Origin of the sequence: Rheinheimera salexigens (genome assembly GCF_001752395.1) — a bacterium.
Lineage (GTDB): Bacteria > Pseudomonadota > Gammaproteobacteria > Enterobacterales > Alteromonadaceae > Alishewanella > Alishewanella salexigens.
Genome location: NZ_MKEK01000001.1, coordinates 3272216 through 3329886, shown reverse-complemented (window position 1 = coordinate 3329886; position 57671 = coordinate 3272216). Strand labels below are relative to the sequence as shown.

Here is a 57671-nt window from a genome sequence, read left to right as displayed (position 1 = left end):
GCATCATCGAACTCTTCTTCAAAAGCTTTCACTGCGTAGTCATCTGGTGCCGTATTCTCTGGATGACTATCAGCAAACGCAACGGTGGCTTGTGGGCCTTGCTGTGCCGCTAATTCGGCCTTTTTCATTGGTCCAAATGCTGGAATAACACCCATAATGACTAAAAATACCACTAGCAATGCCAAAATCGGGTAAAACATGTACGGAATGGCCTGCATATAGACATGAATGCCTTCGCCAACCGCAGCGACATTATTATTTTCTAGCAAGCCGCCAAAAAAGATGGCCCAAGTAGAAAGTGGTACTAATACACACACCGGTGCTGCGGTAGAGTCCACTACATAGGCTAGCATTTCTCGCGAGACTTTAAATTTATCGGTTACACGCTTCATGGTTTCACCCACGCTCAGCGCATTAAGATAATCATCAACAAATATCACTAAGCCCAGAATAAAGGTCATAAATAAAGATGATTTTTTACCTTTGGCAAAACGTTGGGCTTTAATACCAAAGGCTAAGGCGCCACCGGTATGAACTAATAAGCCTATTAAGGCACCAAAGCCGCCACAGACTAAAATTAACCAGCCGATAGTTTCATCTTGCATTACGTTTAACGAGGTTTCGGCAAAGTTTTCTAGGGCATGATTAGGTGCATACAATAATAAACCCACCACAGCGCCGACAATAAGCGCCAATATAGGCCGTTTTAACCAAATGGCTAAGGCTAAAACAACTAAAGGTGGAATTAAACTGAGTGCGGTAGGAGACGCTGCGGCCGCTTCGGCCGCAGCCGCAACAGGTTCGGCTAGACTCTCAACTAAGTTATCTGCTGACATCATGTGTAATACTCTTAAATTTCCCGATGAACCGGAATAAGGTTAGTGGAACCGTTGCAGCAGATAAGCCAATTCAACGGCACGCTTTGCTTGTGACAGTTGGCGGTAGCACCTAAATAATGTAGGCCTAACCATTAGCTGAATAGCGTGAATAAGCTATGCAAGCATTACTTCAACAGTAAGTTTTAACCGTGTTGAAATAGCGCGCAATAATAACAAAAATATTTTAATTAACAACCGTATTATTAGTATGGAAATTGTCGCTAATTACAGCAAAAGTTAAGGTGAAAGTTAAGGTGAAAGTTAAGGCAAAAGTTAAGACATAAATTAGCTGGAGAATGAAACTGCGGACATAAAAAAGCCAAGTGATTAACTTGGCTTTTTTAACCCAGACTTATGATAACAAGACTGAGTGTGGTTGGGTTTATAAGGCGGCGATTTCAGCTTGTTGTTGCTGCAGTTTAACCACCGCTTGTTCTAGCTCTGCTTGTTTTGCTTGCTCCTTAGCTAAAACTGCTTCTGGTGCTTTAGCCACAAAGCCAGCGTTAGCCAATTTTCCGCTTACCCGGCCTAAATCTTGTTGGTTTTTTTCAAGCTGTTTAGCAATTCGGCTTAGCTCAGCTTCTTTGTCGATTAAGCCGGCCATCGGGATTAATAAATCCATACTGCCAATCGATTGAATCGCACTAGCAGGAGCAACTTCACCCGCAGCTAAAAAATTAATACTGTCTAGTTTGGCCAAATTTTGTAAAAAGTTTTGGTTTTCACTTAAACGGCGTTGTTCTTCAGTATTAACGTTACGCAGTAAAATATTTAAGCCTTTGCTTGGCGCAATATTCATTTCACCACGGATATTACGAATAGCCGTAATCACTGCTTTTAACCACTCTAAATCGGCAGTCGCGGTGTCATTAATTAAGCTGCTGTTATGCTCAGGATAAGGTTGCAACATAATGCTTTCGGCTGCAATACCGGCAATGGGTTTAACCGACTGCCAAATGGTTTCAGTAATATAAGGCATAATAGGGTGCATTAAGCGTAATAAGCTTTCTAATACCGTAATTAGGGTATGTCGAGTAGCAAGTTGCTCCGCGGCTGTGCCTTTGAATAAAACCGGTTTAGTTAATTCTAAATACCAATCGCAGAATTGGTTCCAGGTAAATTCATACAAGGTAGCTGCCGCTAAGTCGAAACGATAGTTATCAAAGTACTGACGTACCTGAGTTACCGTCTGCTGGTATTGGGCTAAAATCCATTTGTCGGCTAACGATAACTGGAATTGCGAGCTATCGGCATGGTTAGCATTAAAACCACAATCTTGGCTTTCAGTATGCATTAACACGTAGCGACTGGCATTCCATAGTTTATTACAGAAATTGCGATAGCCTTCTAAGCGCTTCATATCCCAATTAATGTCTCGACCGGTTGATGCTAAGGCGGCTAACGTAAAGCGTACGGCATCAGTACCGCTGGCGCTAATGCCTTCAGGGAACTGATCTTTGGTTGCTTTAGCAATTTTCTCAGCCATTTTTGGCTGCATCATATTGCTGGTCCGTTTTGCTAATAAGTCCTCTAAGCTAATACCATCAATCATATCTAACGGATCGACTACATTACCTTTAGATTTAGACATTTTATCGCCATTTTCATCGCGGATAAGTCCGGTGACATAAACGGTTTTAAACGGTACTTGTGGCTTGCCGTTTTCATCTTTTATAAAGTGCATGGTCATCATGATCATGCGGGCAACCCAGAAAAAGATAATATCAAAACCGGTCACTAGCACATCGGTAGGATGGAAAGTGCGCAAGTCTTCTGTATTGTCTGGCCAACCTAAAGTAGAGAAGGTCCACAAGGCTGAACTAAACCAAGTATCTAATACGTCATCGTCTTGGCGTAAGGCAAAATCGTTGGCTAAATTATATTTAGCGCGCACTTCGGCTTCATCACGGCCAACATACACTTTACCGTTGTCGTCATACCAGGCCGGTATGCGGTGTCCCCACCATAATTGGCGCGAAATACACCAATCTTGAATGTCACGCATCCAACTGTAATACATGTTTTCGTATTGCTTGGGCACAAATTCAATTTGACCGCTTTCAACCGCTTCAGTCGCTGTTTTAGCTAACGGGGCTACGCGAACATACCATTGATCGGTTAAAAGCGGTTCAATGACTACGCCACTGCGATCGCCATAAGGCACTTTTAAGCCATGGTCATCAATTTTTTCTAATAGGCCTGCATCTGCAAAGGCGGCAACAATAGCTTTACGGGCAGCAAAGCGTTCCATACCAGCAAAGGCTGCAGGTAATTGGCTATCTAGCTCGGTATTAACGGTACCGTCGATATTATAAATTTCAGCATTAGCTAAAATCATCGCGTCATGCGATAAAATATTATACAGCGGTAACTGGTGGCGTTTACCCATGTCGTAGTCGTTAAAGTCGTGTGCTGGGGTAATTTTTACGCAGCCAGTACCAAACTCTTTATCGACATATCTATCGGCAATAATAGGAATGCGCCGGTTAACTAACGGTAGTTCAATAAACTTACCAATTAAAGCTTGATAACGCTCATCATCTGGATCGACTGCTACGGCGCTGTCACCTAACATCGTTTCAGGACGCGTGGTCGCAACCACTAAATAGGTTTGGCCATCAGCGGTGGTTGCACCATCGGCTAATGGGTAGCGCAAGTACCATAAGTGGCCTTTTTGCTCTTTATTTTCGACTTCTAAATCAGAAATAGCCGTGTGTAATTTTGGATCCCAGTTAACTAAGCGTTTGCCGCGATAAATTAAATCGTCTTCATACAGGCGCACAAACACTTCTTGAACCGCTTCAGATAACCCTGGGTCCATAGTGAAACGTTCGCGAGTCCAGTCAACCGAGTTGCCTAAACGACGCATTTGATCAGAAATAGTGCCACCAGACTCTTCTTTCCACTGCCAAACTTTATCAATAAAAGCGTCACGGCCTAATTGATGCCGAGTGGGTAAGTTTTCTGCAGCTAATTTACGTTCTACGACCATTTGGGTGGCGATACCGGCATGATCACTACCGACTTGCCATAAGGTGTTTTTACCTTGCATGCGTTTATAACGGGTAAGTGCATCCATAATGGTTTGCTGAAAAGCATGGCCCATATGCAGGCTACCGGTGACGTTTGGCGGTGGGATCATAATGCAATAATTGCCGTTGCTTTGATCACCTGATGGCTGAAAATAGCCTTTGGCTTCCCATGCGTTATACATGGCTTGTTCAATTTCGCTAGGATTAAAGGTTTTTTCCATGAGAGTACCTGTTTGTCAGTCGATCGTTATCGTGCTTGGAGTGATACCGCGCTGACGATATTGCTTATATCGTTCCCGAGCTTGAGCTTTTAAGTGCTCTTCGGTAGGAACGAATTCGATAATTTGTTTATAACGGTGCGCAAAGTCTGGCACATGCTCGGTTAAGTTTATTAACACTGGGCGGTTTTGCTGCGGGGCTTGCCAGCCAATTTCAACTGCAGCGCCATAGTTTGGACCTTCACCGCTTAAGTTATGCGGGACAAAGCGTTCGGCATCAAATTGCCACAGCTGCTGGTCAAATGCTTCGGCTTGAACTTGGTCGGCAGTATAAACGAAAACCCGTTGTTTTGCCCGATACAGATCAGCACAAAGCTGACAGGCTAAAGCAAAATGAGCTGGCGTAATGCTCAGCTCATTTTGCTTGCTTGGCGCAGCTGTTAGTACGTAAAAGGTAACAGGCATTAACTATCCTGTTGCTGGTTAACGCGGTTAATTAAAAACTGGGTTAACATAGGCACTGGACGTCCGGTTGCACCTTTATCTTTGCCGCCACTGCGCCAGGCAGTACCAGCAATATCTAAATGCGCCCAATTATATTTACGGGTGAAGCGCGATAAAAAGCAGGCTGCGGTAATAGTACCTGCAGCACGGCCACCTAGATTAGTAAAGTCAGCAAAAGGACTTTCTAACTGATCTTGATAATCATCCCATAACGGTAAACGCCATGCCCGGTCGCCACTTTGATCTGAGGCATTCAAAATCTCGTGCGCTAGCGGGTTATGATTGCTTAATAATCCCGTTGCATGTTTACCTAATGCCACAATACAGGCACCGGTTAAGGTTGCCACGTCTATGACTACATCTGGGTCAAAGCGCTCAACATAGGTTAAGGCATCGCACAATACTAAGCGGCCTTCGGCATCAGTATTTAATACTTCAACGGTTTGCCCTGACATAGTGGTTAAAATATCACCTGGTCGATAAGCATTGGCATCTGGCATATTTTCGGCAGCAGCAAGCACTACGACTAAGTTAATCGGTAATTCAAGCTGCAATACGGCGCGTATTGTGCCAAGTACTGAGGCCGCACCACACATATCGTATTTCATCTCGTCCATGGCTTCGCCCGGTTTAATGCTTATACCACCCGAGTCAAACGTTAAGCCTTTACCGACTAATACTACTGGCGCCGAATCATTATCGGCACCACGGTAATTAATCACCGACATCCGCGGGCCATTTACCGAGCCACGGCCAACGGCTAAATAGGAATTCATGCCAAGCTTAGCCAGTTCTTCTGGGCCTAGTACTTCAACGCTAACTTTGCTGGATAATTGACATAAAGCTTGAGCTTGGTCGGCTAAGTATTGCGGCGTGCAAATATTTGGCGGCATGTTGCTAACGTCTTTGCTTAACTTACTGCCGGTGGCGATGGCTAAACCGTGCTCTACTGCTTTTTCACCAATAGTGAGATCGCGACGGGTAGGCACATTAAACACCATTTTGCGTAACGGCCGACGCGTTTCGTCTTTTTTACTTTTTAATTGGTCGAACACATATAAGCTATCTTGCGTGGTTTCTACAGCTTGGCGCACTTTCCAATAGGTATCGCGGCCTTTAACATGCAATTCAGATAAAAAGCATACGGCTTCCATCGAGCCGGTTTCATTTAACGTGCTAATGGTTTTAGCGATAATTTGTTTATATTGGCGTTCGTCTAGTTCACGCTCTTTACCACAACCTACCAATAGTACGCGTTCGCTTAGGATGTTCGGGACGTGATGTAATAATAACATTTGCCCCGACTTGCCTTCTAAATCGCCACGGCGTAATAAGTTGCTAATATAACCTTCACTAATTTTATCCAGTTGTTCCGCTACTGCAGACAAGCGACGTGGCTCATACACACCAACTACAATACATGCACTGCGTTGTTTTTCTGGACTGCCGCTTTTTACACTGAACTCCATGCTAACTCCTGATTCTAACAGACGGTATAAACGTCACTTGGTACATTAATAACCAAATTCTACCGTGATTATATAAAAAAGCTCGGTTTTCTGTGTCGTTTAGTCGATAATAATTGTTATAAACATTAAGTTTACTTAAAAATCGCCAAGCTTCCAGTAAAAAGGTCGGTTTTAGGGGGCGCATTGATCATTTTCCGTTATCTGTTAGGTGAGGTTTTAAAATCTCAGCTAACCGTATTTGTTATTTTAATGACCATTATTTTAAGTCAGCGATTTGTAAAAATTTTAGCTGATGCATCTGAAGGCGAATTGCCGGGTCAGTTAGTGATGAGCATAGTCGCGCTTAAATTACCGCAATTAGCGGTAATTATTTTGCCATTAAGTGCTTTTGTTGGCGTGTTAGTGGCTTATGGCCGGATCTATGCTGACAGTGAAATGACCGTATTACATTCCACCGGTGTCAGTGAATGGTATGTGGCACGTATCACTTTATCATTATCTTTATTATTAGCTCTAATAGCAGGTGCAGTGACGTTATATATTAGTCCTTGGGCGACCGAAAAAGAGTATCAATTATTAGAAAAAGCCGATGCCAGTGCCGGCTTATTTTCATTAGTACCGGGTCGGTTTCAACATACTTCGAATGAAAAAGCGGTGATCTTTGTTCATGACATCAACCGTAATGGTGAATTAAGCAAGGTGTTTGTGGCCCAAAACAGCGGCCAAGGTGGCCAAGAGAATAATCCTGCCCATGCCATTGTTTATGCGCAAGTGGGTAAAGTGACCGAAGATGCGACAGGTGCCCAACAGTTAGAATTAGCCCAAGGGCGTCGTTATGCGGGTGAAGGTAAAACGGCAGCGTTTGAAGTGACCGAGTTTGGTCGTTATCAAATTCAAATTCGTGAACAAGAAGTTGAGCAGCGCCGGCGCAAGTTAGGTAGTTTACCAACTGCAGAGTTAATGCAGCTTGATAGCAATGAAGCCGTAGCCGAATGGCACTGGCGTATTGCTATTTCGTTGTCGATCCCGCTACTGACCCTTATTGCTGTGCCCTTGAGCCGGGTTAACCCGCGCCAAGGTAAGTTTGGCCGTTTAATGCCGGCATTATTATTGTACCTAGGCTATTACGCCCTGCTGATTATTGCGCGTTCAGCGCTGGAAGACGGTACTATTCCGGCCATATTAGGCATGTGGTGGCTGCATGCCTTGGCCTTAATTTTAGGCATGGTGTTAATTTTTAGAAATAGGTCCAGTGCGCAACGATTCCAAGCTTGGCTAGCGGGGCGTAATTAATATGTTAAAGATATTAGATGTTTATATTGGCCGAACGATTTTAAGCACGTCAATGCTAACCTTAAGTGTGTTGCTGGTAATATCGGCCATGTTTAAATTTATCGACCAAATGCGTTCTGTCGGTCGCGGTTACTACGATATGGTGCATGCTGCACTTTATACCTTGTACAGTGTACCTGGTGATTTAGTGACTTTTTTTCCGATGGCGGCATTAATTGGCGGCTTAATCGGTTTGGGCATGCTGGCCAGTAATAGCGAACTGGTGGTGATGCAAGCGGCGGGTATGTCGCGGTTTAATATTGTCAGTTCGGTGATGAAAACCGCCGTTATTATGATGCTAATTGTTATGGCGGTTGCTGAGTGGGGCGCACCTGTTAGTGATAGAGCGGCGCGCGAACTGCGGATTAAAGCCATTTCTGATGGTAATTTATTTGCCGCCCAGCAAGGTGTTTGGGCTAAAGATGGTGATCAGTTTGTCAATATTAAACAAGTTGATGATTTTGGTAACTTAAATAATATTGTTATTTATCAATTTGATGAAGAATTAAAGTTACTGTCGATTGTCAGTGCAGAATCAGCTGTGTTTAAAAACGATGCTTGGTTGCTACAACAAGTAAAGCGACTGCAATTTACGGAGCCAAAAATTGAACAGCAACAATTAGATAAGCAACGTTGGCGGTCGTCATTAACACCGGAAAAACTTGGCGTGGTTACCATTAAACCAGAAATGCTATCGCTAACTGGCTTGGTCGATTACGTCGATTATCTTGAACAAAATGGTCAGGACGCCAGCCGTTATCAATTAGCCTTTTGGCGAAAAGTGTTACAACCACTGACCATAATCGCCATGTTATTAATGGCGTTATCTTTTATTTTTGGCCCCTTGCGTAGTGTGACAATGGGCGCTCGGGTGTTAATGGGTATTTTAACCGGCTTTGCCTTTTACATGACTAATGAAGTGTTTGGGCCAATAGCTTTAGTGTATCAATTACCCCCAGCAGCCGGCGCTATGCTGCCCAGCCTGTTATTTATTTTATTATCAATATATTTGATGCGCAAAAAAGTTTAAGCCCGCGCGGTTATTAGCCGCGCAGATTGCTTAAAACTAAGGCTTAAACTTATTCTTGATGAGGTAGCGGTAGGTTTGGACACTCTAAGTGAAAGGCCACCTTGCGCAACTGCTTTTGCTCGCTTTGTAAATAGGCGGCTAATAAGCTCTGTTGTTGTAACCAGTCAGGTTCAATATGCAATTGCAGTTGTTGCTCGCTGGCGCTAATGCTGATTTCAGGTAAAAAATCGTCACGACGCTTTTGGTTCAGCAATATTGCTAATCGCAATAACACAATTAAATTTACCACTTGGGGTAACTGAAATAAGCTAAAGTTTGGAATTTCTTCGGCACGAATTTTTCTCCGATGAAACCTAACTAAGGTAGCGACTAACAGTTGTTGTTCTTGGTTAAAGCCCGGTAAATTAGCATTTTGCAGAATATAGGCCGAATGTTTTTGTACACTGGACGAGTTAATGTGTAAACCGACTTCAAATAAATTTGCCGCCCATTCTAATGCATTGGCATGTTCTTGCTGTAATTGCCAATGAGTATTCACTTGGTTAAACAAGGTTAAAGCAGTACGACTCACTCTATTGGCTTGGGCTATATCAATATCATAACGGCGCTGCATACTGGCCACGCTTTGCTGGCGAATATCGACATGCTGCAAGCGGTCGCTCATTTCGTATAAAATACCTTCGCGTAGCGCGGCATCTATATAATGTAATTGCTGTATTTGCAGTTGTTTAAATGCGGCAATTAAAATAGCTAAGCCAGAACAAATCAGTAATTTACGATCTTCATTTAAGCCAGGTATGATTAATTCACTACAGTTATTGTATTGCAATAAGTAGCTTTTTAACGTTTCAAGATGGCATAGCTCAATGCTATCGCTGCTAAAACCTAAAGCAACAATAATATCTCGTACCGCCTTTACGGTGCCAGAAGTACCTAATACTTGCTGCCAACCAATGTTTTTAAAGTTATTCGCAATATGCTCTAGTTCTTGCTCGGCATGTAAAATAGCCCGATTAAAACGCTTTTCACTGATGCGACCTTGGCTAAAATAATCCATACCATAACTAACACAACCAATATTTCGGCTGCTAAGGCTTAGCGGTTCTTGGCCGCAACCAATAACAAACTCGGTACTGCCACCACCAATATCGATAACTAATCTTTTATCATTAAAATGCTCAAAATGGGCGACACCCTGATAGATAATGCGCGCTTCTTCTTGGCCAGAAATAATTTCAATGGGAAAAGGAAAAATCGATTTAGCTCGGCGGATAAAAGTGGCGGCATTCTTGGCTCGGCGTAACGTGAAAGTGGCTATAACCCGAACGGATTCTGGTTTAAAAGGAGCTAGCGTATCAGCGAATTGGCTTAAGGCTTTTAAGCCGCGCTCAATAGCTTCTTCACTTAAGACAAAGTGTTCATTTAAGCCTTGGGCTAATTGTACTTTTTGTTTTTCACGATGTAGAAGCTGTATATCACCATCAATAATACGGGCCACGACCAAGTGAAATGAGTTTGAGCCTAAATCAACCGCAGCTATGTAAGGGTGTTGATCAGCTTGCTCGAGGTCTGAACGGGTAAAATTCATTCAATTTCAATATCTAGTTGCTGCCGCGCTTGGCGGGCTAAATAATTATAGATCTGCTGTTGCGAGCGGATCTTACGTTTATTACCGCGCTTGGCATAAGCATTATCATGACAAGGGCCAATAATACGTGCCTTTACGTTATCTCGCCACTGAATATCTAAGATGTCTAGAATGTTTTGCTTTAAGCGCGGATCAAAAATAGGCACACCTACTTCAACCCGCTGGTCGATATTTCGGGTCATCCAATCGGCAGACGATAAATACACTTCACTATCACCGGCGTTATGAAAAACGTAGACCCGAGCATGTTCTAAAAAACGATCTAAGATGCTAATGACTTTAATATTGGCACTTTTATCGACTAAACCGGCAATTAACGAACACATACCACGAACAATTAAGCGAATTTTTACCCCGGCTTGGCTGGCGCGATACAGTAAATTGACGATTTCATCATCCGCTAAATTATTCACTTTAAGCAGTATCTCAGCTTTTTTACCGCTATTTGCTACATCAATTTCACGCTGAATTAACTCCAGCAGTTTTGGCCTAGCCCAAGTGGGTGAGACGATTAAGTGTTTAAATATATAAGGCCGATAGCTATGCTCAATAAACTCAAATACTTGATCAATTTCGCTGGTTATTTCAGGGTGACAGGTAAATAAACTAAAATCGGTATAAATAACGGCAGATTTTTCATTAAAGTTGCCGGTACCAATATGGCCATACTGCACGGCTTTGCCTTTTTCTTGCCGGGTAATTAAGCATAATTTGGCGTGGACTTTTAAGCTTGTTAGGCCAAAGACTACTTGAATGCCGCCTTCGGTCATCCGGCGGGCCCAGTTAATATTATTCTCTTCATCAAAGCGGGCTTTGAGCTCCATTACTACGCTGACTTTTTTACCGTTGCGTACTGCATCCAGTAAAGAGTGAATAACCCGAGAATTTTTGGCTACGCGGTACATAGTTATTTTAATGTGGCTAACTTTAGGATCAAATGACGCTTGACGTACCCATTCGGTAAAATAGCCAAAGCTATGATACGGATAGTGCAGCAAAATATCGCTATGGTTAATAGCATCAAAACTGGTGGAGTGTCGTTCAAATTCAGCGCTGACTAAGGGAGTAAATTTAGGGAACTCCAAACTAGAATGGCCAAAGTTAGGAAAATTAATAAAGTCTTTAAAGTTACGATAGCGGCCACCTGATACTAGCGAGTCATTTGAGCCAGTACCTAAGAGTTTATTCAGTACCTTAAGCATTTGCTCGGGCATAGCGGCGTCATAGACTAAACGTACCGGCTCAGACTGTAAGCGCTGGCGAATACCTTTAGACATTTTATCAATTAAGCTTTGATCTAAGGTATCACTGATATTGTATTCAGCATCGCGGGTTAGCTTTAACGAGTAAGCGTGAATATGTTCAAACTGAAAAAAGCCACTAAATAAATCGGCAATACAGTGCACGATAACGTCATCAAGCAGCAAAATTTGCCGCCGATAATGACCATTTTTTTTCCGAGTGTTTAAATCCAGCGGTAATTCAATAAAGCGCGACAGTTCAGAAGTAGGGACTTGCACTATGGCATATTCAGGTTTGCCATTACCGGTCATTTCGACCATTAAGTAGGTGGTATTATCTTCAAGCGCTTTGGTTAACTTAACTTCATCACCGGATAAAATCATCGGTGAGATATGTTTAATCACGTCTTGGCGAAAATAGCGTTTAACCCAATTGCTTTGCAGCTCGGTTAATTTGAAATGATCAATTAACTCAATGTTGTGCTTACGCAGTTCCAACTGGATATCAATATAGATGGCATTAAAACGCTGGCCTAGGTGCAACACTTGTTGCTGAATTTGACTCAGTAACGCTTCGGCATCTTCTTGTTCGCTCGCTTGATACTTTTTTAGCAAGATGCGCCGTTTAACATCGGCCACTCGAACCCGAAAAAATTCATCCATATTATTAGAATAAATGCCAAGAAAGCGTAGCCGCTCTATTGCTGGATTACGTTCGTCTGCCGCTTCTTGTAAGACACGGCCATTAAAGTCGAGCCAACTTAATTCGCGGGGATAACTAGGAAACTCAGCGTTATAAATTGGACTTTGCTGTTGCATTATTTACCACTCCAAGCACTAACTGGCATCAGCATAAGCTGTTTTAATGAAAACTAACTGAATACAGCGGTAAATTACCGCTGTATTCTTGGTTGCTAAAATGAATTAACCAGATTAATGCTCTGTTTCGACATCAACCACAATATCGGTAGCAATTGCTTCTAGCGCTTTTACCACTTCATTGCGACTAACACCAGCAGGAAGTTCTACCGTGGCTACTGCGGTAAATAAAGGCACACCCCAATTAGGCGCACTTTGCTTACTACTTTCAAAATGAATAATATTAGTGCCTTTGTGTTTAATCACAGATGATAGCTCGCGTACTATACCTGGGCGATCATTACCGGTGATCACAAAACGTAAATGCTGTTGTTCATTTAAAGTGTGGGCAATGCCATGCTGAATTTTAATATCAAGATCGGTAATTTGCTCTAACGCTTGGGTTAATTTAGGTAAATCTTGTTCTGACACTTCAAGTTGTAAGATACCGGCAAAGTAACCGGCTAAATGACTTAAATTACTGGCGGTCCAGTTACCATTGTTTTCATTAACTACAGTGGCAAGGTGATCGACCAAACCAGGTTTATCTTGTCCTATTAGCGTAAGTACTAACTGCTTCATTATGTATTCCTATTCAAACCTAATGTGAAAGTATTGCTAACGACAAGTTGTCGTTGCCAAGCTAATGCCATTTAACGTCAATTCATTATCAGTGTAGCGCTATGTTTTTATTTTGGAAAATATAACGGTAAAAATTAACATAAAATACTTAGTTTCAGCAGTGAGAAATTAATATTTAGCGAGTATTTAGTTAGTAGTATGCGAGCTTTACTAGCTCTGACAGCGAGTTTTTGCCTATACTTAGACATTATTTTCATAATTCGCGAATTTCGCGGATATAGTTGGGCTAAATAAATGATAACTTGCATTTTTAATCGGAGCCATTAGTGGATAAGCTTAATTTAAGCAAACATATTTCCAGTTCATTTAATGAAGAAATAGATCAAGTTCGCAATCAAGTGATGGCGATGGGCGGCTTGTTAGAGCAGCAATTACGCCATGCTTTGCAAGCAATTTCTTCTGCCGATACCGAATTAGCCCAGCAAGTTATTGCTACCGACTTAGCCGTTAATAACTGGGAATTAACCATCGATAAAACCTGCACTGAAATTATTGTGCGTCGTCAGCCTGCTGCCAGTGATTTACGTTTAATAATGGCTATTATTAAAGCCATAGCCGATTTAGAGCGGATAGGCGATGAAATTCGCAGAATTGCCAGAGCAGCCTTAGAGCAATTTGATAGCCATCAACAAGGTTTACTGGTTAATTTAGATAATATGGGCCGTCATGTTGGCCAAATGTTGCATGATGTTTTGGATGCATTTGCCCGCATGGATGTGGAAATGGCACTGCAGGTACACAAAGAAGATAAAAAAGTTGATGTTGAATATGAAGCCATTACTCGGCAGTTAATGACCTATATGGCTGAGCAGCCTAAAAGCATTCCGCTGGTTATGAATGTGCTTTGGTCGGCGCGTTCATTAGAGCGTATTGGCGATCGCTGTAAAAACTTAGCTGAATACGTGATATTTTTTGTTAAAGGCAAAGTGGTGCGCCATAGTAGTGACGCGCAATTAGAACAAGAGGCCAGAAGCTGATTGTTACCTAATATAGAGACTAAAAGGCAGTGTTTATTGCATTTTCACTGGCTGTTTTCATTAAGTGTTCATTTTTCATTTTTCTTGCGCTTTGAATATCGTTACAATGCGCCCTGACTACCGTCAAATAAATATACGAGGCCAGGCTATGGCAGCTAGTACTTTTTTATCCGTGTTTGCTAAATCACCTATAAAGCCGATAGAGGAACATATCCGCAAGGTGCATGAAACCAGTGAACAGTTAATACCTTTTTTTGATGCGGTGTACCAACAAGATTGGAATGCTGCTGCAGAGGTACGGAAGAAAATAGTGATGTTGGAAAAGGAAGCCGATATCCAAAAACGGGAAATTCGTACCAATTTACCCCGCGGTTTATTTTTACCTGTCGATCGTGCCGATATTCTTGAGCTGGTATCACAGCAAGATAAAATTGCCAATAAAACCAAAGATATTTCCGGACGTATTTTAGGCCGTGAATTATTAATACCAATAGAATTACAAGCTGATTTCAAATTGTATGTGCAACGTTGTATTGATGCTACTCAATTAGCCAGCGATGTAATCAATGAGTTTGAAGAGCTGCTGGAAACCGGTTTTCGCGGTCGCGCAGTTGATATAGTGATTAAAATGATTGAGCGTTTGGATCGGATCGAAAAAGATACCGATGAGATGCAAATCAAATTACGTAGAGCATTACGTTTACTTGAGCGGGATTTAAACCCGATTGATGTGATGTTTTTATACCGTACGTTAGAGTGGATTGGCGATTTAGCCGATATCGCGCTGCGAGTGGGTTCACGGCTCGAAATAATGCTTGGTCGCTAAAAAGGTTTTTCTGATGGATATTATACAATCGTACGGTTTAATTTTAATAATCATTGCTGTGGTATTTGGCTTTTTAATGGCTTATGGCGTAGGCGCGAACGATGTGGCCAATGCTATGGGCACATCTGTTGGCTCAAAAGCATTAACGATTAAACAAGCGATATTTATTGCTGCAATCTTTGAATTTGCCGGTGCTTATTTAGCCGGTGGTTCTGTTACTTCGACTATACGTGGTGGCATTACTGACCCTTCTTTCTTTGTTGATGCGCCAGAATTAATGGCTTACGGCATGATAGCCGCATTACTAGCTGCTGCAACGTGGTTAATAGTAGCTTCTTACTTTGGTTGGCCAGTATCTACCACCCATTCTATTGTCGGTGCTATTATTGGTTTTGCTGCAGTAGGCGTTGGTATGGACGCGGTGCATTGGGATAAAGTAGGCGGTATTGTTGGCAGTTGGATAGTCACGCCCATGCTGGCTGGGGTCTTAGCGTATTTGTTTTTCATGAGTGCTCAAAGGCTTATTTTTGATACAGAAGAACCATTGGAAAATGCTAAGCGATATGTGCCGTTTTATATGGCGTTTGCGGCCTTTATGATGTCCTTAGTCACCATTCAAAAGGGTTTAAAGCATGTCGGTTTAGATTTTGGTACAGCTAACGGCTATTATTTAGCTTTCGCTATCGCAGCGGTGGTGGGTTTAATCGGTAAATTTGTTATTTCGCGCTTAAAGTTTGACCCTGCAGCCGATAAGAAAATGCAATTTAATAACGTTGAGCGTATTTTTGGCGTATTAATGATTACCACGGCTTGTTGTATGGCCTTTGCTCACGGTTCTAACGATGTAGCTAATGCGATTGGGCCTTTAGCGGCAGTCGTCAGCGTGGTGACTTCAGGCGGTGAGATTAATAGTAGTTCAACGTTAGCATGGTGGATATTGCCCCTAGGTGCAGTCGGTATTGTTATCGGTTTAGCAACTCTAGGTGCGCGAGTGATTAAAACGGTAGGAACGGCTATTACCCATTTAACCCCAAGTCGAGGTTTTGCCGCTGAGTTATCAGCTGCATCGACGGTGGTTATTGCTTCGGGTACCGGCTTACCTATTTCGACTACGCAAACATTAGTGGGCGCAGTATTAGGTGTTGGTTTAGCGCGCGGTATTGCAGCGCTTAACTTGGGTGTAGTGCGTAATATCTTTATTTCTTGGGTTATTACCTTACCGGTTGGTGCCGGTTTAGCTATCATCTTCTTTTATATCTTAAAGGCCATTTTTGGTTAACGGATTTTTTTAATTACGGATATTCCATAATACCGCTATCGGTTGCTGATACCTGCCGATAGCGGTTTTTTTATTTTAGCAATGCCAGTTCGATGCAAGTTCGATATTGGTTAGATGGTACAGTAATGCGATAAGTGAAAGATTAATTGGAGACTGTTATGAAGCACCTGCCGAGTTTAAAACAATTACAGTATTTATTAGCATTGCACGAACATCAACATTTTGGCCGTGCCGCAGAGGCTTGTTATATTAGTCAGTCTACTTTAAGTGCTGCGGTGGCTAATTTAGAACAAAGTTTAGATGCCCAGTTGCTAGAGCGCGACCATAAAACCTTTATCTTCACTGCAGTAGGTGAAGAAATGGTGCGCCAAGCGCGGCAAATTATTGGCCAATGTGAAACCTTAGTCGATTTTGCTCGTTATCAAGGCAAGCCAATGGCTGGACCGTTTCGGTTAGGCTGTATCCCCACTATTGCGCCTTTTGTGTTAAGCGAAGTGATGCAAGCCTGTCGTCAGCAATATCCCGAATTACAATTATTATTGCGAGAAGATACTTCTGATAATTCATTGCAGGCTTTAGCCGATGGCCGTTTAGATATGGTGTTATTAGCACTGCCTTATGAAACCGCAGGTTTTCATAGCCGCATTTTAGCCCAAGATCCGTTTAAACTGGTGTTACACAAAGAATGGCAGCAACGTGGTTTTAATCAAGATATTAGCCAATGGCCTGATGAAAGCATCTTTTTACTCGAGCGCGAGCATTGTCTGGCTGGCCATGCGGTTACCGCGTGCGAGCTAACGGATAGTCGTAAAGTTAATCCGTTTTTTGCCACTAGCCTGCATACATTAACCCAAATGGTTAATAATAAGCTGGGTGTCACGTTTATGCCGCAAATGGCTATAAACAGCGGCTTATTAACTGGCACTGATTTAATTATACAAACGCCAGTAGCTGAAAATGCCTATCGTGATATTGCGGTGGTATGGCGGCCAACGTCAAGTAAAGTAGAAAGTTATCGCTTAATGGCCGATTTAATTGGCATAGTATTGCAGCAAAAATGCCAATAACGCCGTGTTTCTGGTAATATCGCCGCTGTTTTTTAGCACCGTGCACGTGCTCGGTACAGTGTGGTCGGTAAAGCCAACTAGGATCTAAAGTATGCAAGTGAGTGATTTTTCTTTTCAACTGCCTGAGCAACTTATTGCTCGTCACCCTAAAGCCGAACGTTCATCTAGCCGTTTATTGGCAATGGATAAAAGCAGTGGCGCCTTAAGCCATCATATCTTTAAACAGGTAATCGATTTTATTCATCCTGGCGACTTGTTAGTGTTTAATAACACTAAAGTTATTCCTGCCCGTTTATTTGGCCAAAAAGCCTCAGGCGGTAAAGTTGAAGTATTAGTAGAGCGGGTATTGGATGAAAAACGTTTTTTAGCTCATATTCGCGCCAGTAAAGCACCTAAACCTGGCACTAAGTTGATTTTAGAGCAATCTGCCGAAGTGGAAATGCTGCAACGTCATGATGAACTATTTGAATTAGCCGTGTGTTCAGATGAACCCGTTTTAGACATGCTAGAGCGCTTAGGCCATATGCCTTTACCGCCGTATATAGACCGCCCTGATACTGCCGAAGACAAAGCCCGCTATCAAACCGTGTATAGCGAAAAGCCAGGCGCGGTTGCTGCGCCTACTGCCGGCTTACATTTTGATACGCCTTTATTACAGCAGTTAACGGACAAAGGCGTTGAGTTTGCATATGTCACGCTACATGTCGGTGCCGGTACTTTTCAGCCGGTACGAGTAGACAATGTGCTAGCGCATAAAATGCATGCTGAATATATCGATGTACCCGATAGCACCGTCGCTGCCATAGCGGCATGTAAAGCCCGAGGAGGTAAAGTTGTAGCGGTGGGCACAACCTCAGTGCGCTCATTAGAATCTGCGGCACAAATAGGTAATGGTGACTTAATTGCCTATAAAGGCGATACCCAAATATTTATTTACCCTGGTTATGAGTTTAAAGTTATTGATGCTTTAATTACCAATTTTCACTTGCCGGAATCAACCTTAATTATGTTGGTATCCGCCTTTAGCCAGCGCGAGTATGTGATGCAAGCTTATGCAACGGCAATTGCTGAGCAATATCGGTTTTACTCCTACGGCGATGCTATGTATATCGGCTAGGGTGTATAGGCTGACGTTTATTAGTTAGTTTTGTTACGTATGCTGTTATAATTGCCGCGAAAATTAGCCAGACTGTTTTTCTGGCGTAAGAGGATAACAATGAAATTTGAATTAGATACAACTGATGGTAAGGCCCGCCGCGGCAGGTTGATTTTTGATCGTGGTGTAGTCGAAACACCAGCTTTTATGCCAGTGGGTACTTATGGCACGGTAAAAGGCATGACGCCAGAAGAGCTAGAAGCCACCGGTGCGCAAATTTGTTTAGGTAATACTTTTCACTTAATGTTGCGCCCTGGCACCGACATAATTAGTAAGCACGGCGATTTACATAACTTTATGCATTGGCAAAAGCCAATTTTAACCGACTCAGGTGGCTTTCAAGTCTTTAGTTTAGGTGAGTTGCGTAAAATCACTGAAGAAGGTGTTAAGTTTCGTTCTCCGCTAAATGGCGAGCGCATTATGCTAACGCCAGAGCGCTCAATGGAAGTACAGCGAGCGCTTGGTTCAGATATCGTTATGATCTTTGATGAGTGTACGCCTTATCCCGCCACTGAGCAGCAAGCTAAAAAGTCGATGGAGCTATCGTTACGCTGGGCTAAGCGCAGCAAAGATGCCCATGGTGATAACCCATCTGCACTGTTTGGTATTATTCAAGGCGGTATGTATCCAGGTTTACGAGATGTGTCACTGCAAGGCTTAGAAGATATCGGTTTTGATGGCTATGCCATTGGCGGCTTATCGGTAGGTGAGCCTAAAGATGACATGATTAATATTCTTAATCACACCACAGACCAAATGCCGGCCCAGAAACCGCGTTATTTAATGGGTGTGGGTAAGCCAGAAGATATTGTTGAAGCAGTACGCCGCGGTATTGATATGTTTGACTGCGTAATGCCCACTCGGAATGCGCGAAACGGTCATTTATTTGTCAATACTGGCGTGGTTAAAATTCGTAATGCGAAATATAAAGACGATATTACGCCATTGGACGCAGAATGTGATTGCTACACTTGTAAAAATTATTCTCGGTCATATTTACATCATCTAGACCGTTGTAATGAAATTTTAGGTGCACGGCTTAATACCATGCATAATCTGCGACATTATCAGGTATTAATGCAAGGATTGCGCGACGCTATCGCGGCTGGTAACTTGGAGCAGTTTGTAGAACAGTTTTATGCCAAACGGGATTTACCGGTACCAACATTAGAAAATTCGCTAACGAATACAGAACAAAATTAATTATAATTAAGGGGACACAACCATGAGTTTATTTATCAATAAAGCATACGCAGACGTAGCAGGCCAAGCCACACCAGCAGGTGGTGGTTGGGATTTAATTATAATGCTGGTCGCATTTGGTTTAATTTTTTACTTTTTAATTTACCGTCCACAAGCTAAACGCGTTAAAGAGCACCGCAACTTAATGTCTGCACTAGGTAAAGGCGATGAAGTATTAACTCAGGGTGGTATTGTTGGCCGGATTAATAAAATTGCTGATGATAAAGATTATGTTGTGATTGCCATTAACGATAGCACCGAAGTAACGGTACAAAAATCGGCAATTAGTGCGGTATTACCTAAAGGCACGCTTAAATCGCTGTAAGCCGATAGAAAGGATAACCAGGTGTTAAATAAAAACCCTTTATGGCGATATGTGCTAGTGATTGGCGTGCTGTTAGCGGCGCTAATCTATGCCTTGCCAAATTTGTATCCGGAAGATCCGGCTTTGAATATCAGTGCTACCCGAGGTGGAGTGGTATCTGAGCAAATTCGTGCCGATTTAGAGCGTAGTTTTGATCAAGCCAATATCAGTGCTAAGTCAGTTGTATTAGAGCAAGGCCAACTTTTGGCCCGCTTTAATACCACTGAAGATCAACTGCAAGCGCGTGAAATTGCCACAGAAAAACTAGGTGATAATTATGTCACAGCATTAAACTTAGCCCCAGCAACACCGGCTTGGTTAAATGCCATTGGCGCTTCGCCAATGAAGTTAGGTTTAGACTTACGTGGCGGGGTGCACTTCTTAATGGCAGTGGACATGAAAGCTGCTATAGACAAAAACCTTAACGACATGGAGCAAACGTTCCGGGCCGACTTACGTGAAGATAAAATTCGTTACCGTAACGTTCAAGCTGACCTTGCAAATGGTTATGTCAAAGTCACTATGCGTAATGCAGAAGATTTAGCTGCCGCTCAAGCTGCTTTGAAAAAACGTGACCGGGAATTGGTTTTCACACCCAGTGCTGAAGAATTTACGGTACATGCTAGTATCAGTGAAATCCGCTTAAAAGAAATTCAAGAGTATGCGTTAGAGCAAAATATCACCATTATTCGGAATCGGGTAAACGAAATTGGTGTGGCTGAGCCTTTAGTTCAGCGCCAAGGTGCTGACCGTATAGTGGTGCAATTACCGGGTGTGCAAGATACCGCTAAAGCAAAAGAAATCTTGGGTGCTACGGCAACCTTAGAGTTCCGTTTAGTGGATACAGATGCTGACTTAGGTGCTGCATTAGAAGGCAGAATACCGCCGGGCACTGAGCTGTTTTATAGCCGTGATGGCCGACCAGTGTTACTGGAAAAGCGCATTATGCTAACGGGTGAACATATCACCGGTGCTAGCTCAAGTTTTGATGAATATAGTCGGCCACAAGTTAGCATTAAGTTAGATGCTAAAGGCGGTAATATGTTATCAACAGCGACCCGTGATGCTATTGGGCGACGTATGGCATCGGTATTTATCGAATATAAGCCAAGCGATGAGCTAGATGCCAAAGGTAATCCCATCTTAGTTAAAAACCAAGAAGTGATTAACGATGCTACTATTCAGGCGCGTTTGGGCCGTGATTTCCGTATTACCGGTATCGATTCGCCAGGCGAAGCACAAAACTTATCCACTTTACTGCGTGCCGGTGCTTTATTAGCACCAATTCAAATTATTGAAGAGCGCACCATAGGCCCAAGTTTAGGTAAAGAAAATATTGAGCTAGGCACCACAGCTATTATGTGGGGTATGGTTGCGGTATTAATCTTTATGGTTATTTACTACAAAGCCTTTGGCTTAGTGGCCAACGTAGCGTTAGTTGCGAACTTAGTGTTAATAGTGGGTGTGATGTCTATGATACCCGGTGCCACCTTAACGCTACCAGGTATGGCCGGGATTGTACTAACCGTAGGTATGGCAGTAGATGCTAACGTTCTGATATTTGAACGTATCCGAGAAGAACTTTTAGATGGCCGTTCTGTGCAGCAAGCCATTCATCATGGTTATGACCGCGCTTTTGCCACTATTACCGACTCGAATATTACCACGTTATTAGTGGCGTTAATCTTGTTTGGTATTGGTACTGGGCCGGTTAAAGGTTTTGCTGTCACATTAGCAATCGGTATTTTAACTTCAATTTTCACTGCCGTTGTAGGTACGCGTTTATTAGTTAATTTATTCTGGGGTGGCCGCCGCGTGCAGTCGCTACCAATATAAGGATTACGGCATGCAAATTTTTAATTTTAAACAGCCGTTAAACTTTATGCGGTTAAAATGGCCAGCCATTATACTATCAGCAATTATGCTAGTGGCGTCAGTGGCTTCGATTAGCATTAAAGGCATTAATTGGGGCTTAGACTTTACCGGCGGTACGGTAATTGAAGCCGGCTTTAATCAGCCAGCAGATTTACCCGCGGTAAGACAAGTTTTAGCCGATAAAGGTTATTCAGACGCGGTAGTACAATTATTTGGTACTAGCCGTGATGTATTAATCCGTATACCGCTGCGAGCAGATATCGATCAGGCCACCTTAGGTGATGAGGTGATGGCAATCTTAAACCAAAGCAATGCCGAAGGCGTGACCATGCGCCGTATCGAATTTGTTGGCCCAAGCGTTGGTGAAGAGCTAAAAGAAGATGGTGGTCTTGCCATGTTAGTGGCATTAATCGGCATTTTGCTTTACGTTACTATGCGCTTTGAATGGCGGTTGTCGGTAGGGGCTGTAGTGTCATTAGCCCACGATACTATTATCACGATGGGCTTGTTTTCACTACTCGGCTTAGAGTTCGACCTAACGGTACTAGCCGCTATTTTAGCCCTGATTGGTTACTCGATTAACGATACGATAGTGGTATTTGACCGTATTCGTGAAAGCTTCCGGAAGTTGCGTGATACTAGCGTTGATGACACTATTAATGATGCTATTACCTCTACGTTAAACCGGACTGTGATCACGTCATTAACTACAGTGCTAGTGTTAGTGGTGCTATTTTATATGGGCGGCGCGTTAATCCATGGCTTTGCCACCGCATTACTGTTCGGTATTGTTATTGGTACTTACTCTTCTATTTATGTTGCGAGTTCGATAGCAGAGATCCTCGGCATTAGCCGTGAAGATATGCTACCGCCACCGCCAATTGAAAAAGAAGGCGAAAATACTGACGCTCTGATGTAGTTAAGTATAAGTGCAGTTAAGTGCAATTAACTGCAAAAGATGTTAAAAATGCCAGTCATTGACTGGCATTTTTTATTAAAGGAATAGCAAATGGCACCACAACATGCACCGGCATTTTTAGCGTTAGTGGCACAAGTTAAACGGCATATAAACGAAATTACCATTCCTCAGTTACAGCAGTTTACTCAGCCTTATATCTTATTGGATGTGCGAGAAGACCATGAATGGCAGCGCGGCCATATTGCCAATGCCGTACATTTAGGTAAAGGTATTATTGAGCGGGATATTGAGCAGCAAGTGCCGGATAAAAACCAAACCATAGTATTATATTGTGGTGGTGGCTATCGTTCGGCATTAGCCGCTGACAGCTTACAGAAAATGGGCTATAGCCAAGTGTATAGCCTGGACGGAGGTTATCGAGATTGGTGCCAACGCGAATTACCGCTAATTGCCGCTGCAGAATAACGCGCGTTAAAAACCTGCTAAGCCAATAGGCTAACCATAAAGGATTATATAACCATGATGATGCGTCGCATTATTTATATGTTTTGCGCCACGTTATTACTTTTTTGTAGTAGCGTCTTTGCCAAGACCTCGGTATTCGAAATTAGCAAAGGCGAACATAAATTGTTTGTTGCCGGTACTGTACATATGTTACCTAGCTCCGCTTTTCCGCTACCTGCGGCTTTTAATACCGCTTATGAGCAAAGTAGCATTATGGTGTTTGAAGCCGATATTCGCCAACTAGAAACCGCCGCAGGTTTGCAATTACTGATGCAACATGCCCGTTATCAAGACGGCAATAGCTTAACTAACGTATTAAGCGCTAAAAGCTATCAAATATTATTAGAACAAGCGACAGAGTTTGGTTTAAACCTTCAAGCGCTAGATAGTTTTAAACCGGACTTTGTATTAATAAATTTAATGCAGCTAGCGTTAAAACAAGCCGAGTTAAATGGTCAGGGTGTTGATAAATTTTATCTAGATAAAGCGCTGCAAGATCAGCGTGAACTGGCTTTTTTAGAGACTATCGAACAACAACTGTCATTATTATTTAATGTCTCAGCCGGTGATGAGGATGTATTTGTTGAGCAATCGTTAAGCGAATTACAGCATATTGAAGTCCAACTGCACAATATTATTAAAGCCTGGCGAGAAGGTGATTTAACGGCCTTAGCCGATTTTGCTATGGAATATGCAGATACGCCTGCAGGACAGCAGTTTTACCAACGAATGTTAGCGCAGCGCAATCAAGACTGGCTGCCGCAAATACAAGCTATGCTGACAACCGCTGACGTTGAGATGGTGCTAGTGGGTGCCTTACACTTAGCCGGAGAGGCTAACTTACTACAGTTGCTGCAACAGCAAGGTTATCAAGTTAAGCAGTTATAAGCAGCCCGATTTATAAGCTGCACACCCTAACGATACTTGGTTAAGCTGAATATAAAAAAAGCCCCGCAATAATAATATTACGGGGCTTTTTAGCAATACTTATAGCAGTACTTATAGCAGTACTTAGTTAGCGTTTAAGCCAAACTAGCACTTAACGAGATAAGTAATCTGTTAAGTGTGGACGGATATTTTTTAACATGCCAGCCAATACTTTCGGGCTAGCTGCAACAATATTACCGCTACGTAGTTGGTTATTACCACCAACGAAATCACAGACTAAACCACCTGCTTCACGGACAATTAATTCACCCGCGGCAATATCCCAAGGCTTTAAGCCGATTTCAAAGAAACCATCAAATCGACCTGCAGCAACATAGGCTAAATCTAATGCAGCAGAGCCAGTACGACGCACATCAGCGGCTTCGTTAAATATGCTATTGAGCATGCCGCTATAAGCAGGCATATGGGTTTTATTTTTAAATGGGAAACCGGTAGCAATAATACTACCTGACATATCGGGTAAATTTACCACTCGGATCCGAGTACCATTTAATTGGGCTCCGCGACCACGAGAAGCAGTAAATAGCTCGCCACGCAGTGGATCGAAGATCACAGCTTGGTCTAATTTACCTTGATGTTTTAATGCGATAGAAACGGCAAAATGAGGAATGCCTTTGATAAAGTTGGCAGTACCGTCTAGTGGGTCAATAATCCATTGAAATTCACTGTCGCTATTGCCGTAATCACCATGCTCTTCACCGACAATACCATGAGTGGGAAATGACTTCTTTAATATCTGAACAATGGCTTGTTCAGCTTCTTTGTCGACATTAGTGACAAAGTCATTAGTGCCTTTTTGTAGTTTCTGGACCATATCAAGTTGGCCACAGGCACGAGCGATCACGTTACCCGCACTGCGAGCAGCACGAACCGCGATGTTTAACATCGGATGCATAGCGATTACCTTACTTTTAAAAGAGCTGAAAAAACTGTATAAATTTCGTTCAAAAGAGCGGCGCATATTGTAACGGTTAAGCGAGAAAAGTAAAGTAAAAATGAGCAGCATTTGCTGCGTAGCAGCGCTATAGGCTAAACTAGAGCCAATAAAATAGGCGGGATGCTATTCGCTGAGCTGTGTAGTTATAGTTAAGTGATAGTTGATTTTGGCTAATTATAATTCAGCTATAATTCAGTTATGGTTCAGATCAGCTGACTAAATTAACGGTTATAGCAATAGAAAAATGGAGTAGTGCAATGAATAAGCTAAAAGGCCTGCTAGTACTAGGTTTGGTGATAACGCTAAGCGCATGTGGTGCTTTACATACTTCAGTGGCGAAGCGCAATTTGGATGTGCAAACCAAAATGAGCTCAACCATTTTTCTTGATCCAGTTGATCCTGAACTGCGGACTATTTTTGTTGATATTCGCAATACCTCAGATAAACCAGAGTTTGATTTAAAACCGCAAGTTATAGCAAGCTTAATTAACCGTGGTTATCAGGTCATTGATAGTCCCAGTCGTGCTCATTACTGGCTGCAAGCAAATGTGTTGCAAGTCGGTCGAACCAATGGCCGTGACGTTAACACAGCAATGCGTATGGGCCATGGGGTAGCCGGTGGGGCGGTAACAGGTTTTGCGCTGCATCGTGCAACTGGTGGTGCGTCAGGTGGTGCAACGGTAGGCGCTGTGGTCGGTGGTGCTTTAGTGGGCACAGTAGTGGATGCATTAGTGGAAGATGTTTATTATAGCGTGATTACCGATATTCAAATTATGGAGCGCTTTGACGGTACCGTACGCGAAAGTTCACAGCACCAATTATTACAAGGCGATAGTGGTAGCACGACCTCAAGTTATAAACGTAATACCGATATGCGTAAGTACCAAACTCGGGTCGTAAGTTATGCTAACCAAGCTAACTTAAAGTGGCCAGAGGCCGAGCCTATGTTAACCCAAGGCTTAACTCGTGCTGTAGCAGGTTTATTTTAAATGCGAATTTGGCTGCTGTGTTCGTTATTGCTGTTAACCAGTTGTTCAGCGTTACATACGTCTGTTGCTAAACGGCAATTAGATGTGCAGACACGCATGAGCGAGACAGTGTATCTAGATCCGGTTGAGCCGGAACAACGCAGCATTTTTCTGGATATCCGCAACACTACTGCAGAATATCAGTTACCGTTAGCTGATGATTTACGTAACTTTTTGTTTGATCGCGGCTATAACCTGGTTGATTCGCCATTACAGGCGCAATATTGGCTACAAGTGAATGTGCGTACCGTATTAAAAGAAAAACCAGCAAAAGTGTTGGCGCAAGAATATGGTATGACCGAAGCAGAAACGCATGCTTTATTACACCCAGATAGAGCACCAATAGTTAAAAATGACTACAGATCGAACTATCCGGCACAAGGTGCTGTGTTCGTTAATGCTGGGGTTGCGACCCATGTGGATGGTCAGGATATCGTTAAAGGTTTAGTGGTGTTAGCGGCTTTTGCAGGTGCTGAATATGTGGGTAATCAGTTAGTAAAAGATAAATATTATACCATGTTAACCGACATTCAAATTGCTGAGCGAATAAGGCCCGATTCAATAGCGTTAGTCGAAGAAACCAGTCAGCATCAACTCAACCAAGGCGACAGTGGCAGCTTTGAGCAATTGTGGCAACGTGATACTGATATGCGCAAGTATCAAATAAAGGTGGTTAGTTTTGCCAATAAAGCCAATCTACAGTGGCAAGAAGCCGAGTTACCTTTGCATCAAGGTTTATTACGCTCGTTAGCTGGGATATTTTAAGGGCATTCTTAATGCCTTACTTAAGGGCTTAGCTTCAGAACTAAAGCTCAACAGCTGTTTTACTTGAAATTCATGCAGTAAGCCCCCATATAGCTGCTATATTATCCCTTATCTTTAATTAAACTTAGCTGTATCTCAGCTAAGGAAGAGAACCGTGCATGTTCGTAATTGACCATATTATATTGTTGGCTGCAGTGCTGATCCTGCTTGGCATCATGTCGAGTAAATTGTCGGCTAGATTAGGCTTACCGGTATTAGTGCTATTTTTATTAGTCGGTATGTTAGCCGGTGAAGATGGCCCCGGCGGCATCGTGTTTGATAATGCAGGCGCGGCTCATGCACTGGGTACCTTAGCGTTAGCAATAATATTATTTGATGGCGGATTACAAACACCGTTACGGGCGATAAAAAAAGTTTGGAAACCCGCGGCGACATTAGCCACTTTAGGCGTATTAATTACTGCTGCTGTAACCGGAGTTGCCGCGGCATATATTCTTAATATTCCATTATTACAAGGTATGTTGCTAGGAGCGATTGTTGGCTCTACTGATGCTGCCGCTGTGTTTGCGTTATTACGTAATGCCGGTATTAATTTAAATAAAAAACTAAAATCAATTCTCGAAATAGAAAGTGCATCTAACGATCCCATGGCAATATTTTTGACCATCGGTTTGTTAGAAATATTAATGCATGATATGAAACCGGGCACGGGTTTATTAGTGATGTTTGTATCCCAAATGGGTTTGGGTGCAGTGGTCGGCCTTGCTGTAGGTTGGTTATCGGTAAAAATGATTAATAAAATTCAGCTGGTCGCCTCAGGTTTATATCCCGTGATGGTCGCAGCCTTTGGTTTATTAGCATTTGGTATTGCCGCAAACATAGGCGGCAGTGGTTTTTTAGCCATCTTTATAACCGGTGTTGTAATAGGTAATAGCCGCTTTGTGTTCCAACGCAGTACCTTTTTATTTCATGACGGTTTAGCTTGGCTAAGCCAAATCACCATGTTTGTGGTATTAGGTTTACTGATTAACCCATCATCATTATTAGACGTGTGGTTTGAAGGTTTAATTATTGCCTTGGTATTAACCTTTATCGCCAGACCATTAGCGGTAATCCCTTTCTTAGCGTTATTTGGTTTTAATCGTCGTGAAATCACCTTAGTGTCTTGGGTTGGTTTGCGAGGATCAGTACCGATTATTTTAGCCATATTCCCGTTGATTTTTGAGTTGCCTGGAGCCGCGCTAATTTTTAATGTGGTATTTTTTGTGGTGTTAATTTCCGCCACCGTGCAGGGCTCTACCTTACCTTGGGTAGCAAGAAAGCTAAAATTAACTGTACCACCACCCGCTACGCCTGCAGCTACGTTAGAAATTACCGCCTTAGGCAAAGTAGATGCAGATATTGTTGAATATACTTTAGGTGCTACGTCAAGAGCCGTGGGGCGTCGCTTATCACAAATGGCGCTACCCGATACTACCGTGGTTGCCATGATTACTCGCAATGAATCCGTTATCACTCCACGCGGCTCAACGCTGCTCTGTGCCGAGGATCATTTATTTATAGTTTTAAAGCCCGGCACCCGTAGCTTTGTTGACTGTGTATTTTCGGCAACTATCGATGATGATGAAAGCAATGAATTACCTGCGCGCGAGCTTACGATTAAAGGTAATACCAAAGTCGCTGACTTAGAGCATGCCTATGGTATTAAACTTGCGGCTGACGATGACGATAGTTTAGAACAAGTATTGAAAAAAGCCTTAAACTCAGCACCAGAGATTGATGCTGTAGTCGAGTTTGGCGATATACAATTAATTGTGCGAGAAATGGTCGGACATCGCATTATTACCGTAGGCGTTGTACTAGTAATCGATGACGATGACGACAGCACTGATGGTTAGAAAAGCATTACCAATATTGCTCAACGGTAATATTACCCGGGGTGCGGCGCAAGTTTTTTACTAAACCCATGCTTTCAAGTTGGGCGCGGGTATCGGTAATCATAGCGGGGTTACCACAGATCATTACTTGAGATTGGGTGTCTAACTTCTGGTTACAGGCGCGTTGTAATTCGCCGCTACTAATCAGTTCTGGTAAGCGTTTATTCAGTGCGCCGCTATGCGCTTCACGGGTAACTATGGCTTGATAGTGTAACTTGCCTGGATACTGCAATTGCTGTTGCTCAATAAAGTCGCGATAGACTAAGTCGGCGCTAGTGCGCACACTGTGCACAAGTATGACATGGTCAAAGCGCTGCCAAAGTTGTGTAGTGCCTAGCATGGATAAATAGGGGCCAATGCCGGTACCACTAGAAATTAACCATAAATTATCGCCATCAGGCACTTCATCTAAAGTGAAAAAACCTGAAGCTGGCTGACTCAGTTGCAGCTTGTCACCCATTTTTAACTGTTGTAAAAGCGGCGATAATAAGCCATCGGCAACAGTACTAATTAAAAACTCTTGATCCTCAGCGCCCGGACTATTCACTAGCGAATAAGCACGTTGCTTACGGCCATCGGCCGTCTCTATTGCTAAACGCACAAACTGGCCTGCGGTAAAGTCAAAGCCAGCTGTTTTTAGCTTTACACTAAATAAGTTAGCATGCCAGTGTTTATTCTCTGTAACCGTAGCGTCCAACCACTTTGCCATAATAACGCCTCCAAATTGCTCAAATTACTAGTAACACTTAGCCTATCATAGTTCCACTTTTCGCGCGGTCAATCGAACCCATTCTTCTTGCTCGACTATTGGATCAAAGGTAAATTCGTCGGCATAGGCCGCCATAACAACGTGGGCTTGGCTAGTTAAGATCCCAGATAATGCTAATAAACCACCTGGCTTAACGTAAGCACTAATAATATTTTTTAAATCTGCCAATGGGCCAGCTAAAATATTGGCAACGACGACATCAGCTTCAAGCTTGGGTTGATCTTTAGGTAAGTACAGTTCAATTTGGCCTGCAACATTATTGCGCTCAGCATTTTTGCCACTGGCTTCTATAGCCTGCGGGTCTATGTCGATACCCACGACCCGTTTTGCACCTAGTTTAAGGGCTGCAATACCTAGAATGCCTGAGCCACAGCCAAAATCGACCACGGTTTGATCAGGTTGGATCACTTGATCTAACCATTGCATGCATAGGGCAGTAGTGGGGTGGGTACCAGTACCAAACGCAAGGCCAGGGTCTAGCATCACATTAACGGCGGTGGGATCTGGAATATCACGCCAGCTAGGGCATACCCATAACCGCTCGCCAAATTTAATCGGATGAAAATTATCCATCCACTCGCGTTCCCAGTCTTTATCTTCTAATTGCTCAAGTTTGTATTCTAGGCCATGTTTAAAAAAGGATACATTTTGCAATTGGCTAATAACCTCAGCCATTGGGTGTTCAGCGTCAAATAAGCCCACGACTATGGTGTTGGTCCAATAGATAACTTCGCCCGGCATAGGCTCGTATATGGGCGTGTCGTGCGCGTCTAAAAAGCTTACGGCTTGAGCACCCCAGCCCATTAGCATATCGCTAACTTGTTCGGCTTTTAGTTCAGTGGTGTTAACGCGCAGTTGGATCCAAGGCATAATTCGTCTCGTAGCTAATTTTATTTTGGCTATTATAACAAAAAGGCCGCTATTGCGGCCTTTAATCTGTGAGTAAACTCAGAGTTTAACAAAGTGATTAAAACACTAGGCTATACCAAGTTTTTTCTCTAGGTAGTGAATGTTAGTGCCACCCTGACGGAAGCCGCTATCATTCATAATGATTTTATGTAAATCAATGTTGGTTTTAATACCTTCAATTAATAACTCATCTAACGCATTACGCATCCGCGCTAAGGCGATATCACGACTTTCGCCATACGTTATTAATTTACCGACCATGGAATCGTAATTTGGCGGCACAGTATAATTTGAATAAATATGCGAATCCCAACGAATACCGTTACCACCTGGCGGGTGGAAGCGGGTAATAGTGCCGGGTGATGGCATAAAGGTTTTAGCATCTTCAGCATTGATACGACATTCAATGGCATGGCCACGAATAACAATATCTTCTTGCTTAAGCGTCAGCGGCATACCAGATGCGATACGCAGTTGCTCTTTGATTAAATCGATACCGGTGATCATTTCAGTAATAGTGTGTTCTACCTGAATTCGGGTGTTCATCTCGATAAAGAAAAACTCACCGTTTTCAAATAAAAACTCAAAAGTACCCGCACCGCGATAATTCATCACTTTACAAGCAGCAACACAACGATCACCAATAAATTTACGTAATTCTTCAGTGATACCTGGTGCAGGAGCTTCTTCTACCACTTTTTGGTGGCGACGTTGCATCGAGCAATCACGCTCACCTAAATGAATAGCATTGCCTTGGCCATCGGCTAAGATTTGGATTTCAACATGGCGAGGATTCTCTAAAAACTTCTCCATATAGACCATGTCGTTACCAAAAGCAGCTTTAGCTTCAGCTTTAGTCATTTCGATTGAAGTAACTAACTCTTCTTCGCTACGCACCACACGCATACCACGACCACCGCCGCCGCCAGAGGCTTTAACGATAACCGGATAACCAATGCGCTTAGCAATAGTTTTATTGGTGTCTGCATCGTCACCCAGCGCGCCGTCTGAACCCGGTACACAAGGTACACCGGCTTTTTTCATCGCTTCAATGGCAGCAACTTTATCACCCATAGTGCGAATAGATTCCGCCGTAGGTCCGATAAAGATAAGGCCACTTTCTTCAACTTGCTGAGCAAAGTCGGCCCGCTCAGCTAAAAAACCATAACCTGGGTGAATAGCTTGCGCATTGGTTACTTCAGCTGCGGCAATTAATGCCGGAATATTTAAATAGCTTAATGGCGACGGTCCAGGACCAATACAAATGGTTTCGTCGGCCAGTAAAACGTGCTTTAAGTTGCGATCCACTGTTGAGTGTACCGCTACCGTTTTTATGCCAAGCTCTTTGCAAGCGCGTAATATACGCAATGCAATTTCGCCACGGTTGGCAATCAGTACTTTTTCTAGCATCAGTCTGCCTTTTGCGTTAGCCGATGACAAAGAGAGGTTGATCAAATTCAACCGGCTCACCGTTTTCAAGTAAAATTTCTTTAACCACTCCGGCTTTATCAGATTGGATTTGGTTCATCATTTTCATGGCTTCTACGATACATAAGGTATCGCCAACATTAACAGTTTGGCCGACTTCAACGAAAGATTTGGCCGTTGGAGAAGAGGCGCGATAGAAAGAACCGACCATAGGTGATTTAACAGTATGGCCACTAATCACTTTTGGCGCTTCTGGCGCAGCTGCGACTGGAGGCGCGACCGCTAACGGGTGCTGTTGTTGTTGCATTGGCATACTGTATTGCATTGGAGCATGCTGTGCTGGACCATGACGGCTAATACGTACCGATTCTTCACCTTCAGTGATTTCAAGCTCAGTAATACCAGATTCTTCTAGTAGCTCGATTAGTTTTTTTATCTTTCTAATATCCATTTCTTATGCCTGATTTAGTTATGACTATTTGGTTGTGTTTAATAGTGATACTGCTGCGTCAAGTGCATAGTGATAACCCTTGGCCCCGAGGCCGCAAATTACACCTTTAGCAATATCAGATAAATATGAATGCCGACGAAAGCTTTCCCGGGCATGCACGTTTGATATATGAATCTCAATAAAAGGTACTGCAACAGCAAGCAAAGCGTCGCGAAGCGCAATGCTAGTATGAGTAAAAGCGCCAGGATTAAACAGAATGAAATCCTGTTGACCTAAGCTTTGCTGAATAGCAGTAACTAATTCATGCTCTGCATTTGACTGCAGATGTGTCAGTTCGACACTTAGCACGTTCGCCCGTTCCGTCAGGTCGTTGATAATTTCTGTTAAGGTTGCACTGCCATATACTGCGGGTTCACGAACACCCAGCATATTTAAATTTGGTCCATTTAGAACTAACACGTTATATTTTGGTGCCGTCGATTTTGCTGACATAGCTGCGATTTTCCCGCTTATTATTTTTCGGCATTATTTTGCCAAAGCTTGGTTGTAATTGCATCTGTTGTCAATTCAGTTAGCTTTTCTGTTATCAAAAGTGACCGCGAACCGCACAGTTAGCTTAACAATAGCGCCTTATTATAGTGAAATCGTGACAAATGGCAGCAAAATACTGGTCTTATCAGACAGAATGGCTGAAGAAGAGAGCGGCGTTTAGGGTGAAACGCCGCCTAAAGTTTAGTTTTGTATTTGCTGTAAGTGGCTTGCGAACTCGCCTGCAGCCATAAAGCCGGTTACCCGAGCTTGGCTAAGCTCTTGTTCATTTGGGGTAAAAAACAAAATAGTCGGTAAGCCTAAAACGTTAAATTTATCTAATATCGCCTGATCTTTGCGGCTCATTTTGGTGACATCGACTTTAATAAGCTGCATTTTTTCCATTTGGGCTTGCACCACAGGTTTAGAAAAAGTTAAGTGTTCAAACTCTTTACAGGCAATACACCAGTCAGCATATAAATCGACCATGCTGTAGCGACCATCAGCTTGCTGTAGCTGCTGCTGTAACTCTTCTAAGGTCGCAACGGTGATAAACTCAGTGCTTGATTGGCTGGTTGCGTTCGCTGTTGGTGCGGCTGTTGGCCACCAATATTGGATGTTTAACCATAAGCTAGCAATAAGTAAACCTTGGCCTAGTATCAATAACACCGCTTTGGCATTGCTACTGGTTAAGTTAAACATGACCCGATATAAATAAATCAAAAAGGCCAGAATTAATACCGTTCCGGCAATCAGCACATAGCTAAAGGGTAACATCCGCTCTAATAATACCAACGGCACGGCTAGCAGTAAAAAACCAAAGCCTGTTTTTACCGCATTCATCCACTGGCCTGCTTTAGGTAACCATTTTCCGCCCGAGCTGCCTAACAATAAAAGTGGCAAGCCCATACCTAAACTTAAGATATACAAGGTAATGGCACCAAGCCAAAGATCGCCACTTTGCGCCACATAGAGTAAGGCTGCAGATAGGGGGGCGGTAGTACAAGGAGAGGCAATAAGGCCGGATAAAGCGCCCATAACAAAAGCACCTTTTAACGAGCCACCTTGTTGCTTGTTACTCACCTTACTAATTTTTTCTTGCCAGCTAGCCGGTAAAGTGAGGTTAAATACGCCAAACATGGAAAGGGCCAGTAAGACAAAGATGATGCTAGCAACGATAAGAACAGCAGGGTGCTGCATATAGCCTTGAAACTTAACGCCTAAGCTGGCAACGACTAAGCCTAAGGCGGAATATGTAATCGCCATACCTTGGACATAAGAGAACGATAAACTAAAGGCGCGTTTATTAGATAACTGCTTGCCTTGACCGACAATAATGCTGGTTAAAATGGGGTACATTGGGAATACGCAAGGGGTAAAAGCTAAGCCTAAGCCAAGTAAGAAAAAGCCAAACAAGGTGGCTAAGCTAGCACCATCACTCAGTTTGTTAGCCAAAGTATTTTGGCTAGAAATAGGCGTTTGCTTAGAATCACTCGCTAATCCTGCATTGGCAGTAGCATTATCTTTGTTTATAACAGTTGAAATAGGCAGTTCTTTAGTTACCGGCGGATAGCATAAACCGGCTTCAGCACAACCTTGATATTGAATTTTAAATACCGCATCTTCACTGATATCAGCTAATGGAATGCGTAAAATTAATTGATGAAAGTAGACATCTGTGATGCCAAAGTATTCATCTTCAATCTGCATGCTGGCCGGGTAAGTAGGATGAGAAAAACTTACTGCAATGCCACCTAGCTTTATTTTGTCTTTGTATAAGTAATAACCGTCGGCAATGGTCCAGCTGACAATAAGTTGCTCATCTTGCTGGTTAAAATCAAATTCAAATGCTTGCTCAACCGGTAAAAAAGTGGGTTGAGTATTCAGCAAACTATCTAATACAGAACTATTACTCTGGGCTTGTAATAATCCGCACCAGAGAATTAACGGCAGTAAAAACAGCTTATACATTGCTTACAGCTTCCTATTCATCTTTGAGGGTCAGCAGCATAGACCTGCTATAGCCTAAAACTATTTCAAATAATCGAATTTCATATAACGAATTTCAATTTATTTAATGTCCGAGTAGCGGATTTCAGTCTATCAGGCTTTATCCAAGGTTTTTAGCTTATTTATCAGAACAGGATAAAGCAGTTAAAAACTGGGTTAAACAATTTTTTAAACTTAAGCCTTGGGTTTTATCTTCCGTCACCCCATATAGTGAGCAGACAATTTACACCTGAGTTAAACAATCATGTTTAGCAAAGGTGTCATACAACCGAAACCGCTTTAGGAGATAGAGCATGAATATTCGTCCATTACATGACCGTGTCATTATTAAACGTTTAGAAGCTGAAACCACATCAGCTGGTGGCATTGTTCTTACAGGCGCTTCAGCAGAAAAATCAACTCGTGGTGAAGTCGTTGCTGTAGGCAATGGCCGTGTGTTAGATAACGGTGATGTAAAAGCATTAGATGTAAAAGTAGGTGACAAAGTGTTGTTCGGTAACTACGTAGAGCGCACCGAGAAAATTGAAGGTCAAGAGTATGTAATCACTAAAGAAGACAATATCTTAGGTGTTATTTTAGACTAATTATTTCAATGTGTTTTTATATTAATACTACATTGACTACTTTATAAGGATTAGAAAACATGGCAGCAAAAGACGTACGTTTTGGTGATGACGCTCGCAATAAAATGCTTAAAGGCGTAAACATTTTAGCAAACGCAGTACGAGTTACTTTAGGCCCTAAGGGTCGTAACGTGATTTTAGATAAATCTTTTGGCGCGCCAATGATCACCAAAGATGGTGTTTCAGTGGCAAAAGAAATAGAGCTAGAAGACAAGTTTGAAAACATGGGCGCGCAAATGGTGAAAGAGGTTGCCTCTAAAGCCAATGATGAAGCCGGTGACGGTACTACTACAGCCACTGTATTAGCGCAAAATATTATTGCTGAAGGCGTTAAAGCCGTTGCAGCAGGTATGAATCCAATGGATTTAAAGCGCGGTATCGATAAAGCTGTTATCGCAGCAGTAGAAGGTTTAAAAGCCTTATCTCAGCCTTGTGCCGACAGCAAAGCTATTGCCCAAGTGGGTACTATCTCGGCTAACTCTGATGAAGAGATTGGTAATATTATTGCCGAAGCCATGGATAAAGTGGGTAAAGAAGGCGTAATTACTGTTGAAGAAGGCCAAGGTTTAGCGAATGAGCTAGATGTGGTTGAAGGTATGCAGTTTGACCGTGGTTATTTATCACCTTACTTCATCACCAACCAAGAAGCTGGCCAAGTAGAATTAGATAGCCCGTATATCTTAGCCATTGATAAGAAAATCTCTAATATTCGCGAATTACTGCCAGTATTAGAAGCAGTGGCTAAATCAGGTAAGCCATTATTTATTATTGCTGAAGACGTTGAAGGCGAAGCCTTAGCCACATTAGTCGTCAACAATATGCGCGGCATCGTTAAAGTATCAGCCGTTAAAGCACCAGGTTTTGGTGACCGTCGTAAAGCCATGCTACAAGACATTGCGACATTAACCGGTGCTACGGTTATTTCTGAAGAAATCGGTATGGAATTAGAAAAAGCCGGTTTAGAAGAATTAGGTACTGCTAAGCGCGTTGTGATCACTAAAGACAACACCACTATTATTGATGGTGCCGGTGAGCAAGAGGCGATTAACGGCCGCGTTAAGCAAATTCGTCAACAAGTTGAAGAAGCCACGTCTGAATATGACAAAGAAAAACTGCAAGAACGTTTAGCTAAATTATCTGGCGGTGTTGCAGTAATCAAAGTTGGCGCCTCAACTGAAATTGAAATGAAAGAGAAAAAAGCCCGCGTTGAAGATGCATTACATGCAACACGTGCTGCAGTTGAAGAAGGCGTAGTACCTGGCGGTGGCGTAGCATTAGTGCGCGTTGCAGCTAGCTTAGTTGACTTAAAAGGTGCTAACGAAGACCAAACCCACGGTATCAAAATTGCCCTACGTGCCATGGAATCACCACTGCGTCAAATCGTAGAAAACGCAGGTGAAGAAGGTTCTGTTGTTATCAACAAAGTTAAAGAAGGCACAGGTAACTACGGTTACAACGCGGCAACTGACGTGTATGGCGATATGCTAGAGATGGGTATTCTTGACCCAACTAAAGTTACTCGTTCTGCACTGCAATTTGCAGCCTCTATCGGTTCATTAATGATCACTACTGAAGCGATGATCACTGATAAGCCAGCGCCAGAATCATCAGGTGGCGGCATGCCTGATATGGGCGGTATGGGTGGCATGGGCGGCATGATGTAAGCCTCCCACTTAACACATAAAAAGCACCGATTTTTCGGTGCTTTTTTTATGGCTAAATACCGCTTAACAACTATCTACCCACACTTTATTCCAGCATATTGCTACAAATTTAAACAGTTTAGCCTGATCTCTATCCTAGAATAAGGATAGAGTGGCTGACACGCGCTTTAAAACAAAGCTGAACTGTTAGTAGTAATTAGTTGTCTAAATAGTAATTTGCTACTTAGCGCTTAACGTAACTAAGTGTAAACTTTTAAGTTAAGGAGAAATAATATGCGTAAATTAGCTTTAATTTGCAGTGTGGTTAGTCTAGCTAGTTTAGCGGGGACAGCTGCTTATGCTGCGCAAGTTGAAGTAAACTGGCAACAGCCAGAGAAGTTTACTGATATTCGTCCGGCTAATGAATCTAAAAATAGGTATCGTGAAAGGGTGCTTAAAATTTTTGACGGTTACTTTGTTGATATGGCAAAAAAGCTGCCGGAGGATTATAGCTGGAAGATTACGGTAACGGATTTGGATTTAGCCGGTGAGATTGATCCTTTTGCAGGAGGGGCGGGCAACGAGTTGCGGGTCGTTAAAGAAATATATTCACCTGCGATAAAATTTAGTCATATTATTCAAAATAACTATGGCGAACAAATTATCAATCAAGAAGAGAAGCTGCGTGATATGGGCTTTATGCATACGTTACGCAGTTATCGAGATAATGATGAGTTTCGCTATGAAAAACAGATGTTAGAGCAATGGTTTAGCCGTGATGTATTGCCCAAAATACAAGCAGCACAAGCGGAACAGCCTAAAATTAGCGATAACTAATACCCACTAGTACCTGCTAAATTAACCGGCTAAACAAGCCGGTTAGCTACTTTTAATTGCTAGACGGAAATCAGCTAAGGTTTTATGCAGTAACTTTAATTGCTTTACCACACGCTCTAAAGTAGCAGTATTAAACTGTTGGTTTAAACGCATTGCTGAAACTTGCTCAGCGGTTTCGGAAAGATAAGGCATAAAGCGATTGCTGGTTGCTTGGAATACACTATTGTCGACAAATATATGCTGATGTTTAGCTTTACCCTGTTGCTGTAATTTATCTAGCACAGCATCAGCGTCAACCGTTTTACGGTACAGCTCTTTTAAGTTGTCATCGAGTTGATTTAATAACGTATCCATTACTACTACCTGTTAATACTACTGCTGAAAACTCGGGATATTATGCCACATTAACCGCTAACCTTCAGCAGACATTAGCGTTGAAATAAAATATTTTCATTGCGCCATTCCCAACCGAATTGATTTGTTATATTATATCGTTTCAACGTTCATAGTGTGAGAGACATTGCCGTGTTAGCCAGTTTTCGTAGCTTATTTGATAAAGTGGGTATTACCATAACCTCGTTATGTGCTATACACTGCATCATGCTGCCTGTGTTATTACCGGTATTGCCTCTGCTTGGCTTAAGCTTTATGCATAACCATGCTTTTGAAAATATCGTGTTATTAACCACAATGGTGTTAGGCTTTATAACGCTATTTATTGGTTTTCATCGTTATCACCGCAAGCTTTATCCATTTTACTCATTGTTTTTGGGTGGGTTTATTTATTGGCAAAAAGCCGCTTGGGGTGCTGAATATGAACATACCATTTTGATAATAGGCGCTATTTTAGTAGTGTTAGCTCATGTAATGAATATGCGCTTATGTAGCCAATGTACTAGCTGTGATGACGATAAAGAAGAACTCTGTTAGTCTGGGTGTAATTTAAAAAATACTACTTACTTATTTTCGTTTAATACCAATACTAACTGGCGGCTTCTGGCTGGATAGTTAGTAAAAATGCCATCCACACCATACTGCCGTAACCGCGCTATATCGTCTGCTTGATCAACCGTATACACATACACTTTTAAATTACGTGCTTTGGCATCAGCTACAAAATCTGCATTAATAAAACTAACATCACAATTAACGGCATAGGCATTTAGCGCGCTAGCAAACGCAGCATAGTGCAGTGGTAAGCTGGCAGTAAGGGCAGCCAATTTAATATCTGGTCGCTGCACGGCTAACTCAGCCAATAAATGATGATTAAATGATGACACCAGTAGCCGACTACAATCAAATTGTAATTGCAGCTCGGCACGCGCTAATAGCGCTACTAAAGCGGCTACGGTATCGGCACCTTTTAACTCTATGTTTAACCACAGCGTGGTGGGATGCAGTAGTTGTAGCACTTGCCACAGCGTAGGGATGGTTTGACCTTGGCCAGCATCAAGTTGTTGCAATTGCGCTAGGCTGTACTGATAAATGCTACCCTTACCGTTAGTGGTGCGGGCAAGATGGTGATCATGGATCACGATAAGCTCACCGTCGACGGCAAAGATATCTATTTCAATACCATCGGCGGCTTGTTGAATGGCTTGTTCGATAGCCAGCAGCGTGTTTTCAGGAAACTCGCCGCTGGCACCACGATGGGCAATAATTTGCATGTTAGCTTTGGTCTGAACTGTTTTTCGAACTGGTGTTAGAGCTGCTCTTAGAGCCTGATACCGATTCAGTCTCAGCGCTATTATCTACACTCTCTGTACTATTTGACTCAATCTCTGAGTTATTAACTGAACTAGTATCTGAGCTCTTTACATAGTTAGTCTCTGAAGCCATCTCTGAGCTAGTATCCGTGTTGTGCACGGTTACTTTTTTCGAAGCAAAAGGTGCGCCCATACGGGTTACGCTGCCTGCTTCTTGCTCAGGTAAAAACTGGAGCTTGTCTGCAGCAAAAGCCAGTACTACGGTAGAGCCTAGCTTAAAGCGACCCATTTCTTCGCCTTTTTCTAACTTAATAGCTGTTTTGCCATGGGCTGGATAGGTCCAACGGAAAATATGCTTTCCTGCCGGTGGTGTAACAGTACCGGCCCAAATTGTTTCAATGCTGGCGACGATGGTTGCTCCCACTAGCACTAGAGCCATAGGGCCTAGCTCAGTATCGAAAATAGTAACCACTCGCTCATTACGGGCAAATAAGTCTGGTACGTTAGCCGCTGTTAAAGGGTTAACCGAAAATAGATCGCCTGGAATATAAATCATCTGGCGTAAAGTACCGGCAACCGGCATATGGATGCGGTGATAATCTTTAGGTGCTAAATAAATAGTGGCAAAGTCGCCGCCGGCAAAGGGTAGAGCGTCATGGCTATCGCCGCCGAGTAAGCTTTGCAAAGTATAATTATGGTTTTTAGCTTGTACTAATTGGCCATCTATAATCGGGCCAAGCTGGCTAATACAACCATCAACTGGATGAGCAATAATAGCTTCATCTGTAGCTAAAGGTCGAATACCGTCTTTTAAAGGTCGAGTAAAAAACTCATTAAAGCTGGCATAATCTTTGGCCTGCTCAAACTTGGCTTCTTGCATATTGATGTTATAAGCGCTAATAAAGCGATTAATTAAAAAATGACTAAACCAGCCTAATTTTGCTGCGGCTAATTTACCAATTAACCGTGACACTAAATGCTTAGGCAGCAAATATTGCAAAGAAATTTTTACGTTATCCATATAACACTCAATAAAAGTTAAAAATGATTGGGTTTGTCTTGCGCCATGCTGGCTAAAATTTTTAAGTAACTATCATATCGTTCAGTACTGATTTCGCCAATTTCAACAGCATGTTGAACGGCACAACCGGGATCGCTAATATGTTTGCAGTCACGAAATTTACAGCGTCCTAGCCAAGGAATAAATTCATTAAAGCCACGGGTAACCTCTTCAGCCGTTAAATGCCATAAGGCAAATTCACGAATGCCGGGTGAGTCAATTAATTTACCTCCCTCTGCAAGATGGTATAATCGCGACACTGTGGTGGTGTGTTGGCCTAGACCAGAGTTAGCAGAGACATCTTGGGTTTGTACTTCTAAACCAGGCATTAAGGTGTTCATCAAAGATGATTTACCTACACCCGATTGGCCAACGAAAATGCTAGTACCACTTTGAATATAAGTTAACAGTTCACTCATACCTTCATTAGTATTGGCACTGACCATCAGGAAGTCATACCCTAGGTTTTGATATAAAGCGAGTTTAGCGGCAATGACTTGTTGCTCTTCAACCGGCAGCAAATCAATTTTATTAATCACTAATAACGGTTTAATACCGGTGATTTCAGCCGCCACTAAATAGCGGTCGATAATATTGAGTGATAATGCCGGTAAAATAGCCGAGACAATAATCATTAAATCAATATTGGCGGCGACGGGTTTTAAACCATCGTAAAAATCAGGACGTAATAACACAGATGTACGTGGTTCCACGGCATCTATCACGCCATCAATACCGCCGGTAGGTTGCAGTGCTCGACGCCACATCACGTTATCACCGGTAACGAGTGAAGCAATCGACCGCCGCATATTGCAGCGGACAATTTGACCGTCACTGGCTTCAACATCGGCATGCTGGCCAAAGCGACTTATAATTAACCCATTCTCTGCCGGAGCAAAGGCGGCATCATCCACACTTTCGACCATTTTGCTTTTATGTTGGCGCAAGCGCTTGTCGGCATTATCTGATATCCGCTGTTGTTGGCGTTGAGTTAAATGTTTCTTTTTCGTCACTTAATATTCGTCACTGTTTTGGCCAGGTGTTCGGCAATGTGTTCGTTAACAATAGTCACTCGGTATAGTCACTCGGACTGCTTCGGGTAAAAGTTCGCTATCAATACTTAGCGTTGGCCGTGTATGATACCTGTATTCTGTGCATGAACAAAGTGACAACGATAATAGGGGTGTTTAATGAGCAAAAATGACAATAATTTAATTTGGCTAGATCTTGAAATGACCGGTTTAGATCCTAAAACGGATGTAATTTTAGAAATTGCCACTATCGTCACTGACAGTCAATTGAATATTCTTGCTGAAGGGCCGATGTTTGCGATTAAGCAATCAGATCAAGTATTAGATAATATGAGTGAATGGTGTATTGAGCAGCACGGTAAAAGCGGCTTAACAGCGCGCTGTCGTGCCAGTACGGTTACTTTAGCTCAAGCAGAGCATCAGACCATCGCATTTTTGCAAGACTACGTTGCAGCGGGTAAGTCGCCAATGTGTGGCAACAGTATTGGCCAAGATCGCCGCTTTTTAGCCGAATATGCGCCAACTTTAGAAGCGTTTTTTCATTATCGAAATTTAGATGTCAGTACCATTAAAGAATTAGCAAAGCGGTGGAACCCTGAAGTATCAGCATTAGTGAAAAAATCGGGCAGTCATTTAGCATTGGATGATATTCGCGAGTCAATTGCTGAATTAGTAGTCTATCAGCAGCATTTTTTCAAATTAGCGTAAAAAACACTTGCATTAATAAGCTGGTTTTGTAAAATGCGCGCCATCAACACGTAATTACATTAGTTAATTACACTGTTCGATGCGAGTATAGCTCAGTTGGTAGAGCGCTACCTTGCCAAGGTCGAGGTCACGAGTTCGAATCTCGTTACTCGCTCCAAATTTACAACAAAAGCCGCTTATTAGCGGCTTTTGTTGTTTCTATTGCCCTTAGTATTTTTTTAATATTCTTTTTCCTATTCTTATTAGACATAAGTCTAAGTCTGCTAGGCACTGACTAATATTTCTCATAGAATACCTCACTTTTTGTTGTACTGAGAACACACATAATGTCTTTAGACCGGATCCGGCTTGCGTCGTTGCATAGTAAAGTTATGTCTGCTGAACTTGCAGCCGATATGATAGAAGATGGTATGACCGTTGGTATGAGTGGTTTTACCCGTGCAGGTGAAGCGAAAGCTGTGCCACAAGCCTTAGCCATTAAAGCGTTAACGACCCCGATGAAAATCACCTTAATGACCGGTGCTTCATTAGGTAACGATTTAGATAAGCAGATGACCGAAGCCGGTATGTTAGCGCGGCGGATGCCTTTTCAAGTTGATAGCACCTTACGTAAAGCCATTAATGATGGCAAAGTCATGTTTATTGACCAGCATTTATCAGAAACGGTAGAACAATTACGTAATCATCAGTTAAGAATGCCGGATGTGGCGGTTATTGAGGCCGTTGCTATTACCGAACATGGCCACATAGTGCCTACCACCTCAGTGGGTAATTCCGCTAGCTTTGCTATATTCGCCCAAAAAGTGATTATTGAAATTAATCTTGGCCAAAATCCAAATTTAGAAGGCTTGCATGATATTTATATTCCAAGCTATCGGCCAACTCGAACGCCAGTACCCTTAGTAAAAGTGGATGACCGCATTGGTAGCACGGCTATTCCAATTGATCCGGCTAAAATAGTCGCCATAGTGTTTACCAACAAAACCGACTCACCATCTACCGTGACTGAACCAGATAGCGATACTCAAGCTATTGCTAATCATTTAGTGGCGTTTTTAGAGCAAGAAGTATTGGATGGTCGTTTGCCGAAGAATCTTGGCCCATTACAAGCCGGTATTGGTAATATTGCTAACTCAGTGATGACAGGATTAATAGCATCCTCGTTTGAAAATTTAACCATGTATTCTGAAGTATTGCAGGATTCTACCTTTGATTTAATTGATGCCGGTAAATTAGATTTCGCTTCTGGCAGTTCTATTACGTTATCCGAGCGGCGTAATAAAGATGTATTTGGTAACTTAGACAAATATAAAAATAAGCTAGTATTACGGCCTCAAGAAATTTCTAACCATCCTGAGTTAGTGCGTCGTTTAGGGATTATTGCTGTTAATACGGCGTTAGAGTTTGATTTATACGGCAATATTAACTCAACCCATGTTTGCGGTACTAGAATGATGAATGGTATTGGTGGCTCGGGTGACTTTGCTCGTAACGCGCATTTAGCTATCTTTGTTACTAAATCGATAGCTAAAGCTGGTTCAATTTCTAGTGTCGTGCCTATGGTTAGCCATGTTGATCATACTGAGCATGATGTTGATATCTTAGTAACTGAACAAGGTCTAGCTGACTTACGAGGGTTAGCGCCACGCGAGCGGGCTATTCAAGTGATTAACCATTGTGTACACCCAAGCTATCGTGAAGCATTATTAGATTACTATAATCGTGCCTGCGAAAAAGGTGGCCATACGCCACACTTATTGGCAGAGGCATTGTCTTGGCATCAGCGCTTAGATGAAACCGGCAGCATGCTAATTAACTAAGCAAGCTGAATAAACAAAAAGGTTTTGTATGTTAGCTTCGCCCTGCGTCAGAAATTGCTGCTTAGATCAGCAAGATTGTTGTCTTGGTTGTGGTCGGTTATTAACCGAGATCACCGGCTGGGCAACGGCGAGCGAGCAACAACAGCAGCAGATTTTAACGGCTGCTAAACAGCGTAGAGATGCGCGACAAGCTGAGCTTAAGCGTCTCGAGGCAAACCTTTTTCGATAATACGTACTAAGCGTGCTGTCTGGCGCGGGATCAATGAGTCTTGCTGCCAGCCTTTACGCTTTTGCTGCTGTAATGCCCATTGAATATGCTCAGCCACTAAGGGTGTCGCATCGGTTAATTGCTGTTGTAACACGGCAATAATATCAGCACTATAAGGTGCGTTACCTAAAGCAACGGCTATATTTCTCTGCCAACGCTGGTGGCCAATCCGCCGAATAGCACTGCCTTCGGTGTTACGTAAAAACACCGATTCTGGCCAAGCAAATAAAGACAGTAAAGACTGATCTTGCCAGTGTTCACGGCGTTGAAAATCGGTTTCAGTACTAAGTGGTGCTTGGCGGTTTTCAGGACAAACTAATTGGCAATCATCGCAACCATAAATACGGTTACCTATTAATGGCCGGAACTCTTCGGGTATGGCTTCTTTTAGCTCTATGGTTAAATAAGAAATACAGCGCCGAGCATCTACAATATAAGGGGCAACAATAGCGCCGGTAGGGCAGGTGGTAATACAAGCCACGCAATGGCCGCAGTCACCTTGATGTGGTGGGTCCACTGGCAAAGGAATGTCGACTAGCAATTCACCCAGAAAAAACCACGAGCCATGATCTGAGTTTAAAAGCAGACTATGTTTACCTATCCAGCCTAAGCCTGCTTTTTGGGCCAGTGGACGTTCTAATATGGGTGCAGAGTCGACAAAAGGCCTAAAGCCTAAAGTGGTCACCTGTTGTTTAATTTTATCGCCTAATTGTTTAAGCCGATTACGCATGAGCTTATGATAATCACGGCCCAGCGCATAGCGGCTGATATAAGCTAGATTAGGATCCGCTAAGTTAGTGGCAAAAGCGGCAGTGGTAGGTAAGTAGTTTAATCGAACACTTAATACCCGTAGCGTGCCAGGATGGAGTTCCGCTGGGCGGGCGCGCATCATGCCATGGCTGGCCATATAGTCCATTTCGCCATGGTAACCAGCATCTAACCAACGTTGTAGGTGTGGTTCAGCTTCGGATAAGTCGACATCGGTTATACCCAATTCGGCAAAGCCAAGTTCTTTGGCCCACTGTTTTATTTGCAGAGCTAATTGTGGGTAATCAATGTTCATCATTTATGCCAAAAGTGAGCGCCTAAAGAATAGCGCTACTTAATTTAACATAAATGCTAACATGGCGACTAGTGATGATGGAACTAAGACCAGTTTAGATAGTCTGAGCTAAGTTGCGGTTTTACTGGCTGTAATAGCGGTTAATTTGTTAATATACCAGCGCTATTTACCATTAACAGAGAGTATAAGTCGTGGCAGTATTTTACGCTGAGCTAAAAGATGAAACAGCAACGCTACAATTAGCGGCTAAAATTGCCAACTATGTTCGTGGTGGCCAAACCGTATTTTTACAAGGACCATTGGGCGCAGGTAAAACTACCTTTAGTCGAGGTGTATTACAGGCTTTAGGCCATAAAGGTAATGTTAAAAGTCCTACCTATACCTTAGTTGAGCCTTACCAATTGCCAGAGTTAGCTGTTTATCATTTTGATTTATACCGGCTAATGGACGCTGAAGAGTTAGAGTTTATGGGCATTCGTGACTATTTTCGTCCTGATAGCCTATGCTTAATTGAATGGCCTGAACGCGGCCATGGCTGTTTACCTGAGCCCGATCTCGACATACACTTAATCTATGCTGATCAACAGCGTTGTGTTGAAATACGCGCGGCAACACCAGCCGGTAACACGATAGTAAATGCGCTAAATAATAATGAATAATAATGAAAAACAATAAAAATATATTCAGAACACTCTTTATCTTCTGCTACCTGTTGGCGGCATGGCCACTTTTTGCTGCTAATCAAGTGCAGGGTATTCGTATTTGGCCATCACCGGATAATACTCGGGTGGTGTTTGATCTTAAAGAAGCGGCTGAGCATAATAGCTTTAGTTTAGATAAACCTGACCGCTTAGTCATTGATTTACGTGACACTAGTGGCGGTAGCCAATTACCCAATATAACCGGAGAGTCGGCGCTGATTAAAGCCATTCGCAGTAGCGGCGATAACAATAGTATGCGTATTGTGCTAGACCTGAGCAAAAACAGTCAAGCTAATGTGTTTACCTTGCCACCGACTGCACCCTATGGCCATCGCCTAGTGGTCGATTTACCCGATAAACTGCCAGAACAATTTATCCCGCCACCGGCTATTCGTGCTGCGCGAGATATTATTATTGCCATTGACGCCGGCCATGGCGGTGAAGACCCGGGCTCCATTGGTCCTAGCGGTTATTACGAAAAAAATATTACCTTACCTTTAGCTAAACGGTTGCTGGCGTTAATTAATGCCCAAGCGGGCATGAAAGCCATGTTAGTGCGAACTAATGATTATTATGTCCATGTTAATCGCCGTACTGAAATAGCCCGAGGGCAACAAGCCGATTTATTAATTTCAATTCATGCTGATGCTTTTACCTCACCACAACCCCGAGGTGCTTCTGTTTGGGTGTTATCACTTAGGCGCGCAACGACTGAAGTGGGTCGGATGTTAGAGCAAACAGAACGTCATTCCGAATTATTAGGCGGTGTGGCCGAAATTATTAAAGATTCGGCTAATGAGCGTTATTTAGCCCAAACGGTATTAGATTTATCGATGAATCATTCGATGACGACAGCGCATCAAGTGGCGAATCAAGTATTGCAGGAATTAGAAAAAGTCGCCTATCTGCATAAGTCTAAGCCACAGGCTGCTAGTCTAGGCGTGTTAAAATCTCCAGATATTCCGTCTATTTTAGTCGAAGTGGGTTTTATATCTAACCCACAAGAAGAAAAGCAATTACGCTCAGCGAATCATCAACACAAGTTAGCTCAAGCCATGTTTAAAGCGGTCAAACGCCACTTTGAACAGGCACCTCCTGCAGATTCATTATTTGCTTTACATCGAGCCCGACAACATAAAGTCAGCGCAGGCGAATCATTGTCTGTGCTGGCGCAACGTTATCAAGTGTCGGTGGCTGATTTACGCCAACATAATCAGCTAAGCAACGATAGTATTCGTGTTGGTCAGGTGTTACGGATCCCATAAACATGTCTATCCAAATCTTATCACCGCAGCTTGCTAACCAAATTGCTGCCGGTGAGGTAGTGGAGCGGCCCGCTTCTGTGGTTAAAGAGTTGGTTGAAAACAGCCTTGATGCTGGCGCTTTACATATCGAAATTGATATTGAAAAAGGCGGCAGTAAGCTTATTCGGGTGCGCGATAACGGCAGTGGTATTGCAGAGCATGAATTAGTGCTGGCGTTAAGTCGACATGCCACCAGTAAAATAACTGAATTAGATGATTTAGAAGCCATTAGCAGCTTAGGCTTTCGTGGCGAAGCTTTAGCGAGTATAAGCTCTGTATCACGTTTAACCTTAACCTCACGTACTGAGCAGCAAACGGCCGCATGGCAAGCCAGTGCAGCAGGTCGAGATATGGACGTGGATATTCGCCCAGCGGCCCATCCGGTCGGCACCAGCATTGAAGTAGTGGATTTATTTTTTAATACTCCCGCCAGACGTAAATTTTTACGCACCGATAAAACCGAATTTGGCCATATTGACGAGCTGATCAAGCGCTTAGCGTTAAGTCGCTACGATGTCGGCTGGGTATTAACCCATAATGGCCAGCGCATACGGCAATTAAAGCCGGCACTGACGCCAGAGCAAAGACAGCAACGAGTGGCCGCGTTATGTAGTAAAGCATTTGCTGAGTATGCAGCTGAAATTGAAAATAGTTATCAGGGTATAAAACTGTGGGGCTGGATATTGCATCCAGATGCGTGTCAGCCACAACTAAATTGCCAATATAGCTATGTTAATGGCCGTATGATGCGGGATAAATTGCTTAACCATGCTATTCGTCAAGCGTATGGTGAGCGGTTAACTGACGATAAAGTACCGGCTTTTGTGTTGTATTTAGAAATAGATCCACGCCAAGTCGATGTCAACGTGCATCCAGCTAAACATGAAGTGCGTTTTCATCAATCACGCTTAATCCATGATTTTGTGGTGTCAGCATTAGCGGATGCATTAAGGCAGATAGCGCCACAAGAGCAGCTCATTGTAGAGCAAACAATACAGCAAACAGCACAGAATAGTAGTTATGTTGCAGGTATAAATACAGATGAAAATGGGTTTGCAAACAGACACCAAGAGGCGCAAGAGTCGCTAAACGCTGCGAGTGGTTATGCTTTACCACAATCTCATTCACCCCAGCGACCTCAATCTAGCGGATCTGGCGCTTCTGCATCTCGCCCGTCTGCCGCTTTTTCATCATCGGGTATGCCTACCTATGCTAAAGCACGACCGGCTATTGCCCAGTTGCAGCAGCAACAACAATATTTAAGCGCTACAGCTGAAGTGGCAACAGCAGCTGTAGCCGCTATAGCGCAACCAATTATTGCTGATAATCGTTATTGGTTGCGCCAACATCAAGGCCAAATATTTATTATAGATTTAGTCACCACTTTAAGTAATGAGCAGGTATTAAGTTCAGCGAAAACGGCTAATTTACTATTGCCTTTACGTTTTAATATTAGCGACAACCAAATTGCAGTATTAACAGCTAACGCTACGGCCATTAAGCAATGCGGTTTTGATAGCGTTATTGCCGATAAATTGCTTATTGTTAAAGCCGTACCTGTGTGGTTAAGACACACTAATATTAGCCAATGGCTACCTGACTTTTTACAGCAGCTAATAAATAATGACAAAACCGTAGGCTATAATTTGTTGACGATACTACTTGTTGAGGCTAATTGGCTTGATGCTGCAGTACTGATAGATAGCTTTTATGCACAATTGAATACACCTGAACAGTGGCATGCTGTGCCATTACAACTGCAAAGCAGTTTAGCCCTGTTAGCTAAGCGTGAAATATGACGGCCACTAATACGAGAACTATTACTAAAAGTATGACTTCGGATAACACTCCAAAGAGCTCAACAGATAGCGCTAAAGATAACATTAATAAAAATAATGTTATCTTTTTAATGGGGCCAACGGCTTCGGGCAAAACGGCATTGGCTTCAGCATTATGCCAACAATTACCCATTGAACTGATTAGTGTGGATAGCGCGCTGGTGTATCGCGGCATGGATATTGGCACGGCTAAGCCCACTGCGGCTGAGTTAAAACAGGCTCCACATTTTTTAATTGATATTTTAGACCCTGCCCAAAGCTATTCTGCGGCAGATTTCCGTCAAGATGCGTTGCAATTAATTGCAGGAATACAACATCGTGGTAACATTCCGCTATTGGTCGGCGGTACTATGTTGTACTTTAAAGCCTTGTTAGAAGGTATCTCACCATTACCCGAAGCTAATGCCGCTATTAGGCAACAATTAGAACAAGAAGCCGCCGAGAAAGGTTGGCAGCAATTGCATGCGGAACTGGGCCAAATAGATCCAGTTGCTGCAGCACGTATTCATGCTAATGATCCGCAGCGAATTAATCGTGCGCTGGAAGTGTTTCGTATCACTGGGCGCACCATGACAGAATTAACTGCAGACAAAGGGGAACCTTTACCTTTTTCTGTACACCAATTTGCTATCGCGCCGACTGATCGTGCTTTGTTGCATCAGCGTATAGCATTAAGGTTTGAACAAATGCTAGCAGATGGCTTTGCAGCTGAAGTAAGTACGTTAATGCAAAGAGCAGATTTGCATCTAGATTTACCGTCGATGCGTTGTGTCGGATATCGACAAATGTGGCAGCATTTAAGCGGTGACTGTAGTGAGGCGGAGATGAAAGAGCGCGGTATAGCGGCAACGCGACAATTGGCTAAACGGCAATTAACTTGGTTAAGAAGTTGGCCTAATTTACAGCGTTTAGCCAGCGAGCAGGATATGGCAAAAAATATTCAGGCAGTGTTATCGACACTAAGCTAAACTTTAAATTAATTTAACAACATAATTTAACAACTTAATTAGTTTTTACAACTTGAATTAAAAAAACTCATACCAATATATGACATACTAATAATAAAAGGAAAGCGGCACATGGCAAAGGGCCAATCATTACAAGATCCATTTTTAAACACCTTAAGACGGGAGCGCATTCCTGTTTCAATTTATTTGGTGAATGGAATTAAATTACAAGGTCAAATCGAGTCATTTGATCAGTTCGTTATTTTGTTAAAAAACACTGTGAGTCAAATGGTATATAAACATGCCATTTCAACAGTGGTACCAGCACGTGCGGTAAATACCTCTATGCATCACGGTACAACACAAGATGACGAAGAGGATTCAGAATAATCGTCAGGAGTTGTTTGCTTGTCTGATACTAGCGTAAATCTGGAACAAGCGATCCTTGTCCATGTGAATTTCCCCCAGCAGCATAATAGTGAGGATTTAACCGAGCTAAAGCTGTTGGTGTCTTCTGCCGGTGTTCAGGCGTTACAGACGGTTACTCTTAACCGCAGCGCGCCTGATTCGAAACATTTTGTCGGTTCAGGTAAAGCCGCCGAAATTGCCGACTTGGTTGAACAAACACAAGCTAATCTTGTGGTGTTTAATCATGCCTTAACGCCTGCTCAAACCCGTAATCTAGAGCGCTTATGTCAAGCGCGAGTAATAGACCGTACTACCCTTATTTTAGATATTTTTGCGCAACGAGCCCGAACTTACGAAGGTAAGTTACAAGTCGAATTAGCACAGCTAGAGCACTTAGCATCACGACTAGTCCGGGGCTGGGATGGCTTAGATAGGCAAAAGGGCGGTATTGGTATGCGCGGACCTGGTGAAGCGCAGCTAGAAACCGATCGTCGTTTATTGCGAGTGCGGGTGAAAGCCTTGCAAGCAAAATTAGAAAAGCTAACAGTACAGCGGGAGCAAAGTCGTCGAGCAAGACAAAAAGCGGCGACACCGGTTATATCGTTAGTCGGTTACACCAACGCAGGTAAGTCGAGTTTATTTAATCGAATGACAGACTCTGAAGTGTATGCCGCTGATCAATTATTTGCGACGCTTGACCCTACGTTACGTCAATTAAACTTACCCATGGTGGGCGGCGTAGTGCTGGCTGATACGGTCGGTTTTATTCGGCATTTGCCGCATAATTTAGTCGCCGCATTTAAATCCACTTTGCAGGAAACCCGTGAAGCAGATTTACAATTACATATTGTTGATGCGGCAGATCCGCGAAAAACCGATAATATGCAACAAGTGGCTGCGGTATTAGAAGAAATTGGCGCCGATCAAATTGTCCAGCTAACCGTGTATAATAAAATTGATCTATTGGATCAAGCACCACGGATTGAATATAACGAATACAATTTGCCCATAGCAGTGTATGTTTCAGCTAATACTGGCCAAGGCATTGATCTGCTAATCAAAGCTATAACGCAGCTATTGTCGCAAACCCATTTATATCTTAAATTATCATTGCCACCAGAGCAGTCTGCATGGCGCGCACGCTGTTATGAACAGCATTGTGTACAAGAAGAATATTTTGATGATGAGGGTAATTGCCATTTAAGACTAAGCATTGCTGACCCAGTTTGGCAGCGCTGGTTAAAGCAAAGCCAAGGGCAATTACAAAACTATGTCGTCAGCTCTACAGATATTTGATAGAGTAACCCTTAACTAGTAACTTTTAACGGAGTACAGCATGGCTTGGAATGAGCCGGGTAACAATGGTAAAAATAACGATCCTTGGAAACAAGGTGGTCGTGACCAGGGCCCACCAGATTTAGATGAAGTGTTTCGCAACTTTGGTAAAAAGTTTGGCGGAATATTTGGCGGCGGAAAATCGTCAAATAATAATGGCTCAGGCGGTGCTTTTGCGGCCTTAATATTAATCGTGATTGTCGCTGCTATTGTCTGGGCACTTAGTGGTTTTTATACCGTTAAGGAATCAGAGCGCGGTATCGTATTGCGCTTTGGCCAATACCATAGTGAAGTGGATCCGGGTATTCATTGGAACCCCACTTTTATTGATCAGATAATTCCAGTTGATATCACTAGCGTACGTTCATTACGTACTGATGGTTTTATGCTGACTCAAGATCAAAACTTAGTACGGGTGACGTTTGAAGTTCAGTATCGGGTATTTAACCCACGCCAGTATAAGTTCTCGGTAGTGGATGCCGATAGCAGTTTACATGAAGCGACAGATGCTGCCTTACGTTATGTTATTGGTCATTCTATTATGGATGACGTATTAACACGGGGCCGTGAAGTCGTTAGGCAAAACACCCGCGAAGAGCTAGAGTCGGTTATAGAACCTTATAAACTAGGTTTAGCCTTAGTTGATGTGAACTTCCGTGACGCCAGACCACCAGAAGAAGTGCGAGACGCTTTTGATGATGCGATTAAGGCTCAAGAAGACCAAGAACGTTTTATCAAAGAAGCTGAAGCCTATGCACTTGAAATAGAGCCTCGTGCTCGTGGTCAAGTAAACCGGATCATGCAAGAAGCAGATGCCTATAAACAGCAAATTGTGTTAAAGGCTCAAGGTGAAGTCGCGCGGTTTGAAAAACTATTACCAGAATACGTGGCAGCACCAAAAGTGACACGAGATCGGATGTATATCGAAACGATGGAATACGTGTATAGCAACACTTCTAAGGTAATGGTTGATGTTAAGAACGGCAATAACATTATGTATTTGCCACTTGATAAAATGATCAACTCATCATCTTCTGCGACACGTGATAGTAATTCATCGGGCGGCATGCCGTTAGTTCCACCACGTAGTAGCTCTGATAATCAAGCAGCACAAGATCGTAAAGAGCCATTACGCAGCTCATCAACACGCAGTAGTGGTCGGGGGTAAATGATGAGAAACTTATTAATAGCCATAATAGCGGTTGCAGTATTTATATTGATTTCGGCACTGTTTGTTATACCTGAAGGTGAACGCGGTATTGTTATCCAATTTGGTAAAATCCAGCGTGATGATGCACAACAAGTGGTTGTGTATGAGCCAGGTTTACACTTAAAAATACCATTTATTGAAACGGTGCGTAAACTTGATGCAAGGATCCAAACCCTAGATGACGCAGCTGACCGCTTCGTTACAGCTGAGAAGAAAGACTTATTAGTCGATAGTTATGTCAAATGGCGGATTAAAGACTTTGGAGCTTACTTCCTTTCAACTGGCGGTAACAAAGCTCAAGCTGAAGTATTGTTAAAGCAATATATCAATAACGGTTTACGGACTGAATTTGGTGCGCGTACCATTCAAGAAATTGTTTCTGGTGAGCGTACGCAATTAATGGAACGGGCATTGCAGCAAGCTGGTCAAGCAGCTAAAGAGCTAGGTATAGGCGTGGTTGATGTGCGAGTTAAGCAAATTAACTTACCGCAAGAAGTTAGTAGCTCTATCTTTGCGCGCATGGAAGCCGAGCGGCATGCTGTTGCCCGTGAACATCGTTCTAAAGGTCGTGAAAAAGCTGAAATAATTCGAGCTGACGTTGACGCTCGGGTGACGGTAATGGTCGCGGATGCTGAGCGTAACTCGCGTACTGTTCGCGGTGAAGGTGATGCTTTAGCGGCAAGAGTGTATGCTGATGCTTACAATAAGAATGCTGAGTTCTTTTCTTTTGTCCGTAGTATGGAAGCCTATCGTAATAGCTTTAACAGTAAAGACGATATCTTAGTTGTTCAGCCAGATAATGATTTCTTTAAATATATGAAATCAGATAAAGTGCAAAACTAACAACTAGCAATAGAATTAAAAGGCCCGCAAGGGCCTTTTTTATAGCAAAAAAAGGGTGGCAGCATGTATCAACACTTTTATCAGCGCTTTTTACAGGCGAATCAAGGCAAGCAACACTTTGCTTGTCATTCTCATCATTACTGGCCAGATGTCACGCGTGACGCTATGCTGGAGTATTGGGATGATAGCGCACGCTTAGTGGATGATAAATGGCGTTATATCTTCAATGATAAACTGCCAGAAACCCAACATTTAATTGCTGATATTCTGCAGTTACCGCAACCAGAACAACTGGTATTTGCGCCTAATACTCATGAATTAGTGATGCGGTTATTAAGTTGCTTTGATTTACGTAAACCGTTAAAAATTTTAAGCACCGACAGTGAATTTCATAGCTTTAGTCGCCAAGTTAAACGGTTGGCCGAATACGATAATGTGCAACTCGACAGTATAGCGACTGAACCCTTTGCCAGTTTTGAACAACGTTTTATTCAAGCGGCTGGGGCTGAGCAATACGATATGATATTTGTTAGCCAGGTATTTTTTAATTCTGGTTATGCCATTACCGATCTTGCCAAATTTGTTCAGCAGTTGGCAGCGCAGAGCCAAGCTATGATTGTGATTGATGGCTATCACGGGTTTATGGCCATACCGACAGACTTATCTAGTATTGCAGAGCGGGTATTTTATGTTGCCGGTAGTTATAAGTATGCCCAAGCTGGCGAAGGCTGTTGTTTTATGGCCGTACCGCTCAGTAGCGAGCATCGGCCATTGTACACTGGCTGGTTTGCTGAATTTGGTACCTTAGCGGCCGAGAGGTCAGCAACGGCTTTATATAGTGAGGATGGCTTTAGGTTTGCTGGCTCAACCATGGACTTTAGTGCTTTGTATCGCCTCAATGCAGTGTTACGTTTGTTTAAGCAACAGGGCATCACTGTGGGCCGGAGTCATCATTATGTTCAAGCCTTACAACAGAGCTTTTTACAAAAGTTAGACCAGGTAGCGCACGAGCAACTTAATCGGCATAATTTGCTGCAACACGATTTAAGCCATCATGGTCACTTTCTGACTTTTCGTTTAAACAGCACTGCCGAAGCAGCAGAATTGGCGGCACAACTGAAACGGGCTGGGGTAGAAACGGATTATCGTGGTGAAAGAATACGGTTTGGCTTTGGTCTGTACCATAATAGTGCTGATTATGATCTAAGTTGCCTAAGTTAAAGCTATTAAATCTCTATGTATATTAGGTGCTTGCTAAATTTATAGCTTTATTTCATCTTGATGGCTGAAACTTTGCAAACGATTTGGTAGAATTCTCACCTAATTTTTTCCATGATGTAGGAACCATGGCCAAAAACGTTGTAGTGCTCGGCACCCAATGGGGTGACGAAGGAAAAGGTAAAATCGTTGACTTACTAACAGAGAAAGCTAGTTATGTGGTGCGCTATCAAGGCGGTCACAATGCTGGTCACACTTTAGTCATTGACGGTGAAAAAACTGTATTGCATTTGATCCCATCAGGTATTTTGCGCGCAAACGTAAAATGTGTGATTGGTAATGGTGTTGTGCTGTCGCCAGAAGCTTTTTTAACCGAGATGACGATGTTAGAGCAACGAGGCATCCCAGTTAAAGAACGTTTACTACTTAGCGAAGCGTGCCCTTTGATCCTGCCATTTCATGTTGAGTTGGATAAAGCGCGTGAGATTGCTCGTGGTGACAAGCCAATTGGTACTACCGGTCGCGGTATAGGCCCAGCCTATGAAGATAAAGTTGCCCGCCGTGGTTTACGCGTTGGCGATTTATTTAACCCAGAGCGATTTGCTAAAAAACTGAAAGAAGTGATGGAGTTACATAACTTTACCCTTACTCAGTTTTATAAAGTACCGGCTGTTGATTATCAAAAAACCTTAGACGATGCTTTAGCGATTGCTGATATCTTAAAACCGTTGATTGTTGACGTGACTGATCTGCTAGATCGGGCGCGTTTAGCCGGGAAAGAGATCATGTTTGAAGGCGCCCAAGGCACCTTGTTAGATATTGATCACGGTACTTACCCTTATGTTACTTCGTCTAACACTACCGCAGGTGGTGTAGCGACAGGTACGGGCTTTGGTCCACGTCATCTAGATTATATTCTAGGTATCGTTAAAGCCTATACCACACGCGTAGGTGAAGGCCCATTTCCAACGGAACTAACCTGTGCAGCTGGCGAACACTTAGGCGTTAAAGGCCATGAGTTTGGTGCGACAACAGGTCGTAAACGTCGTACCGGTTGGTTTGATGCAGTAGCGGTCAAGCGTGCAGTGCAGCTTAATAGTATTTCAGGTTTTTGCTTAACCAAACTAGATGTCTTAGATGGTTTGGACAGTATTAAAATCTGTATTGGCTATAAAGATGCAGCAGGTAACATCAGCGATGTGCCACCTTTAGCAGCTGAATGCTACGATGCGGTGACACCGGTGTATGAAGAGATGCCTGGTTGGACCGACGTTACCTATGGTGTGCAACAAGTTGAAAAACTACCTGCAGCAGCCCGTAGTTATATTGCCCGCTTAGAGCAATTAACCGGCGTACCGATTGATATTGTTTCAACCGGGCCAGATCGTAATGAAACCATAGTGTTGCGTCATCCATTTGACTCGTAACATTCGCCTTACAAGGCAATATAAAAATAACGCTGCCATTTGGTAGCGTTTTTTTTTATGATGAAGCGGCAATTCTATAATTGGAGCTTAAAATGAAAGGGCTAATTGGTTTCTTCACGCTAGTGTTACTGGTTGGTTGTGGTGGCGGTGGTAGTATGAGCAATGGTAGTGGTGGTGCTGCTATTGCCGTGTGTCAGCAAAATAATGTTAATGCCAAAATACTTTGCGCCTTACAAAAAAATTATTTGTGGTACAAAGACTTACCTGCAAATATTAACCCTACTGCGTATAGCAGCCCTGAAGCAATGCTAGAAGCAATAAAAGCCCCGCAAGATCGCTATAGCTTTATTACTACTGAGCAAGAATATTATGATCGCTATGTCAATGCGACATTTTTTGGCTATGGCTTTGGCAACCGACCTAATGAAGAGAATAACGCTTATATCGTCAGTTATGTATATACCGATGGCTCTGCAGCAGTTAATGGATTACGTCGTGGCGATAAAATCATTGAAATTGAGGGCGTCAGTGTCGCGGAATGGTTGCAGCGCTTAGCGGCTGGCACCGCCACTAATGATGATATTTTTGGTGAGAACAAAGATGGTGTAATGCGCCAGTTTGTTTGGCAAAAGCCTAACGGAGACATTATCACCGCCGATTTTATTAAAGGCAATGTCACTACCAATACCGTATTGCATCGTGAAGTGCGGGTTCGTGGCGATAACCGTATTGGTTATTTAGTTTTTAATAGCTTTATTGAGTTATCTGAAACCGAACTAGAGCAAGCTTTTACCTTTTTTAAACAGCAAAATGTTAACGAAATTGTGCTCGATTTACGTTATAACGGCGGCGGCTTAATTCGGGTAGCCAATCAATTAGCCTCGCATATTGCTATGCCGAGTGTGCTTAA

At 42.8% G+C, this 57671-nt stretch carries 53 protein-coding genes and 1 tRNA gene (2 of these 54 running past the window's edge); 35 read left to right on the top strand and 19 right to left on the bottom strand.

The window, feature by feature from the left end; all coding sequences use genetic code 11:
- The 4 genes from BI198_RS15380 to pepA all read right to left on the bottom strand — a co-directional run.
- Positions 1-839, bottom strand: partial view of a Na+/H+ antiporter NhaC family protein gene (locus BI198_RS15380; protein WP_201243534.1) — the 5' portion only. It extends 616 nt beyond the left edge of the window; 839 of the gene's 1455 nt are visible here — the first part of the coding sequence; its start codon is at positions 837-839; its stop codon lies off the left edge, out of view.
- 421 nt (positions 840-1260) lie between these two features.
- Positions 1261-4131: a valine--tRNA ligase gene (locus BI198_RS15375; RefSeq protein WP_070050380.1), complete on the bottom strand. Its 2871-nt coding sequence runs from the start codon at positions 4129-4131 to the stop codon at positions 1261-1263.
- A 15-nt stretch (positions 4132-4146) separates the two neighbouring features.
- The gene (locus BI198_RS15370; RefSeq protein WP_070050378.1) at positions 4147-4593 is read right to left on the bottom strand and encodes a DNA polymerase III subunit chi; all 447 of its coding nucleotides are present in this window, start codon (positions 4591-4593) and stop codon (positions 4147-4149) included.
- Complete coding sequence (pepA, locus tag BI198_RS15365; RefSeq protein WP_070050377.1) at positions 4593-6101, bottom strand: leucyl aminopeptidase; 1509 nt, start codon at positions 6099-6101, stop codon at positions 4593-4595. The genes BI198_RS15370 and pepA overlap by 1 nt, the downstream gene beginning before the upstream one ends.
- 183 nt (positions 6102-6284) lie before the next feature.
- Here pepA and lptF point away from each other — a divergent pair, with 183 nt between their 5' ends.
- The gene (lptF, locus tag BI198_RS15360) at positions 6285-7394 is read left to right on the top strand and encodes an LPS export ABC transporter permease LptF (RefSeq protein ID WP_070050375.1); all 1110 of its coding nucleotides are present in this window, start codon (positions 6285-6287) and stop codon (positions 7392-7394) included.
- A gap of 1 nt (position 7395) precedes the next feature.
- Positions 7396-8463: an LPS export ABC transporter permease LptG gene (lptG, locus tag BI198_RS15355; protein ID WP_070050373.1), complete on the top strand. Its 1068-nt coding sequence runs from the start codon at positions 7396-7398 to the stop codon at positions 8461-8463.
- A 49-nt stretch (positions 8464-8512) separates the two neighbouring features.
- Here lptG and BI198_RS15350 read toward each other — a convergent pair whose 3' ends face one another.
- The 3 genes from BI198_RS15350 to BI198_RS15340 form a co-directional block, all read right to left on the bottom strand.
- Complete coding sequence (locus tag BI198_RS15350) at positions 8513-10051, bottom strand: Ppx/GppA phosphatase family protein (protein WP_070050372.1); 1539 nt, start codon at positions 10049-10051, stop codon at positions 8513-8515.
- On the bottom strand, positions 10048-12171 hold the full coding sequence (gene ppk1 / locus BI198_RS15345; protein WP_070050370.1) for a polyphosphate kinase 1: 2124 nt from the start codon (positions 12169-12171) through the stop codon (positions 10048-10050). The genes BI198_RS15350 and ppk1 overlap by 4 nt, the downstream gene beginning before the upstream one ends.
- A 114-nt stretch (positions 12172-12285) precedes the next feature.
- Positions 12286-12792: a glycine cleavage system protein R gene (locus tag BI198_RS15340; protein WP_070050368.1), complete on the bottom strand. Its 507-nt coding sequence runs from the start codon at positions 12790-12792 to the stop codon at positions 12286-12288.
- 326 nt (positions 12793-13118) lie between these two features.
- Here BI198_RS15340 and phoU point away from each other — a divergent pair, with 326 nt between their 5' ends.
- From phoU to BI198_RS15285, 11 genes are all read left to right on the top strand, one after another.
- Positions 13119-13829, top strand: coding sequence for a phosphate signaling complex protein PhoU (gene phoU / locus BI198_RS15335; protein ID WP_070050366.1), 711 nt, complete (start codon positions 13119-13121; stop codon positions 13827-13829).
- Between the two features lie 148 nt (positions 13830-13977).
- The gene (locus BI198_RS15330; protein ID WP_070050363.1) at positions 13978-14655 is read left to right on the top strand and encodes a TIGR00153 family protein; all 678 of its coding nucleotides are present in this window, start codon (positions 13978-13980) and stop codon (positions 14653-14655) included.
- A 13-nt stretch (positions 14656-14668) separates the two neighbouring features.
- Positions 14669-15934, top strand: a complete 1266-nt coding sequence (locus tag BI198_RS15325; protein ID WP_070050362.1) for an inorganic phosphate transporter — start codon at positions 14669-14671, stop codon at positions 15932-15934.
- A gap of 158 nt (positions 15935-16092) precedes the next feature.
- Positions 16093-17001, top strand: coding sequence for a hydrogen peroxide-inducible genes activator (locus tag BI198_RS15320; RefSeq protein WP_070050361.1), 909 nt, complete (start codon positions 16093-16095; stop codon positions 16999-17001).
- 91 nt (positions 17002-17092) lie between these two features.
- Positions 17093-18118: a tRNA preQ1(34) S-adenosylmethionine ribosyltransferase-isomerase QueA gene (queA, locus tag BI198_RS15315; protein WP_070050360.1), complete on the top strand. Its 1026-nt coding sequence runs from the start codon at positions 17093-17095 to the stop codon at positions 18116-18118.
- A gap of 99 nt (positions 18119-18217) precedes the next feature.
- Complete coding sequence (tgt, locus tag BI198_RS15310) at positions 18218-19360, top strand: tRNA guanosine(34) transglycosylase Tgt (RefSeq protein ID WP_070050359.1); 1143 nt, start codon at positions 18218-18220, stop codon at positions 19358-19360.
- 22 nt (positions 19361-19382) lie between these two features.
- Positions 19383-19724, top strand: a complete 342-nt coding sequence (yajC, locus tag BI198_RS15305; protein ID WP_070050357.1) for a preprotein translocase subunit YajC — start codon at positions 19383-19385, stop codon at positions 19722-19724.
- 21 nt (positions 19725-19745) lie between these two features.
- A complete protein-coding gene (secD, locus tag BI198_RS15300) occupies positions 19746-21599 on the top strand; it encodes a protein translocase subunit SecD (protein ID WP_070050354.1) in 1854 nt (617 codons plus the stop codon).
- A gap of 10 nt (positions 21600-21609) precedes the next feature.
- Positions 21610-22557, top strand: a complete 948-nt coding sequence (secF, locus tag BI198_RS15295; protein ID WP_070050353.1) for a protein translocase subunit SecF — start codon at positions 21610-21612, stop codon at positions 22555-22557.
- A gap of 90 nt (positions 22558-22647) precedes the next feature.
- On the top strand, positions 22648-23022 hold the full coding sequence (locus tag BI198_RS15290; RefSeq protein WP_070050352.1) for a rhodanese-like domain-containing protein: 375 nt from the start codon (positions 22648-22650) through the stop codon (positions 23020-23022).
- A gap of 54 nt (positions 23023-23076) precedes the next feature.
- A complete protein-coding gene (locus tag BI198_RS15285; protein ID WP_083256647.1) occupies positions 23077-23949 on the top strand; it encodes a TraB/GumN family protein in 873 nt (290 codons plus the stop codon).
- 151 nt (positions 23950-24100) lie between these two features.
- On the opposite strand, the gene suhB is transcribed toward BI198_RS15285, so the two are convergent.
- Positions 24101-24904 carry an inositol-1-monophosphatase gene (gene suhB / locus BI198_RS15280; protein ID WP_070050351.1) on the bottom strand — a complete coding sequence of 268 codons (804 nt, stop codon included), beginning with the start codon at positions 24902-24904 and terminating at the stop codon, positions 24101-24103.
- A 299-nt stretch (positions 24905-25203) separates the two neighbouring features.
- Between suhB and BI198_RS15275 the strand changes: the two genes are divergently transcribed.
- The 3 genes from BI198_RS15275 to BI198_RS15265 all read left to right on the top strand — a co-directional run bounded on the left by BI198_RS15275 (position 25204) and on the right by BI198_RS15265 (position 28637).
- Positions 25204-25935, top strand: a complete 732-nt coding sequence (locus BI198_RS15275) for a complement resistance protein TraT (protein WP_070050349.1) — start codon at positions 25204-25206, stop codon at positions 25933-25935.
- On the top strand, positions 25936-26739 hold the full coding sequence (gene traT, locus BI198_RS15270; RefSeq protein WP_070050347.1) for a complement resistance protein TraT: 804 nt from the start codon (positions 25936-25938) through the stop codon (positions 26737-26739).
- 158 nt (positions 26740-26897) lie between these two features.
- Complete coding sequence (locus BI198_RS15265) at positions 26898-28637, top strand: potassium/proton antiporter (protein ID WP_070050345.1); 1740 nt, start codon at positions 26898-26900, stop codon at positions 28635-28637.
- Positions 28638-28644: 7 nt separating this feature from the next.
- On the opposite strand, the gene BI198_RS15260 is transcribed toward BI198_RS15265, so the two are convergent.
- The 6 genes from BI198_RS15260 to BI198_RS15235 all read right to left on the bottom strand — a co-directional run bounded on the left by BI198_RS15260 (position 28645) and on the right by BI198_RS15235 (position 34732).
- Entirely contained in the window at positions 28645-29385 is a 741-nt protein-coding gene (locus tag BI198_RS15260; RefSeq protein WP_070050344.1) for a ferredoxin--NADP reductase, read from the bottom strand.
- A gap of 45 nt (positions 29386-29430) precedes the next feature.
- Positions 29431-30315: a 50S ribosomal protein L11 methyltransferase gene (gene prmA / locus BI198_RS15255; RefSeq protein ID WP_070050342.1), complete on the bottom strand. Its 885-nt coding sequence runs from the start codon at positions 30313-30315 to the stop codon at positions 29431-29433.
- A gap of 105 nt (positions 30316-30420) precedes the next feature.
- Entirely contained in the window at positions 30421-31764 is a 1344-nt protein-coding gene (gene accC / locus BI198_RS15250; RefSeq protein ID WP_070050340.1) for an acetyl-CoA carboxylase biotin carboxylase subunit, read from the bottom strand.
- A gap of 16 nt (positions 31765-31780) precedes the next feature.
- A complete protein-coding gene (gene accB, locus BI198_RS15245; RefSeq protein WP_070050338.1) occupies positions 31781-32233 on the bottom strand; it encodes an acetyl-CoA carboxylase biotin carboxyl carrier protein in 453 nt (150 codons plus the stop codon).
- Positions 32234-32257: 24 nt separating this feature from the next.
- Positions 32258-32725: a type II 3-dehydroquinate dehydratase gene (gene aroQ, locus BI198_RS15240; RefSeq protein ID WP_070050336.1), complete on the bottom strand. Its 468-nt coding sequence runs from the start codon at positions 32723-32725 to the stop codon at positions 32258-32260.
- A 240-nt stretch (positions 32726-32965) separates the two neighbouring features.
- Positions 32966-34732, bottom strand: a complete 1767-nt coding sequence (locus BI198_RS15235; protein ID WP_083256646.1) for a protein-disulfide reductase DsbD — start codon at positions 34730-34732, stop codon at positions 32966-32968.
- A 332-nt stretch (positions 34733-35064) separates the two neighbouring features.
- On the opposite strand from BI198_RS15235, the gene BI198_RS15230 reads away from it, so the two are divergent.
- The 3 genes from BI198_RS15230 (at position 35065) to BI198_RS15220 (ending at position 37874) form a co-directional block, all read left to right on the top strand.
- Positions 35065-35355: a co-chaperone GroES gene (locus BI198_RS15230; RefSeq protein WP_070050334.1), complete on the top strand. Its 291-nt coding sequence runs from the start codon at positions 35065-35067 to the stop codon at positions 35353-35355.
- 59 nt (positions 35356-35414) lie between these two features.
- On the top strand, positions 35415-37058 hold the full coding sequence (gene groL / locus BI198_RS15225; protein ID WP_070050333.1) for a chaperonin GroEL: 1644 nt from the start codon (positions 35415-35417) through the stop codon (positions 37056-37058).
- A 273-nt stretch (positions 37059-37331) separates the two neighbouring features.
- On the top strand, positions 37332-37874 hold the full coding sequence (locus tag BI198_RS15220; protein WP_070050331.1) for a DUF3016 domain-containing protein: 543 nt from the start codon (positions 37332-37334) through the stop codon (positions 37872-37874).
- 42 nt (positions 37875-37916) lie between these two features.
- Here BI198_RS15220 and BI198_RS15215 read toward each other — a convergent pair whose 3' ends face one another.
- Positions 37917-38228 (bottom strand): prephenate dehydrogenase, encoded by a 312-nt coding sequence (locus BI198_RS15215; protein WP_070050329.1) that lies wholly within the window; start codon positions 38226-38228, stop codon positions 37917-37919.
- Positions 38229-38384: 156 nt separating this feature from the next.
- Between BI198_RS15215 and BI198_RS15210 the strand changes: the two genes are divergently transcribed.
- Complete coding sequence (locus BI198_RS15210) at positions 38385-38804, top strand: MerC domain-containing protein (protein WP_235605358.1); 420 nt, start codon at positions 38385-38387, stop codon at positions 38802-38804.
- 26 nt (positions 38805-38830) lie between these two features.
- Here the strand turns inward: BI198_RS15210 and BI198_RS15205 are convergent, their stop codons facing one another.
- From BI198_RS15205 to rsgA, 3 genes are read right to left on the bottom strand one after another with little or no spacing between them, the layout of a single operon-like run.
- A complete protein-coding gene (locus tag BI198_RS15205; RefSeq protein WP_070050327.1) occupies positions 38831-39541 on the bottom strand; it encodes a glycerophosphodiester phosphodiesterase in 711 nt (236 codons plus the stop codon).
- A gap of 1 nt (position 39542) precedes the next feature.
- Positions 39543-40601: an archaetidylserine decarboxylase gene (gene asd, locus BI198_RS15200; RefSeq protein WP_083256645.1), complete on the bottom strand. Its 1059-nt coding sequence runs from the start codon at positions 40599-40601 to the stop codon at positions 39543-39545.
- A 17-nt stretch (positions 40602-40618) separates the two neighbouring features.
- A complete protein-coding gene (gene rsgA, locus BI198_RS15195) occupies positions 40619-41653 on the bottom strand; it encodes a small ribosomal subunit biogenesis GTPase RsgA (protein ID WP_070050325.1) in 1035 nt (344 codons plus the stop codon).
- A 177-nt stretch (positions 41654-41830) separates the two neighbouring features.
- Between rsgA and orn the strand changes: the two genes are divergently transcribed.
- The 4 genes from orn to BI198_RS15175 all read left to right on the top strand — a co-directional run bounded on the left by orn (position 41831) and on the right by BI198_RS15175 (position 44428).
- Entirely contained in the window at positions 41831-42379 is a 549-nt protein-coding gene (orn, locus tag BI198_RS15190) for an oligoribonuclease (RefSeq protein WP_070050323.1), read from the top strand.
- 81 nt (positions 42380-42460) lie between these two features.
- Positions 42461-42536: transfer RNA gene (locus tag BI198_RS15185), tRNA-Gly, on the top strand.
- Between the two features lie 169 nt (positions 42537-42705).
- Positions 42706-44199 (top strand): acetyl-CoA hydrolase/transferase family protein, encoded by a 1494-nt coding sequence (locus BI198_RS15180; RefSeq protein WP_070050321.1) that lies wholly within the window; start codon positions 42706-42708, stop codon positions 44197-44199.
- Positions 44200-44227: 28 nt separating this feature from the next.
- Positions 44228-44428 carry a DUF1289 domain-containing protein gene (locus BI198_RS15175; protein ID WP_070050319.1) on the top strand — a complete coding sequence of 67 codons (201 nt, stop codon included), beginning with the start codon at positions 44228-44230 and terminating at the stop codon, positions 44426-44428.
- Here BI198_RS15175 and queG read toward each other — a convergent pair.
- A complete protein-coding gene (gene queG / locus BI198_RS15170) occupies positions 44397-45530 on the bottom strand; it encodes a tRNA epoxyqueuosine(34) reductase QueG (protein WP_201243667.1) in 1134 nt (377 codons plus the stop codon). The two genes, BI198_RS15175 and queG, sit on opposite strands and share 32 nt — an antisense overlap.
- Before the next feature lie 191 nt (positions 45531-45721).
- Between queG and tsaE the strand changes: the two genes are divergently transcribed.
- From tsaE to BI198_RS15115, 11 genes are all read left to right on the top strand, one after another.
- Positions 45722-46189: a tRNA (adenosine(37)-N6)-threonylcarbamoyltransferase complex ATPase subunit type 1 TsaE gene (gene tsaE / locus BI198_RS15165; protein WP_070050316.1), complete on the top strand. Its 468-nt coding sequence runs from the start codon at positions 45722-45724 to the stop codon at positions 46187-46189.
- Between the two features lie 2 nt (positions 46190-46191).
- The gene (locus BI198_RS15160) at positions 46192-47496 is read left to right on the top strand and encodes an N-acetylmuramoyl-L-alanine amidase (RefSeq protein WP_070050314.1); all 1305 of its coding nucleotides are present in this window, start codon (positions 46192-46194) and stop codon (positions 47494-47496) included.
- 2 nt (positions 47497-47498) lie between these two features.
- Entirely contained in the window at positions 47499-49334 is a 1836-nt protein-coding gene (mutL, locus tag BI198_RS15155) for a DNA mismatch repair endonuclease MutL (protein ID WP_070050313.1), read from the top strand.
- Positions 49331-50341: a tRNA (adenosine(37)-N6)-dimethylallyltransferase MiaA gene (miaA, locus tag BI198_RS15150; protein WP_235605356.1), complete on the top strand. Its 1011-nt coding sequence runs from the start codon at positions 49331-49333 to the stop codon at positions 50339-50341. Before mutL ends, miaA begins: the two co-directional genes overlap by 4 nt.
- A 111-nt stretch (positions 50342-50452) precedes the next feature.
- A complete protein-coding gene (gene hfq, locus BI198_RS15145) occupies positions 50453-50710 on the top strand; it encodes an RNA chaperone Hfq (protein WP_070050311.1) in 258 nt (85 codons plus the stop codon).
- 18 nt (positions 50711-50728) lie between these two features.
- Positions 50729-52024 carry a ribosome rescue GTPase HflX gene (gene hflX, locus BI198_RS15140; protein WP_070050309.1) on the top strand — a complete coding sequence of 432 codons (1296 nt, stop codon included), beginning with the start codon at positions 50729-50731 and terminating at the stop codon, positions 52022-52024.
- 40 nt (positions 52025-52064) lie between these two features.
- Positions 52065-53231 carry an FtsH protease activity modulator HflK gene (gene hflK / locus BI198_RS15135; protein WP_070050307.1) on the top strand — a complete coding sequence of 389 codons (1167 nt, stop codon included), beginning with the start codon at positions 52065-52067 and terminating at the stop codon, positions 53229-53231.
- 3 nt (positions 53232-53234) lie between these two features.
- Positions 53235-54116, top strand: a complete 882-nt coding sequence (gene hflC / locus BI198_RS15130) for a protease modulator HflC (protein ID WP_070050964.1) — start codon at positions 53235-53237, stop codon at positions 54114-54116.
- A gap of 63 nt (positions 54117-54179) precedes the next feature.
- Complete coding sequence (locus BI198_RS15125; protein ID WP_070050305.1) at positions 54180-55337, top strand: aminotransferase class V-fold PLP-dependent enzyme; 1158 nt, start codon at positions 54180-54182, stop codon at positions 55335-55337.
- 125 nt (positions 55338-55462) lie between these two features.
- On the top strand, positions 55463-56761 hold the full coding sequence (locus tag BI198_RS15120) for an adenylosuccinate synthase (protein ID WP_070050304.1): 1299 nt from the start codon (positions 55463-55465) through the stop codon (positions 56759-56761).
- 92 nt (positions 56762-56853) lie between these two features.
- Positions 56854-57671, top strand: the 5' portion of a protein-coding gene (locus BI198_RS15115) for a S41 family peptidase (protein ID WP_070050302.1). It continues 532 nt past the right edge of the window; the window shows 818 of its 1350 coding nt (coding positions 1-818); the start codon lies at positions 56854-56856; the stop codon falls past the right edge of the window.

What these genes read in the sequence shown, in the direction of transcription:
- BI198_RS15375 (WP_070050380.1), bottom strand. Translation starts at nt 4,131, where the DNA reads ATGGAAAAAACCTTTAATCCTAGCGAAATTGAACAAGCCATGTATAAC.
- BI198_RS15370 (WP_070050378.1), bottom strand. Translation starts at nt 4,593, where the DNA reads ATGCCTGTTACCTTTTACGTACTAACAGCTGCGCCAAGCAAGCAAAAT.
- pepA (WP_070050377.1), bottom strand. Translation starts at nt 6,101, where the DNA reads ATGGAGTTCAGTGTAAAAAGCGGCAGTCCAGAAAAACAACGCAGTGCA.
- lptG (WP_070050373.1), top strand. Translation starts at nt 7,396, where the DNA reads ATGTTAAAGATATTAGATGTTTATATTGGCCGAACGATTTTAAGCACG.
- BI198_RS15350 (WP_070050372.1), bottom strand. Translation starts at nt 10,051, where the DNA reads ATGAATTTTACCCGTTCAGACCTCGAGCAAGCTGATCAACACCCTTAC.
- ppk1 (WP_070050370.1), bottom strand. Translation starts at nt 12,171, where the DNA reads ATGCAACAGCAAAGTCCAATTTATAACGCTGAGTTTCCTAGTTATCCC.
- BI198_RS15340 (WP_070050368.1), bottom strand. Translation starts at nt 12,792, where the DNA reads ATGAAGCAGTTAGTACTTACGCTAATAGGACAAGATAAACCTGGTTTG.
- BI198_RS15330 (WP_070050363.1), top strand. Translation starts at nt 13,978, where the DNA reads ATGGCAGCTAGTACTTTTTTATCCGTGTTTGCTAAATCACCTATAAAG.
- BI198_RS15325 (WP_070050362.1), top strand. Translation starts at nt 14,669, where the DNA reads ATGGATATTATACAATCGTACGGTTTAATTTTAATAATCATTGCTGTG.
- BI198_RS15320 (WP_070050361.1), top strand. Translation starts at nt 16,093, where the DNA reads ATGAAGCACCTGCCGAGTTTAAAACAATTACAGTATTTATTAGCATTG.
- queA (WP_070050360.1), top strand. Translation starts at nt 17,093, where the DNA reads ATGCAAGTGAGTGATTTTTCTTTTCAACTGCCTGAGCAACTTATTGCT.
- tgt (WP_070050359.1), top strand. Translation starts at nt 18,218, where the DNA reads ATGAAATTTGAATTAGATACAACTGATGGTAAGGCCCGCCGCGGCAGG.
- yajC (WP_070050357.1), top strand. Translation starts at nt 19,383, where the DNA reads ATGAGTTTATTTATCAATAAAGCATACGCAGACGTAGCAGGCCAAGCC.
- secF (WP_070050353.1), top strand. Translation starts at nt 21,610, where the DNA reads ATGCAAATTTTTAATTTTAAACAGCCGTTAAACTTTATGCGGTTAAAA.
- BI198_RS15290 (WP_070050352.1), top strand. Translation starts at nt 22,648, where the DNA reads ATGGCACCACAACATGCACCGGCATTTTTAGCGTTAGTGGCACAAGTT.
- BI198_RS15285 (WP_083256647.1), top strand. Translation starts at nt 23,077, where the DNA reads ATGATGATGCGTCGCATTATTTATATGTTTTGCGCCACGTTATTACTT.
- suhB (WP_070050351.1), bottom strand. Translation starts at nt 24,904, where the DNA reads ATGCATCCGATGTTAAACATCGCGGTTCGTGCTGCTCGCAGTGCGGGT.
- BI198_RS15275 (WP_070050349.1), top strand. Translation starts at nt 25,204, where the DNA reads ATGAATAAGCTAAAAGGCCTGCTAGTACTAGGTTTGGTGATAACGCTA.
- traT (WP_070050347.1), top strand. Translation starts at nt 25,936, where the DNA reads ATGCGAATTTGGCTGCTGTGTTCGTTATTGCTGTTAACCAGTTGTTCA.
- BI198_RS15265 (WP_070050345.1), top strand. Translation starts at nt 26,898, where the DNA reads ATGTTCGTAATTGACCATATTATATTGTTGGCTGCAGTGCTGATCCTG.
- BI198_RS15260 (WP_070050344.1), bottom strand. Translation starts at nt 29,385, where the DNA reads ATGGCAAAGTGGTTGGACGCTACGGTTACAGAGAATAAACACTGGCAT.
- prmA (WP_070050342.1), bottom strand. Translation starts at nt 30,315, where the DNA reads ATGCCTTGGATCCAACTGCGCGTTAACACCACTGAACTAAAAGCCGAA.
- accC (WP_070050340.1), bottom strand. Translation starts at nt 31,764, where the DNA reads ATGCTAGAAAAAGTACTGATTGCCAACCGTGGCGAAATTGCATTGCGT.
- accB (WP_070050338.1), bottom strand. Translation starts at nt 32,233, where the DNA reads ATGGATATTAGAAAGATAAAAAAACTAATCGAGCTACTAGAAGAATCT.
- aroQ (WP_070050336.1), bottom strand. Translation starts at nt 32,725, where the DNA reads ATGTCAGCAAAATCGACGGCACCAAAATATAACGTGTTAGTTCTAAAT.
- BI198_RS15235 (WP_083256646.1), bottom strand. Translation starts at nt 34,732, where the DNA reads ATGTATAAGCTGTTTTTACTGCCGTTAATTCTCTGGTGCGGATTATTA.
- BI198_RS15230 (WP_070050334.1), top strand. Translation starts at nt 35,065, where the DNA reads ATGAATATTCGTCCATTACATGACCGTGTCATTATTAAACGTTTAGAA.
- groL (WP_070050333.1), top strand. Translation starts at nt 35,415, where the DNA reads ATGGCAGCAAAAGACGTACGTTTTGGTGATGACGCTCGCAATAAAATG.
- BI198_RS15220 (WP_070050331.1), top strand. Translation starts at nt 37,332, where the DNA reads ATGCGTAAATTAGCTTTAATTTGCAGTGTGGTTAGTCTAGCTAGTTTA.
- BI198_RS15215 (WP_070050329.1), bottom strand. Translation starts at nt 38,228, where the DNA reads ATGGATACGTTATTAAATCAACTCGATGACAACTTAAAAGAGCTGTAC.
- BI198_RS15205 (WP_070050327.1), bottom strand. Translation starts at nt 39,541, where the DNA reads ATGCAAATTATTGCCCATCGTGGTGCCAGCGGCGAGTTTCCTGAAAAC.
- asd (WP_083256645.1), bottom strand. Translation starts at nt 40,601, where the DNA reads ATGGATAACGTAAAAATTTCTTTGCAATATTTGCTGCCTAAGCATTTA.
- orn (WP_070050323.1), top strand. Translation starts at nt 41,831, where the DNA reads ATGAGCAAAAATGACAATAATTTAATTTGGCTAGATCTTGAAATGACC.
- BI198_RS15180 (WP_070050321.1), top strand. Translation starts at nt 42,706, where the DNA reads ATGTCTTTAGACCGGATCCGGCTTGCGTCGTTGCATAGTAAAGTTATG.
- BI198_RS15175 (WP_070050319.1), top strand. Translation starts at nt 44,228, where the DNA reads ATGTTAGCTTCGCCCTGCGTCAGAAATTGCTGCTTAGATCAGCAAGAT.
- queG (WP_201243667.1), bottom strand. Translation starts at nt 45,530, where the DNA reads ATGAACATTGATTACCCACAATTAGCTCTGCAAATAAAACAGTGGGCC.
- BI198_RS15160 (WP_070050314.1), top strand. Translation starts at nt 46,192, where the DNA reads ATGAAAAACAATAAAAATATATTCAGAACACTCTTTATCTTCTGCTAC.
- mutL (WP_070050313.1), top strand. Translation starts at nt 47,499, where the DNA reads ATGTCTATCCAAATCTTATCACCGCAGCTTGCTAACCAAATTGCTGCC.
- miaA (WP_235605356.1), top strand. Translation starts at nt 49,331, where the DNA reads ATGACGGCCACTAATACGAGAACTATTACTAAAAGTATGACTTCGGAT.
- hfq (WP_070050311.1), top strand. Translation starts at nt 50,453, where the DNA reads ATGGCAAAGGGCCAATCATTACAAGATCCATTTTTAAACACCTTAAGA.
- hflK (WP_070050307.1), top strand. Translation starts at nt 52,065, where the DNA reads ATGGCTTGGAATGAGCCGGGTAACAATGGTAAAAATAACGATCCTTGG.
- hflC (WP_070050964.1), top strand. Translation starts at nt 53,235, where the DNA reads ATGAGAAACTTATTAATAGCCATAATAGCGGTTGCAGTATTTATATTG.
- BI198_RS15125 (WP_070050305.1), top strand. Translation starts at nt 54,180, where the DNA reads ATGTATCAACACTTTTATCAGCGCTTTTTACAGGCGAATCAAGGCAAG.
- BI198_RS15120 (WP_070050304.1), top strand. Translation starts at nt 55,463, where the DNA reads ATGGCCAAAAACGTTGTAGTGCTCGGCACCCAATGGGGTGACGAAGGA.